This is a genomic window from Paracoccus sp. L-17 (genome assembly GCF_056857655.1).
The window spans coordinates 168,319-219,476 of the sequence record NZ_JBSXNM010000035.1 but is presented as its reverse complement, the minus strand read 5'-3'; the positions used below and the strand labels follow the sequence as shown (position 1 = coordinate 219,476).

Below are 51,158 nucleotides of genomic sequence, written 5' to 3'. Positions count from 1 at the left end.
TCAACAACAGACGCTTGCTGGAACCCATCGGTAACATCCCGCCAGCAGAGGCCGAGGCAAACTTCTATGCCGCTCTGGAAAGATCAGACATGGCCGCGTAACTAAGACAAATCAGCCTCCGGAAAACCCGGCGCGGTTCAGATACCATCAAACAAGACCTATGGCTTGTCCTGCACTCAGACTTGGTCGCATCGGCCCGGGTCAGAGCGGTTGCTGACTTTGTGGAAGAGATCGTGAGCAACAGCATTGGACAACTCTCGAAATTCAGCGAGAAACATTGAAGAGTTTTGCCGAGGTGACCTGAGGCTGCGCATTTATGAGCCGCGACGCGAACCTCTGTGATGGCAGGCATCGAACACTGTGGTTACCTTCATGCATCTTCTGCGAAAGTCTGCTCCAAAAGTGCCAAGTAAGCAGCGCGTAAGCAGGTGTTACCGAAGCTGCCCAATTCTATCTATATGATTTTATTGAAGAAATGGCGCACCCGACAGGATTCGAACCTGTGACCTCTGCCTTCGGAGGGCAGCGCTCTATCCAGCTGAGCTACGGGTGCATACCGTTCGCGAGATGCTTACGCCATGCTTACGCAAGATTTTCGGCTCGTTAAAGAGCGAACCCGATATCCGCTCAAGCCGTTGTTTAGTCACTTCTTTCTTCCAACACCTTTCGCTTTCGCCAGACTTGACATCCGCCTTCGGAGGGTAGCGCTCTATCCAGCTGAGCTATGGGTGCTTACCGTATCGCAACTGCTTACGCAGTGCTTACGTGAACTTTTCGCGAGTTGAAAGATCGAAATGAAGGCCTTGCGAATCCTTGCTGCAATAGTCTTTCTTCATCTCCTCTTTTTCACGCTTCCTGTTGACATCAGCCTTCTAATGTCAACTTTTTTGTCCACTCGCACGACGGGGGCAAAACTGAACCGGATCTCGCGCCCCAGACTGAATCGACAGCTCGGATTTTCGCCGCCCGAACGGTGGCATCCATTCTTGATGGGAACCTGGTGTATTCTCAAGGTCTCGTGCTCTTGTCCGCTCCCCGGGTCACTGTTTCATTTGAGGCTCATCTTCCGGATGAAGCTGCAACGAATGCCTTTGTAAGGTGGCCGTCGTTCCAGATCAGCCATGGAAGCCTCGGGCGTCTGGATAACCCCGGACGGCATTCTGTGCAATTCGCAGGGCTGCGAAATTCCGACATCGCCTCGCCCGCCTGACGGCGGTGGTGTCATGAGCTTGACTGGCAGGACTGACCCTGCGCGCCGCTGCCGACGTTTCGACAGGATGGCTTTTGCAGGGATCAGCGATCTGCCAATCGCTCGATGTCTCGGGCGATGTCCTCGGCGAGGCGGGCAACCTTGTCCTGCGCGTCGCTACGTTGCGCATAGGCCCGCAGACCGAAAATCTCGGCCTGCAACCGGCAGGCCAGACGTTCGGGATCAGTGCCGTCGGGCAGTTCGCCGGCAGTCTGGGCTGCGCGGAATGCGGTGGCAAACTCTGCCTCCATTCCCTCCATGATCTCTTCGGTCAGACGGCGCAGGACCGTGTCGTCGTCAGGCGTCTCCAGCAGCGTCTTGACCAGCATGCAGGCGCGCGAGGGCACCGCGTCGGCCTGAATGCAGCCCAACGCCCGCACATAGGCTGCAAGTCCGGCCAATGGCGATGCTTTCGCGACCCTTGCCTGTCGAAGCTGTTCGCGCGATCGCCGTGCGTAGATGTGAAGCGTCTCGGCAAACAGCGCCTCCTTGGACCCGAAGGCCGCATAGATCGAGCCGGGTCGCATGTTCAAGGCCGCTTCGAGGTCCTTCAGCGACGTCGTGTGATAGCCCTTGCGCCAGAACAGCGCCTGTGCCCTGGCAAGCACCTCGTCCCTGTCATAGCCGGCTCGCCTGGCCATCCGCGCACCCATCCGTTCGATTCATGAGCAAGTGTTCAAAAATAACTTGAACAAGTGCTCAAGTAAAGCTACTTGCCAAGTCGAACACTTGATCGATCACTCAAGAAAGGACGATCCGATGGCCGATTTCACTCTTCACACGCTGGAAAGCGCCCCCGAGGAAAGCCAGGCGCTTCTTGAAGACAGCCGCAAGGGCTTTGGCCGCGTTCCCGGTCTGCATGCGGTGATGGCAGAGGCTCCGGCCCTTCTGGACGGCTACAAGCATCTGCATCAACTCTTTGCGCAAAAAACCAGCTTCAACAAGGACGAGATGACGGTCGTCTGGCAGACCATCAATGTCGAGCATGGATGCCATTATTGCGTGCCCGCACATACCGGGATCGCCAAGATGATGAAGGTGGACGACGCGATCACCGAGTCGCTGCGAAACGAAACGCCGCTGCCCGATGCGCGTCTCGAAGCCTTGCGGACCTTCACGCTGCAGGTGGTGCGCCAGCGCGGCGATCTCGGCGAGGACCAGGTGCAGGCATTTCTTGAAGCGGGCTACACCAAGCGCCAAATCCTCGAAGTGGTCCTGGGCGTGGCGCAGAAGGTGATGTCGAACTACACCAATCATCTGGCACAAACACCGGTGGACGAGCCAATGAAGGCTTTCGCCTGGACCAAGGCTTCCGCAGCCGCCTGAGGCTCGATGCAGCCGTGCGATAATGTCGCATCGGACGGGTCCGAACTCGGGCCCGTCTTCCTGCGTTCGACAACGATCCGCCCGCCGCTCTTGCGCGCCGTCCCGACCGGACGCCGAGAAAAGGACCCGACCCATGCCCCGATCCGATACCCTGAACCGCAGATTCGTCCTGGCCGAACGCCCAAGAGGCGAGCCGGATGACAGCACGCTGCGGCTGGAAACCGGCGATGTGCCGGCGCCCGGCAAGAACCAGATGCTGCTGCGCAACGAATATCTGTCGCTCGATCCCTACATGCGCGGTCGGATGAGTGACGCGCCCTCCTACGCCGCGCCTGTCGGAATCGGAGAGGTCATGGTCGGCGGCACCGTCGCGCAGGTCGTCAGTTCGGATATCGACGGCTTTGACGAAGGCGACTGGGTTCAGGCCTTCGGTGGCTGGCAGGATTATGCGCTGTCCGACGGTACCGGTGTCCTGAACATGGGCAAGAACCCCGAAAATCCGTCCTGGGCGCTCGGGGTTCTGGGCATGCCGGGGCTGACCGCCTGGGCCGGCCTGACCCGGATCGGTCAACCGAAGGCCGGCGAGACGCTGGTCGTTGCCGGGGCCAGCGGCCCTGTGGGTGCGACGGTCGGCCAGATCGGCAGGATCCTCGGGCTTCGTGTCGTGGGCATCGCTGGCGGTCCCGAGAAATGCGCCCATGTGGTCGATGCCCTCGGGTTCGACGACTGCATCGACTACAAGTCCGAGGGCTTTGCGCAGGCTCTGGAAAAGGCGGTTCCGGGTGGAATCGATATCTATTTCGAGAATGTCGGCGGCGCGGTGTTCGATGCCGTCATGCCGCTTTTGAACCCGTCCGCGCGGATCCCGGTCTGCGGGTTGATTTCGCAATACAACGCCACCTCGCTGCCGGATGGCCCGGACCGGCTGAATCTGCTTTTGGGAACCATCCTGCGCAAGCGGATGACCATGCGCGGCTTCATCGTCTTCGATGATTTCGGCCATCTCTATCCCGAATTCGCCGAACAGATGCGCGCATGGGTGAAGGAGGGGAAAATCAAGTATCGCGAGGAGGTCATCGAAGGTCTGGAACAGGCCCCGCGCGCATTCGTTGGCTTGTTGCGGGGCGAGGCCTTCGGCAAGCGCGTCATCAAGCTGAATCGCTGAAAAGATCAGGAAAAGGAAAGATTCCGATGAAGATACTCATGGTTCTCACATCCCACGACCGGTTGGGCGATACCGGCAAGAAGACCGGCTTCTGGCTGGAAGAATTTGCGGCCCCCTATTACGTCTTCAAGGATGCCGGTGCCGAGATCACGCTGGCCTCGCCCAAGGGTGGCCAGCCGCCGCTGGATCCGTCAAGCGATTCCGAGGACGCGCAGACCGAGGCCACGAAGCGGTTCAAGGCCGATGACGCGGCCCAACGCGCGCTGGCCAACACCGCCGTGCTGTCCACCGTTTCGGCCGACGGATTCGACGCCATTTTCTATCCCGGCGGCCACGGTCCGCTCTGGGATCTGGCCGAGGATGGCGACAGCAGGTCGCTGATAGAAGCCTTCGCCGCGAACGACCGTCCCATCGGCGCGGTTTGCCATGCCCCGGCGGTGTTCCGGCATGTCGAGGGTTCGGACGGCAAGCCGCTTGTTTCCGGCAAGAAGGTCACAGGCTTTGCCAACACCGAGGAAGACGGTGTCGGCCTGACCGATATCGTGCCGTTCCTGGTCGAGGACATGCTGAAGAAGAACGGCGGCGACTACCAGAAGGGCGATGATTGGACCTCGTTCGTGGTGACGGATGGAAAGCTGGTGACCGGCCAGAATCCGGCCTCGTCAGAGGCTGCCGCACACAAGCTGCTGAGCCTTCTGTAAAATGCAAAGGCGGGGCGGTGTTGCCGGCCTTCCCGCCATGCCGGGCCCGTGCCCGGGGGCGCGCACGCATTCCGACCAACGGAGAAAACGATGAACATCCTTGTTGCCGGCGCCACTGGCCAGACCGGTCTGCGCCTGATCCAGGCGTTGAAGACGAAGGGCCATTCCCCGATCGCGTTGGTGCGGGATTCGTCCGACACCGGCCAGCTTCCCTCCGAGGTGCAGATCCGCCGGGGCGATCTGACGGACCTGCGGGACGGGATCTGCGAGGGCTGCGAGGCGGTGATTTTCGCGGCGGGCTCGGGCAGTTCCACCGGACCCGAGATGACTGACAAGGTCGATCGCGACGGCGCCAGGCGTCTGGTGGACCTGGCTGTCCGGGCGGGCGTGCGGCGCTTCGTCATGCTCAGTTCCGTCGGCGCCGACAATCCCGACGGGGACAGCAAGCTTGGACACTACCTACAGGCCAAGCATGATGCCGACGAGCATCTGATCTCTTCGGGGCTTGAATTCGCCATTCTCCGCCCTGTCGCGCTGACCGACGACGAGGGCACGCGAAACATGCGCTTTGGCGATGAAGTCGACGTGACCGGCAAGGCCGCACGAGGCGATGTCGCCGCCGTCCTGGCCGACGCGGTTGACAACCCGGAATGGACCGGAAAGGTTCTGACCATGCAGTCGATCTAGGCGCAGCGATCCGGCGCCGACCGGCCCATGTCTTGGCTATGTCTCAACGGCGCTCAGGTAGGCTTTCAGCGCCACCGCGTTGTTGTGTTCGTCATCTTTCGCGCCATAAACCAGCGTGACCCGGCCCGATTCCAGTCGCTGGCGCAACGCTGCGACAAGATCGTGGTTTGCATCCAGTTCGCCCGCATAGCGGCGCTTGAATTCCTGCCACTTGTCCGGGTCGTGATCGAACCAGTCGCGCAGGCCGTCACTTGGCGCGATGTCCTTCATCCAGTCATCCAGTTCCAGCGCCTCTTTCGAGACGCCGCGCGGCCAGATGCGATCCACGAGGATCCGCTGTCCGTCGGATGGGCCGGGCTTTTCATAGGCACGTCTCAACCAGATTTGGGTCATCTTTCCTCCTTCGGCATATCGCCCGCTCCGGTCAGCACCATGTCCATCGGAATGTCGTGGGGCTGCGGATAGATCGTGGCGATGGCGGCAACGGGATGACCCACACCGATGAATATCGGCCTGGACGGCAATGCCGCCAGTGTCCGGTCGAAAAACCCGCCGCCATGGCCCAGCCGGAAAAGCCTGCGGTCGTAGCCGACCACGGGCGCGATGAGGATGTCCGGCACGACCTCGTCCGTTCCGACCGGGTTCGGAATGTTCCAGACGCCGCGTTCCCAGCGGCAATCGGGTCGCCATTCGCGGAACGCCAGGGGCTGGCCCTCGGCGACGACGACCGGCAATGCGGCGCGCGATCCCTGCGTGCAGGCCCGCTCCATCCAGCCGCGCAGATCGAGTTCGCCGCGAAAGGGCCAGTAGAGGCTGATGACGGTATCGGGACCGTGATCGACGATTCGGTCAAGCTCTGCACCGACCGCGACGGCAACCCTGGCCCTTTCTGCCGCCGAAACCCCGAGGCGCAGGTCGATGAGGCGCGCGCGCTCGGCCTTGCGCCAGCGGGCGACGTCGCGTTTCTGAACCGGATCGACGGCCGCAATGCCGTCTTGCATGGTCTCCAGTTCGTGGGCGAAGCAGGGTGGCGAGGCGTATCCATCCGCCGGGGTTCGGTTCATCGGCTCGCTCCTTGCTGCCGGTCGAAAATCAACCCGTCCGAAAGGGTCATCCCGGCGTGACAGGCATCGTCTCGGCAAGCATCAATGACTGACGTTGACGCGAGACAGGAACCGGGCGCCGCCGGCGGAACCGGAATTCCGATCATGCCGGCCTCAGGCTCGGTGGCGTCGATCGGCCGTATCCGCCGCGCCAGTCCACAATATTACCGTGAATCGATGCGGCGATGCGGCTGGCACGCTCGATCACATGCGCCGCACCTTCCGGCGGACAGGTTTCGCGGGCGGTCTGTGAAAACAGATCGAGCCAGCGATCGAAATGTGCTTGCTCCACCGGCAGCCCAAGATGCGCCTGCATCGGAGAGCCGTGGTAGCGACCTGTCATCAGGGCCACGGAAGACCAGAAATCGACCATCCGGTCGAGATGCGGCGGCCAGTCGGTGATCCGTTCGGCGAAGATCGGACCCAGAAGCGCGTCTCGCCTGATCCGGTCGTAGAATCCGTGAACCAGACGGGTCAGAACAGCGTCATTCAGCCCTGTCCGGTCCATCAGGGCCGATGTGATCTCTGGCCTGAGGGTGACGGTTGCTTTGGGCGTCGCTAGGGGAGGGGGCATGTCATTCACACTTGAATAGGCATTTTCAATGCTGTTTTATAGAGCCGACACGCCCACGTAAACCCCGACGAGATTTTCTGATGCGTCTGACCGCCTTCACCGATTTCGGCCTCCGGGCGCTGATGCGGATCGCCAGCGAACCGGAACGCGCCTTTTCGACCGCCGAGATCGCCGATGAGTTCGGCATATCCCGCCATCACCTGACCAAGACCATGGCGGCTTTGGCCAATGCGGGTTTTCTGACAACGAGACGTGGTGCCGGAGGCGGGGCGATGCTGGCCCGACCGGCGGCGCAGATCGGACTGGGCGAGGTGGTGCGGGTTCTGGAACGCGATCAACCGCTTGTCGAATGCTTTCGGGTCGATGGCGGGGCCTGCGTGATCACGCCGCAATGCCGTCTGAAAACCTTTCTTTTCGCAGCCGAAGCCGCGTTTCTGGACCGGCTCGACCATTTCACCCTGGCCGATTGCGCGCTGGATCCGCGCGGTCGGCCTGTAAAGGAGGCATTGTCGTGAAGCTGAGGCTGACCGAAACGGGCGTCGAAGTCGCCGCGGAAGACCTTGCCCCGCTTCTGGAACTGGATCCGTCCGATCTGCGCCGTCAGATGCGCGACGGAGCGGTGACAACCCGGTACGAGGTCGGCCAGGACGCGGATGCGGGCCGGTTCCGTGTCACCTTTCAATCCGCCGATTGGCGGGTCAGGTTCACATGCGCCAGCGATGGAACCGTGCTGAAACGACTGCGCAACAGGCGCGGCGGATGATGTCGTCCGGGACAGCGGCTGCATCCGAAGTCATGACAGGCTGGATCGAATTCGCCGCCGCGATCGCGGTGTTCTTTCTCAGCCATTCGCTGCCGTTGCGTCCGGCCGTCCGCGCGCGTGGCGTCGAATATCTGGGCCGCGGCGGCTTTGGCCTGCTGTATTCGGCGCTGTCGATTGCGGCGCTGGCCTGGATGATCGGCGCCGCGGGTCGCGCGCCCTTCGTGCAGCTTTGGCCGCGGCAGACCTGGCAAACCCTGGTGCCGTTGATCGCGATGGCACTGGCATGCCTGATTGCCGCCTTCTCCATCGCCCGGCCCAATCCCTTTTCCTTCGGCGGCGGGTCTTCGGGTTTCGATCCCGCCAGGCCGGGGATCGTGCGCTGGCTGCGGCACCCCATGCTGGCGGCGCTGGCATTGTGGGCTGCAAGCCACATGGTGCCCAACGGCGATCTGGCGCATGTCCTGCTTTTCGGCATATTCGCGGCCTTCGCCGTTCTGGGAATGCGCCTCGTGGACCGGCGCAAGCAGCGCCAGATGGGTGTCGCGCAGTGGGCCGCGCTGCGACGCGCGGCAGGGACCGGACCCTTCGTGCCGCGTCCTGTCTCGTCCGCCCATGCCGCGATCCGCTTTGGGATCGCGGCGGCTCTGTATGTGACGCTGATCGTGTTGCATCCGGTGGTGATAGGCGTGTCGCCTCTGCCCTGACAGGGATCGGTCTGGCCGTTTGCGCGAAAAGATGCGTTTCCGAAAGACCTGTCTGCCGCGCAGGATTGCAGAATTGCGCCCGTGGATGTCGGGTGACGCTGGTGCCGTGCGGCGGGAAGGTTGCATAGAGAATGGCAGGCGAATAAATTGACATCCATGATACCGATTTACGGCGGCCCGTGACGCCGTAGAATGACAGGGACGGTCGAGGACGGACGGAGCGACATATGCGCATGGACATTCACAACGCCGACGTCCCCGTGCTGTGTCGCGCCTGCGAAGCACGGCATCGCGGAATCTGTGGCGCGCTTGATGCGCCGGAACTGTTGCGGCTGGGTCGGACCAGCAGCAGACACGAATACGGTGCCGGAACGACCCTTGTCGCCGCCGGGGAACGCCCCGAACATTGTTCGAACATCCTCAGCGGAGTCGTGAAGCTTTCCAAGCTTCTGCCCGACGGGCGCCAGCAGGTCGTCGAGTTGCAGTTCGCGCCGGATTTTCTGGGCCGGCCGTTCGGCGGCGAAAGCGATGTCCTGGTCGAGGCGGCGACCGATGTGCGGCTGTGCTCGTTCCCGCTCGACATGCTTCAGACGATGATGGCCGGGTCGGCGGCCTTCGAGACGCGGATGCATCGCCAGGCGCTGCGTCAGCTGGACGATGCCCGCGACTGGATGATGACGCTGGGTCGCAAGAACGCGGCCGAGAAGGTGGCCTCGTTCCTGCTGATGCTTTCGCGCCATGTCCGTCCTCAGCAAGAGGGGTATTCAACCTCCTTCGCGCTGCCGATGGGGCGATCGGACATCGCCGATTTTCTCGGCCTGACGACCGAGACGGTCAGCCGCCAATTGACCAGGTTGCGAAAGGACGGCGCCATCGCGATTGAAAGAACGCGGCATGTCGAGGTTCTGGACCTGGACGAATTGAAAGAGGTCGCGGCGGGCGGAACCTAGTCGCGCCGCGACAGCGCCTGCCGGTAGAGAGGCAGGATCACGTCCCGATCGAAAGCCGAGTGCCGCATCAGCGGCCGGAACAGGCCGCGCAGGAGATAGCCGAGCTGATCGGCCTCCGCATGTCTCCGCGACCGGACGAAGCGCATGATGGCTTCGGCGACGATGGCGGCGTGATCCTCGTCCTCGACATGTTCCGCCCGCAGCCGGTCCAGCGTCGGGCCGATCGACGCTTGCCACGTCAGGATCGCCGGAAACACGTGGGTTTCTTCAAGATCCTGGCAGGCCCGCAAGGTCGGATGAAGCGCGTCGGCCAGCATCTTGGCCGCCAGCGTATCGATCCGGTCGGGAAGGTCGTCGGCCAGCGATTCCAGATCGCGGCACATCCGTTCCTGCCGCGAAATGAGAGCCTCGAAATGCTGCGAAAGGCGGTTGCGTTCCAGGGTGATGTCGATGGGCACTTGCACCCGATCGCCTCCTGCGACGACATGACGTGCGATGGCATCAGGCTATGCAATCAATCCTGCGCCAACTTGATCCAGATCAAGAAATGGTGACGACGCGGCACTAGGAGTTGATGGCCAAATCCTTGGGTCTTTCCGATGCCTGCCTCTGCCGCCCTCCATTCGACAGGTTCTCGAACCGTAACCCTGTCCGCACCGACGATCCGCTGCGGCGGCTGCGTTGCCGCGATCGAACGCGCCCTTGTCTCGCGCCCCGATGTCGATCGCGCGCGCGCCAATCTGACCCTGCGCCGGATCAGCGTCACACCCTCGCCCGCAGCGGCCGATCTGTCCGGGATTCTGGCCGCGCTGGACCGGATCGGCCATCCGGCGACCCCGATCGACGCGGCTGATCTGTTCGTCGAGGCCGGCGACCGGACCGGTCAGGCGCTGCTGCGCGCGGTCGCCGTGGCGGGGTTCGGCGCGATGAACGTGATGCTGCTGTCGGTGGCGGTCTGGTCCGGCGCGACCGGGGCGACGCGGGACAGCTTTCATCTGATCTCGGGGCTGATCGCGGTGCCGATCGTGGCCTATGCGGGGCGGTTCTTTCTCGTTTCAGCCTGGCGCGCACTGCGCCGGGGCGGCGTGAACATGGATGTGCCCATCGCGCTGGCCATCGCGCTGGCCACGACGCTGAGCCTGTACGAAACCGCGCGCGGCGGGGACCAGGTATTCTTTGACGCGGCCGTGACACTGACCTTCTTCCTGCTGATCGGTCGCTGGCTGGACCACCGGATGCGGGACCGGGCGCGCAGCGCGATGACGGGTCTGGCACGTCTTGCCGTGCGCGAGGCGGTCGAGGTTGCGCCCTCGGGCGCGACGCGCGCGGTCACGGTCGATGCCATCGTTGCGGGCATGGTCCTGCGGATCGCGCCGGGCGAGCGGATCCCGGTCGATGTCCGCATCCTTGCCGGTGCCTCCGATCTGGACCGGTCGCTCGTCACCGGAGAATCGCGTCCCGTCAGCGTGGGTGCCGGCTGCGAGGTCGAGGCCGGGGCGCTGAACCTGACCGGCCCCGTGGACGCGGTGGCCCTGCGCCCCGTCAGCGACAGTTTCCTGGCGCAGATGATGGCGATGCTGGCCACGGCCGAGGAAGGGCGCGGCCGCTATGTGCGCATCGCCGACCGCGCGGCGCGGCTTTATGCGCCGCTGATCCATCTGCTGGCGCTGGCGACGTTCATCGGCTGGATGGCCGTGACCGGCGATTGGCAGGTGGCGGCGTTCGTGGCGATCAGCGTGCTGATCGTGACCTGCCCCTGCGCGCTGGCCCTGGCCGTTCCGGTCGCCCATGTCGTCGCCGCCGGCCGGTTGATGGCCGATGGCATCCTGATGAAGGACGGATCGGCGTTGGAACGGCTGGCGCATATCGACCGCGTGGCCTGGGACAAGACCGGCACGCTGACAACCGGCGAACCGACGATCCGTGCATGGCCCGACATGGATGCCGCGTCGCGAAGGGCGGTTACGTCGCTGGCCGCACGGTCGGCGCATCCGGCGGCGCGCGCGATCGCAAGGCGCCTTGTCGCGCCCGCCATGATGTCGGCGGATGTGCCGATGGATGTGGTGGAACGCCCCGGATTCGGCGTCGAGGGTGTGATCGCCGGCCAGCGGGCGCGGCTGGGGCGGGCCGTCTGGGTCGGCGAGATCGCGGCCGATATGGCAACCGGGGACGGTCCCGCCTTTGCCTTCGACGGAGGCGCGATGCTGCGGTTTGCGCTGGACGAAGACCTGCGCGACGGCGCGGCGGATGCCGTGGCGACCCTGGCCGGGATGAACCTGGCCGGCGAGATCCTGTCCGGCGACGCGGCCCCGGCCGTGGAACGGGTCCGGCGCCTCCTGGGGCTGGGCGGGGCGCAATCGGGCATGAAGCCCGCGGACAAGATCGCCCGGCTCGACGACCTGCGCGCGCAGGGCATCCGGGTGCTGATGGTGGGCGACGGGCTGAACGACACCGCGGCGCTGGCCGCCGCACATGTGTCGATGGCGCCGGCAACGGCATCGGATGCGGGCCGGGCCGCCGCCGATCTGGTGTTCCTTCGCGACGATCTGCGCGCGGTGCCGCAGGCCGTCGGCCTTGCCCGCCGCACCGGCCGCATCGTCCGGCAGAATTTCGGCCTGGCGATCCTCTATAACAGCATCGCGGTCCCGCTGGCGGTCGCGGGCCTTGTCACGCCGCTGATCGCCGCCATCGCCATGTCGGCCTCCTCGGTCGCGGTGGTGGCCAATTCGCTGCGCCTGAACCGGCGCAGGGCGCCGATTGCGGCACCCGGTGCGGTGCTTTGCGAGGTGCCGGCATGACGATCCTCTATCTGCTGATCCCGATCACGCTGGTCATGGGTGCCATCGGCCTTGGCGCCTTCTTCTGGAGCCTTCGCAGCAGCCAATACGACGATCTGGCGGGCGATGCCGAACGCATCCTGCATGACGACGGCGACACCCCGCTTGTCCCGAACAAGGAGACCCCACGATGATAAAGCGTCTGACCATAGCCGAACGGCAGACCGCGATGCTGCTTTCGGTCCTGATCGCCCTGGCAGGCTTTGCCATGGCCGTCATCGGGCGGGGCGATCCGATGGGGGTGCATGGCTGGATCGTGCTGATCCTTGCCGGGGCGCTGTTCTTCGCTCTGGCCAGCGCGCTCTACGAACCCGAGCCGACCGAGGATCGCGCGGTCTCCTATTATGATGATCCCACCAAGGTCGGAATCCTGCTGACGCTGGTCTGGGCGGTCGCGGGCATGGGCATGGGGGTCTGGGTCGCGGCGCAACTGGCCTGGCCCGACCTGCGCTTTGACGCGGCCTGGTCCAGCTTCGGGCGCATCCGGCCGGTCCATACGTCCGGCGTGATCTTCGGCTTCGGCGGCAATGCCCTGATCGCCACCTCGTTCCACATCATGCAACGCACTAGCCGCGCGCGCATGGCAGGCCACATCTCGCCCTGGTTCGTGCTGCTGGGCTTCAATCTGTTCTGCATCATCGCGGCCACCGGCTATCTGATGGGCGTCACCCAGTCCAAGGAATACGCAGAGCCGGAATGGTATGCCGACATCTGGCTGGTGATCGTCTGGATCGTGTATTTCGTGCTCTATATCCGCACGCTGGCCCGCCGGAACGAGCCCCATATCTATGTTGCCAACTGGTATTACCTGGCCTTCATCCTGGTCGTGGCGGTGCTGCACATCGTCAACAACCTGGCCGTCCCGGCATCCTTCGGCGCAGCCAAAAGCTATTCGGCCTTTTCAGGCGTGCAGGATGCCATGACGCAATGGTGGTATGGCCATAACGCGGTGGCCTTCTTCCTGACGGCAGGCTTCCTTGGAATGCTCTACTATTTCCTGCCCAAGCGGGCCGAGCGGCCGATCTATTCCTATCGCCTGTCGATCCTGTCCTTCTGGGGGATCACCTTCTTCTATATCTGGGCGGGATCGCACCACCTGCACTATACCGCCGTTCCGGAATGGGTGCAGACGCTGGGCATGACCTTTTCGGTCATGCTGCTGGTGCCGTCCTGGGCCAGTGCCGGCAACGCGCTGATGACGCTGAACGGGGCCTGGCACAAGGTCCGGGACGACGCCACGCTGCGGTTCATGATGGTGGCGGCGGTATTCTATGGCCTGTCCACCTTCGAGGGATCGTTCATGGCGATCCGCCCGGTCAATTCGCTGTCGCATTATACCGACTGGACCGTGGGACATGTGCATGCGGGGGCGATGGGCTGGGTCGCGCTGATCACCTTCGGGTCGATCTATGCGCTTGTTCCGGTGCTGTGGCGCAAGCAGACGATGTATTCCTGGAAGCTGGTGGAATGGCACTTCTGGCTCGCCCTGGGCGGGACCGTCGTCTACGTCTTCGCGATGTGGAACAGCGGCATCACCCAGGGGCTGATGTGGCGCACCTATACCGAAAGCGGCACGCTGGCCTATTCCTTCACCGACACGCTGGTGAAGATGCACCCCTATTACATCGCGCGCGCCATAGGCGGGGCGATGTTCTTTGTGGGTGCCGTGATCGGGGCGTTCAACGTCGTGATGACGATCCGCAGCGTCGGCCATCAGGCACAGCAACTTGACTATCCCACCGGGTCGGAGGCCAACGAGCCTGCCGTTCCGGCGGCGGAGTAGACCCATGTTCAGAACACTTCTCGGACCGTTTGCCCGGTTCTTCGAATTTCACGCCAAGACCCATTACCGGGCCGAGCGGCATTCCATGGCCCTTGCCGGGGGCATCCTGCTGGCCGCAAGCATCGGCGGCTTCATCGAGATCGCGCCGCTGTTCACCATCGACGACACGGTCGAGGCCGCGCCCGACATGCGGCTTTATACGCCGCTCGAACAGGCCGGGCGCGACATCTATATCCGCGAAGGCTGCTATGCCTGCCACAGCCAGATGATCCGCACGCTTCAGGATGACGTGGACCGCTACGGCCCCTATTCGCTGGCGGCGGAAAGCAAGTACGACCACCCGATGCTGTGGGGATCGAAACGCACCGGGCCGGATCTGGCACGCGTGGGCGAGAAATATTCCGACGACTGGCAGGTGCGCCATCTGGCCGATCCCCGCGCCCTGGTGCCGGAATCGGTCATGCCGCAATACGCCTTTCTGCTCGACACCCCGCTGGAAACCGAAAGCCTTCCGGGCCGTCTGGCCGCCCTGCGGGCCGTGGGCGTGCCTTATTCCGACGCCCAGATCGCAAACGCGGCCAGCGACGCCTTCGGTCAGGCCATGCCCGACAGCGACCGCGCGGGGGGCGTTCTGGACCGCTATGGCGAGGAAACCAACCTGCGCATCTTCGATGGCCGCCGCGACCGCCTGACCGAGATGGACGCACTGGTCGCCTATCTTCAGATCCTGGGCGGCCTGACCGATCTGGCGGCCCGGGCGCAACCGGCCAGAGGAGAGAACTGATGGAACTGAGCTATGAATGGACATCGGCCTTCGCCCAGTCCTTCGGTCTGATCTACCTGATGGTCCTGTCGGTGGCGATCGCCGTCTATGCGTTCTGGCCCAGCCTGGGCAAGCGCTTCGACAAGGCCGCCAAGAGCATCCTGAACGATGAGGACGGCCCATGTCGGTAAAGGAACGCGATCCGCTGACCGGTCACCAGACGACCGGCCATGAATGGAACGGCATCACCGAACTGAACACGCGCGTGCCCCGTGCGGTCTGGTTCTTCATCGCCGTCACGCATATCTGGGCGCTGGTCTATTGGGTGCTGATGCCGGCATGGCCGTTGGTCACGACCTATACCAAGGGCCTGCTGGGCTATGACGACCGGACACGGGTCGAACGGCAACTGATGGCGGCCAATGCGCAACGCGCCGACTGGACCCAGGCGCTGGCCACGCTGCCGGCCGAGGACATCCGCCAGGATCCCGCATTGATGGCGCGGGTCGCACAGACCGCACCGGCGCTTTTCGGCGACAATTGCGCCGCCTGCCACGGGACGAATGCCGCCGGCGGGCCGGGTTTCCCCAGCCTTGTCGACGATGCCTGGCTGTGGGGCGGTGATACTGCCACGATCATGGAAACCCTGCGCGTGGGGATCAATGCGCCCCATCCCGACAGCCGCAGTTCCCAGATGCTTGCCTTCGGCGAGACCGGGATCCTGACGCGGCCGCAGATCCGCACCGTCGTGAACTACGTCCAGTCCCTGTCCGGCCGAGAAACGCAGGCCGATGCGCAGCAACTGGCCGAGGGCGCAACGATCTTTGCCGAGAACTGCGCCAGTTGTCATGGCGAGAACGCCATGGGCAACCAGGACATCGGTGCGCCGAACCTGACCGACGATTTCTGGATCTATGGCGGCGACGATGCCGCGATGTTCACGACGATCGACCTGGGCCGGCAGGGCTGGATGCCCGCCTGGGAGGGCCGGCTGACAACGGCCGAGCGCATGGCGCTGACGATCTACATCCAGGATCTTGGCGCGGAGCAAGGCAAATGACCCGCCCGCGTCTTGTCGCCTTCGGCTCTGCCGGGTTGCTGGTTGCGGGGTTTGTCGCGGCCAATGCCCATCTCGTTCTGACCGCGATCGGCTCGCAGCCCGATTGCGTCCTCGAAGCCCCACCGAAAGAAGGCGCCGCGCCCCGAGCGGCGGAACCGTCATGCTGAGCGACCGCACCGATCCGCCCCCGCCCGACAACCCCCATGCGGGGGGCGTCATCCCCAAGGTGGTTCCACCTCTCCCGCGCGAGAACCCGCACGCCCGCAACCTGCCATGGCGGACAGCCCTGCGCTGGCTTCGGGCGGGCTGGTCCGATCTGTGGACCAATCCCGTGCCCAGCCTGCTTTACGGCGCGGGTGTCTTTGCGGTTTCGCTGCTGGTGGTCCTGGCGCTGTTCCAGTTCCGCTATGAATATGCGCTGTTCCCGGCGCTGGCGGGATTCATGGTCCTGGGTCCGCTGATCGCGAACGGCCTCTACGAAAAAAGCCGCCGACGGGAGACGGGCGAAAAGATCGGGCTGGGCGGAATGATCTTCGTGCGCCCGCGTTCTGGCTATCAGGCGCTTTTCATGGGCGTCATGTTGCTGGGGCTGTTCCTCTTGTGGCTCAGGGCGGCGGTGCTGATCTATGCGCTGTTCTTCGGCATGGTGCCGTTTCCGGGCACCGATGAACTGGTCCCGATGCTGTTTCTGACCCCGACGGGCTGGGCGCTGCTTCTGACGGGCAGTGCTGTCGGCGCGCTTTTCGCGGCCTTCGCCTTCGCGATCAGCGTCTTCGCCGTGCCGATGCTGCTGACCGAACGCACGGACGCGCTGTCGGCCATGGGCATTTCCATGGCGATGGTCTGGGCCAACCTGCCCGTCATGTTGGCCTGGGGCGCGATCGTGCTGGGGCTTTTCCTGGTCTCGATCGCAACGGCGTTCGTGGGACTGATCGTGGTCTTTCCGATGCTTGGTCACGCGACATGGCACGCCTACCGCGCCATCCGTCCCGTTGATCGCCAGCAGGGCGATGCCGAACGCATGTTCATCCGTCCGGCCTAGCGGGATCATGGTCTGCCGATCTGCACGGACGGGCCTTGCGTTTCAGTGCGGCGAAAACGATGGCTATCGCTGCCTGCGCCGGTGTCCGGCCCCGACAGCATCAGGCCGGCTTCACGCGATCTCGTCGCGTGCCCGCCCGCCGGCCCGGCCGCAGATTGCGCTCGGCAGCCCTGCCGATCGCTGGCCGGTCGGGGCCGGTTCGCCTAGCGCAGCGTGACAAGGACCGAGGCCGTCTTGTCTCGCAGCCTTGCGTCAAGCCGGATGGTGCCGGTCTCGCCAGTCGGGCGCAGCCAGGAGCCGGTGCTGCCGCCTTGCAGCACCGGGCAGGCCGGACCGATCAACCGGGCCGGACCGGCGAGGTCCAGAAAGACCGGCTCGTTCAGGAAATGCAGCCGGTTGCCAGCCTGATCCAGCGCGCGGACGATCACCCGGATCTCGTCGCTGGGATCGGCGGCGGCTTCGGTCACGTCCGCGGCCAGAACCAGCCGGTCGAACACCGCTCCTGCGGGAAAGTGACGTTCGGCCACCAGCTCGCCGTCGCGATAGCCGCGCAAAAGGCCCGAATGCCAGCTTTCGCCCCAATCGCCCAGTTCCTCGGCCGAGAAATGGCGGTGGTCGATGATCACCGGCGGGTGGGGCAGATGCGGGAACCGCTCGCGGTCGGGGCTGACACGCCTGGTCACGCGGGCATGGGACAATTCCACCTCGTCGCAATTCGTCAGCACGATCAGCGGCAGAACGCCGCCGATATTGCGCTCGCCGCGCGCCCAGACGGTGACGGGCTCCATCACGATGCCGTCCCCGGGGTCGCGCTGGCTGGCATAGGCATGGGCGGCGAATTTCGGCTCGCGGAAGATCGTCATCACGCCGTGATGGCAGATCCGGTCGCCGGCACCGAAATCCTTGTGGGTATTGTAATCGAACATGCACCAGCCGATGCAGCCGGCCAGTCCCGCGGCCGGGTCGTGAGCCGCATCCAGCACCTCGAGATGGCGCAGGACGTGTTCGTGCTGGCGATGTTCGGGATCGCCCGCCTTGGTCGGAAACATGTGCCCGTTATATTCGGTCACCAGATAGGGCACTCGGGCGGGCAGGCCGGTGACCTCCTGCTGATCGCGCAGCGCGGTGCGCGGCCGGTTCGAAAAGGGCGTCTCGAAATCGCCGAGGATGAAATCATTCATCGTATAGACGTCTTCCAGAAGCTGGCTGTCGGGGATGCAGCGAACGCCGCCGGTCGGCCGGGTCGGGTCCAGATCGCGCGCCAGCGCGTTGGTGCGGCGATAGAAATCCTCTGCATCAGGGCTTTCGTTGATGCGTACGCCCCAGATCACGATCGAGGGATGGTTCCAGTCGCGCCTGATCATCCTTTCCACGTTCAGCACCGATTCATCCTGCCAGCCGGGCCCGCCGATATGCTGCCAGCCGGGAATTTCCTCGAAGACCATCAGCCCGATTTCGTCGCAGCGGTCCAGGAACCACGGGCTTTGCGGGTAGTGCGAGGTGCGCGCGATGTTGCAGGCCAGATCGAAGCGCAGGATTTCGGCGTCGCGCTGCTGGCTGCGCCTGCCCTGCGCGTAGCCGGAATAGGGAAAGCTCTGATGCCGGTTCAGTCCGCGCAGGATGACGCGCGCGCCGTTCAGAAAGAACCCCTCGGGCGTGAAGCGCGCGTCGCGAAAGCCGAAGCGTTGGCTGAGGCGGTCGCCGCTGTCGGGCAGGGACAGCGTCAGCGTGTAAAGCGCGGGCGTATCGGGCGACCACAGCGTGATGCCTTCCAGCCCCGCAAGGCGGATCTCGCCCTGGCCGGTGGCATGCGCGATCTGGCGGCCGGACGCGTCCGACAGCACCGCCTCCACCGGGCCCGGCTGCGTGACCTCGATCCGGGCAAGGACCGTCTTGCCGTCGGCCAGCACCTCGGGCGTCTCGATCTTGACGGCGGCGATGTGGCGTTCGGGCAGCACCTCCAGCCAGACATCGCGATAGATCCCGGCATAGGTGAGATAGTCGATGCGCCCGCCGAAAGGCGGGATTTCCGGATTTTCCGATCCGTCGATTCGCACCGTCACCAAGGCTGAGCCGCCATCGAAACAGCCGGTCAGATCGACGGTGAAGGGCGTATAGCCGTCGCGGTGCCGCGCGACCCGCACCCCGTTCACCCAGGCCGTGGCATCGGCCATCGCCGCGTCGAAGCGCAGCCTGACGATCCGGCCCTGCCAGGCCGGTTCCCAGGCGATCTGGCGCTGATAGGTGAAGGGGCGCTGAAAATCGCCCTCGTCGAAATAGTTCAGCGGAAGATCGGCGGCGTTGTGGGGCAGGGTGACCGGTGTGCCCGCCATCGACGCCGCGATATGGGCCTTGTCGAACCCGGGCGCAAAGCGCCAGCCGGCGTTCAGGGTGCGGATCTCTCTCATGCCTACCACTCCGCGAAACTGCCATCGGCGTGGCGCCAGATCGGATTGCGCCAGCGATGCCCCCCGGCCGCTTCCTGCCGGACCCGGTCTTCGTTGACCTCGATGCCCAGGCCGGGGCCGTCGGGGATGGCGACGAAGCCGTCGCGATAGTCGAAGACGCCGGGATTCGTCAAATAATCCAGCAAATCCGATCCCTTGTTGTAGTGGATGCCCAGCGATTGTTCCTGGATGAAGGCGTTGTAGCAGACCGCATCCAGTTGCAGATTTGCGGCCAGCGCGATCGGCCCCAGCGGACAATGCAGCGCCAGCGCCACGTCATGCGCTTCGGCCATGGCGGCAATCCGGTAGGTTTCGGTGATGCCGCCCGAATGGCTGGGATCGGGCTGGATGATGTCCACATAGCCGCCATGCAGGATCTGCTTGAAGTCCCAGCGGCTGTAAAGCCGTTCGCCAAGCGCGATCGGGGTTGCGCAATGATTGGCGATCTCGCGCAGCGCTTCGGCATGTTCGCTGAGCACGGGTTCCTCGATGAACATCAGATTGAAGGGCGCCAGCTCGCGTGCAAGCTGCTTGGCCATGGGGCGATGGACGCGACCGTGAAAATCCACGCCGATGCCGAAATCGGGGCCCATCTCGTCGCGGATCGCCTGCACGCGGGCCAGAACGGCGTCGATCCTGGCATGGCTGTCGATGAACTGCATCTCTTCGGTGCCGTTCATCTTGACCGCGGTAAAGCCGCGATCGCCGCATTCGCGCGCCATGCGCGCGGTGTCGCCCGGCCGGTCTCCGCCGATCCAGCTATAGACCCGGATCCGGTCGCGCTGCCGCCCGCCCAGCAGCGCGTGGACCGGCACCCCAAGTGCCTTGCCCTTGATGTCCCACAGCGCCTGGTCGATCCCGGCGATGGCCGACATGTGGATGCCGCCGCCGCGATAGAAGCCGCCGCGATACATCACCGTCCAGTGGTCCTGGATATGGCCCGGATCGCGGCCGATCAGATAGTCGGACAATTCCTCGACGCAGGCGGCGACGGTGGCGGCGCGGCCTTCCAGCACCGGTTCACCCCAGCCCGAAATCCCTTCATCGGTGCAGATCTTCACAAAGCACCAGCGCGGCGGCACGATGAATGTCTCGATGGTGGTGATTTTCATGAAAGCCTCGCGGTGAAATCCAGCCGGATGGTGTTGGTATAGATCTGTCCCGGCCGCAGGATGGCGTCGGGAAAGTCGTTGCGGTTGGGCGCGTCGGGCCAGGCCTGCGGCTCCAGGCACAGGGCCTCGGCGGCGGGCAATCGGGCCAGAAAGACCTGCAAGCCCGGCTGGTCGGTCGAAAGCCGCATCGCCCGCCCCGAGGCGCGATCCTCCAGCCACGCCACCGGGCGCAGGCCCGGCCCGTGATCGAGGCAGAGGCAATGGTCCAGGCCCGGCTCGTCCGGTCCGGGCAGCGGGCGAAAATCGCGAAAGTCGAAGCGGGTGCCCGCGACGGGCCGGGCCGCGCCTTTGGGGATCAGCGCCGCATCCACGGGCAGATAGCGTTTGGCGGCGACGCGCAGCCGGTGGTCCCGGACCGGCCCGCCGCCCGCGAGGTTGAAGAACCCGTGCGAGGTCAGCGAAACCGGGCATGGGACGGTGACCGTCGCGCGATAGGTCACCGTCAGGCTGCCGGGATCGTCCAGCGCAAAGTCCGCCCGTGCCTGCAACGCGCCCGGAAAGCCCTGATCGCCGTCCGGGCTGTCGAGACCCAGAACGACCGAGCGCGGGCCGCGATCCAGGACCTGCCAGTCGCGCCGGTCGAAACCCTCGGCGCCGCCATGCAGCGTATTCGCGCCCTCGTTCGCGTCCAGCCTAACCTGCCGGCCGTCCAGCATGAAGCCGGCGCCGCCGATGCGATTGGCATAGCGGCCGATGCTGCTGCCCCGGAACAGGCGTTCCCCGCGGTGATCGGCCGGCCGGGGTGGGCCGATCAGCACCTCGCCGGGATGGCCGTCCGGGCCCGGAACGCGCAGGCTGGCCAGCGTCGCGCCATGGGGCAGGATCGTCGCGGAAAGGCCCGAGGGCAACGCAATGGTGCAGGCCGGTTCAGCCATGCCCGGTCTCGTCGAAGGGTGCGACGAGGCGGCGTCTGCCACAGAGGAACGCATCCGCGACCAGCCGCAGCGGAGCCAGATCGACCGCGCTTCTGCCAGCGGCGACAAGGTCGCGAAAGCCCTCGTAGAGCCGGCGATATTCCACGTCCTCGCCGCCGATGGCCGGCTTTCCGTCGGCCTCGAAGACCGCGCCGCCGTCACGCAGGCAGGCGGTGCCGTTCGTGGTCTCGAAGCCGATCTGCCAGGTTTCCCCGCCTTGTTCGCGCCAGTCGAACTCGGCATCGATCGCAACCGCTCCGGCGGACAGCGCAAGCTGCGCCGCGATCGGGGTCTGGCGGCCCTCGGGAATGTCCAGGCCGGCCGCGCGCAGGATCACCGGGTCTGCCATCAACGTCGTCAGCAGCGACAGCGCGTTGATGCCGGGATCGAAGACGCCCAGCCCCCCCGGCTGCCAGATCCAGTCCTGACCGGGATGCCATTTGCGCACATCCTCTCGCCAGTCGATGCGGACCTGCCGCACCTTGCGGACCGACAGCCAGCGGCGCGCGGCGTCCACCGCACGACCCTCGCGGCTGTGCCAGGTGGCGAAGATCGTCAGCCCGCGCCGTCCGGCCTCGTCGCGCAGGATCTCGGCCTCGGTCAGGGTCGCGGCAGGGGGTTTTTCCAGCATCAGATGCCGCCCCGCGCGCAGGACCTGCATCGCCTGATCGAACCGTCCCTGTGGCGGCGTGCACAACGACACCGCCGCAAGGCCGGGTTCGGCCGCCAGCATCGCGGCCAGATCGGGGTAGGAGGGGCAATCCGGCAGGCTGGCGTTGCGGCTGGCGATGGCGGCCAGATGCACGCCGCCGGTCGCGGCGATGGCGGGCAGGTGCTGGGCACGGGCAATGGCGCCCAGTCCGACAAGACCGATGGCCAGCGACATCAGCGCAGCCGCTGACCGGTCTGGGCATCGAAGATCAGCGCGCAGGCGGGATCGAAGCCCGCGCCGATCGCGTCGCCGATCCGGACGGCGACCTTGTCGCGATCCTCGATGACCAGTTTTTCGCCGTTCTCGGCCGAGGCATGGACGTAGGAGACGCCGCCAAGCGCCTCGACCATGTCGACGCTCAGGCTGTCGCCGCCGTCGATCTTCAGGAATTCCGGGCGCAGGCCGACCGTTACCGCGGTCCCCTCGGCCGGCAGAGCGACAGGGCTGGGGATGCTGCGGCGCATGGTCGGGATCGCGATCTCGCCGTCCTTGACCCGCCCTTCCATGAAATTCATCGAGGGCGAGCCGATGAAACCCGCCACGAAGCGGTTGTCGGGATCATCATACAGGTCCATCGGCCGGCCGACCTGTTCGATATTGCCCGCGCGCAGGACGACGATCTTGTCGGCCATCGTCATCGCCTCGACCTGGTCATGGGTGACATAGATCATCGTCGCGCCGATCTCGCGGTGCAGGCGGGCGATCTCGGCCCGCATCTCGACGCGCAATTCGGCATCCAGGTTCGACAGCGGCTCGTCGAACAGGAACACCTCGGGGCCGCGGGTGATGGCCCGGCCGATGGCGACGCGCTGACGCTGGCCGCCCGACAAGGCCGCAGGCTTGCGATCCAGCAGCGGTTCCAGCTTCAAGATCTGCGCCGCCTCCTGCACCTTGGCGGCGATCTCGGTCCGCGGATGGCCGTTCATCTTCAGCCCGAAACCCATGTTTTCGGCCACTGTCATGTGCGGATAGAGGGCATAGGTCTGAAACACCATTGCGATGCCGCGATCGGCCGGCTCGGCGCCGGTCACGTCGCGTCCGCCGATGCGGATCGCACCACCCGTCGTCTCTTCCAGCCCGGCGATCATCCGCAGCAGCGTGGACTTGCCACAGCCCGAAGGGCCGACGAAGACGCAGAACTCGCCCGGCTCGACCTGCAGATCGACGCCGTGGATGACCTCGGCATCGCCGAATTTCTTGACGATCTTTTCCAGTCCGACTCCGCTCACGGGGTCCGTCCTCCCTTGTTCCGCGAACCCGCCTTCAGCCGGGCCGCTTCTGTTCCGGAAAGCGCCAGTCGCTGGCGGCTTTCGCAATCTTGTCCGCCGTGTCCAGGATCAGCGGGACGTGGCGTTCCAGCCGGTCATGTTCGGCGCGCTGGCCCGAGGTGATCGACAGCGCGCCCAGCACCCGGCCCTGCGGCGACAGGATCGGCGCGGCGATACAGCGGATGCCGGGTTCGTGTTCCTCGTTGTCCCAGGCGATGCCGCATGCGCGGATGTCGCGCAGCTCGGCGCAGAGGCTTTCGGCATTCCTGTGCGTCTTGTCGGTGAAGCGGTGAAAGCTTTGCCGGGCCAGCGCGTCCCGCAGGGCGGGTTCGGGCAGAAAGGCCAGCATCGCCTTGCCGACGCCGGTGCAATAGGCCGGCCCGACCTTGCCCGATTGCGAGAACATCTCGACCGGGCGGGCGGCGTTGCGTTTGTCCACATACAGCACCATGCCCTGATCCAGCTGCGCCAGATGCAGCGTCTCGCCGGTAAGATGCGAAAGCTGGTCCAGATGGCACGCCGCGATCGGCGCCAGCGCGCTTTGCGACCAGGCCGCATGAGCCAGCCGCACCAGGCGCAGGCCCGGCGCATAGGTCTGGCGATCGGCATCGAAGGCCAGCATCCCCTGCTTCGTCAGGGTCCGGAGAAAGCGGTACAGCGTGGCCTTGGGCAGGCCGGATACGGGCAGCAATTCGGCAAAGCGCACCGGCCGGCCGAATTCGGCCACGCGATCCAGCACCGCCAGCGTGCGCCCGACCGTGCCGTCCGTGCTGTCGGGCGCCGCAATCGCCTTGTTCATGACTCCTCCTCAGGGCTGTTGACAGGATGAGAGATTCGCGGCAGCATTTCAATATGTAAAATCAAGTTCCAGCATGTGAGACAAGATGCTGGCTGTTTTACCGGCGAAAATGGGGAGGAGACCCGAATGACGATGCCAAGAACCACCGCGCTGACGGCGCTGATGGCCGCGCTTGCCTTGCCCGCCATGGCCCAGCAACGCGATCTGACCCTGTTCACCGATGCCTCCGATCCGGCACCCAAGGCCGCCTTCGAGCAACTGGTAAAGGGGTTCGAGGAGGAAAACCCCGATGTGAAGGTCACGGTCAACACCTTCGATCACGAAGGCTACAAGACCGCGATCCGCAACTTCCTGACCGCCGACAGCCCGGATCTGGCCAACTGGTATGCAGGCAACCGCATGGCGCCCTTCGTCAATGCCGGACAGTTCACCGATGTCTCGGATGTCTGGGAGGAGAACGGGCTGAAGGAATCGCTGGCGCCGGCGCTGTCGTCGATGACCATCGACGACAAGCAATGGGGCGTGCCCTACACCTATTACCAGTGGGGCATCTACTACAACAAGGATGTCTACAAGCAGGCCGGCGTCGAGGTGCCCAAGACCTGGGACGACTTCATCGCGAATTGCGAGAAGTTCAAGGAAGTCGGCGTCGATTGCCTGACCACCGGGACCAAGGCGCTGTGGCCCGCCGCCGGAATCTTCGACTATCTCAACCTGCGCACGAACGGCTACGATTTCCACATGCAGCTGACCAACGGCGAGATTCCCTGGACCGACGACCGCGTGCGCAAGGTCTTTGCCGAATGGGCCAGGGTTTTGCCCTATACCACGCCCAACGTCGCCGCGATCGATTGGCAGGACGCGGTGTCCAACATCGTGCAGGGCAAGGCCGCGAACTACGTCATGGGCAATTTCGCCGTCGCCACCTTCCGCGATGGCGGGATGACGGACGAGACGCTGGGCTTCATGGACTTTCCCGAGATCACGCCGGGCATCCCGCGTGCCGAAGAGGCGCCGACGGACACGATCCACATCCCGGCAGGCGCCAAGAACGTCGAGGATGCCAAGAAATTCCTGGCCTATGTGGCGCGCGCCGATGTGCAGACCGCGATGAACGAAACGCTGGGCCAGTTGCCGATCAACGTCAATTCGACCGTGGGGGACGATCCGTTCCTGAAACAGGGCTTCGAGGTGCTGTCCACCGCCGAGGGCGGCATCGCCCAGTTCTTCGACCGCGACGCGCCAGCGCAGATGGCCAAGGCCGGGATGGAGGGATTCCAGGAATTCATGGCCTATCCCGACCGTCTGGACGCGATCCTGGAACGGCTCGAATCGGTCCGCCAGCGCGTCTACAAGAACTGATCCTGCGCGTGGCGGGCGGTTCCCGGAACCGGGTGCCGCCCGCCTTTCCCCCCTTCCTGATCCGAGGAGTGCGACGATGACCGTCTCGCCCGCCGCCGCGCTGCCGCCAAATGGCCCGCCCGCGCCGCGCCGCCGCAGGCTGGGGCGCAAGCTGGCGCCCTGGCTGTTCCTGGCCCCCGGCGCGATCATGTTCCTGGTCTATGTCATCATCCCGATCGGCCAGTCGATCCGGATCTCGTTCTTCGACTGGGACGGGCTCAGCCCGAAGGTCTGGACGGGACTTTCCAACTATGCCGAGCTGTGGGGCGATCCGGCCTTCTACACCAGCCTCAAGAACAACGTGATCTGGCTGGTCCTGTACATGCTGGCGATCCCGGCCGGCCTGGCCATTGCGCTGTTTCTGAACCAGACCGTGCGCGGCATCCGCATCTACAAATCGCTGTTCTTCTTTCCCTTCGTGATTTCGCAGGTCGTGGTCGGCCTGATCTTCTCGTGGTTCTACGCGCCCGGTTTCGGGCTGTTCTTCGAGATGACGAAATGGTTCGGCGGCGAGGGCGTGGCGGTGCTTGCCAACCCCGATACCGTGACCTACGGCATCATCGCCGCAGGTCTTTGGCCGCAGATCGCCTATTGCATGATCCTGTATCTGACCGGCCTGAACGCGGTCGCCCCCGACCAGATCGAGGCCGCCCGGCTGGACGGCGCCAAGGGGCTGAAGATGCTGTGGTACGTGGTGCTGCCGCAGCTTCGGCCAGCGACCTTCATCGCCGTCGTGGTGACCGTCATCGGCGCCCTGCGCAGCTTCGATCTGGTGTCGATCATGACTGATGGCGGACCGTTCGGATCGTCGCGGGTGCTGTCCTTCTACATGTATGAACAGGCGCTGTCGGAATACGGCTATCGCATGGGATACGGCGCGGCCATCGCGGTGGTCCTGTTCGCGATCATGATGATCTTCATCTCGGGCTTCATCTGGAAGATGTGGCGCGACGAAAAGGGGCTTTGAGATGTTTCCCAGACCCGTCCAGTCCATGAGCCCGGCCGCGCGGACCACCTACCAGATCGCATTGCCGGTGATGCTGATCCTGTGGCTTCTGCCGCTGCTGGGCGTGGCCCTGACCTCGGTCCGTCCCTCAAGCGATCTGGCGCAGGGCAATTATTTCGGGGTGCCGTCCTACCTGGCGTTTTCGAACTATCTCGACGTGTTCCGCAATTCGCCCTTCGCCAGCTACATGCTGAATTCTTTCCGGGTGACGATCCCGACGGTGATCGGGGCGGTGGCGCTGTCCTGCCTGACCGGCTATGCGCTGGCGGTCTACAGGTTCAGGGGCAACCTGATCGTCTTCTTCCTCTTCGTGGCGGGCAATTTCGTGCCCTTCCAGATCCTGATGGTTCCGGTGCGCGACCTGACGGTGACGATGGGATTATACAATACCATTACCGGGCTGGCGCTGTTCCACATTGCCTTCCAGACCGGGTTCTGCACGCTGTTCATGCGCAATTTCATCAAGGCGCTGCCGCGCGAACTGATCGAGGCCGCCCGCGTCGAGGGCGTCAGCGAATGGCAGATCTTCTGGCATGTCGTGCTGCCGCTGGTGCGGCCCGCCATCGCGGCCCTGTCGGTGCTGGTCTTCACCTTCATCTGGAACGATTATTTCTGGGCAACGGTGCTGACGACCGGGGCCGGCACGCAGCCGATCACCGCCGGACTGCAATCGCTGAACGGGCAATGGGTGGCGGCCTGGCAACTGGTTTCGGCCGGATCGATCCTGGCCGCATTGCCGCCGGTGGCGATGTTCTTTCTGATGCAGAAACACTTCATCGCGGGGCTGACGCTGGGGGCGGTGAAGTAATGATCCGAACCTGGTCGCTGGACGATGCGCGGCAAAGCCTGGTCCTGGCCAGCCGCGACGCCCGCCTGCCCGAGATCGTCTATTGGGGCGCGCCCCTGCCGCCGGACGAGGATCTGGCGGCGCTGGCCCGCTCGGGGTTGGCCGATGTCACCGGCGGGATGCTGGATCGGCTGCCCGAATTGTCGATCTGCCCGGAAGCCTCGCAAAGCTTCCCGGGCGAGCCGGGGCTGATCGCGCGCGATCTGCAGGGCCGCCCGCTGCGCCCCGCCTTCCGCCTTCAGGGCGACGAGACGGCCGAAGGGCGGCTGGCGCTGTCCTATCGTTGCGCGGCCACCGGCATCGGCTATCGCGCCAGCTTTGCGCTGGACGCGGATACAGGTCTGGTCGCGGCGCAGGCCGAAATCGACAGCGATCGGCCGATCATCCTGCACTGGCTGGCCGCGCCGGTCTTTCCGGGCCCGCAACTGGCCGACGAGATGCTGGAAATTTCCGGCCGCTGGTGCGGCGAATTCCAGATCGCGACGTCAGCCTGGCGCCCCGGCCAGCGCGTGCGCGACAATCATACCGGCCGCACCGGGCACGAACATTTCCCCGGCCTGATCCTGCCCGACCGCGGCGCCGCCAAGACCACGGGCGAGACCCGCGCCTTCCATTACGCCTGGTCGGGCGGGCACCGGATGCTGGCCGAGGAATTGCCAGACGGCCGCCGCCAGATCCAGTTCGGCCACGCTTCGGGCGCCGAGCCGGGGCCGGGACGGCATTTTCGCACCGCGACGCTTTACGCGGCCTTTTCGGATCAGGGCTCGAACGGCTGCGCGGTGGCGTTCCAGCGGTATCTGCGCGCCCGCGCGCCGCAGGCCCGCCCGCGCCCGGTCCACTATAATTGCTGGGAGGCAGTCTATTTCGATCACGATCTGGCCGCGCTGAAAGACATCGCCAGCCGCGCCGCCGCGCTTGGCGCGGAACGATTCGTGCTGGATGACGGCTGGTTCGGCCGGCGCGACGACGACACGACCAGCCTCGGAGACTGGCAGGTCGATCCGCGCAAGTATCCCGACGGGCTGGGTCCGCTGATCGCGCATGTGCGCGGGCTGGGCATGGATTTCGGCCTCTGGTTCGAACCCGAGATGGCCAACCGCGACAGCGAACTGGCGCGCGCCCATCCCGACTGGATCCTCGGGGCCGGGGATCAGATCGAGGGCCGCGGCCAATGCGTGCTGGACCTGTCGCGGCCCGTGGTCCGCGACCATCTTTTCGCAGCCGTCGACGCCGTTCTTTCGGCTCACGCGATCGGCTATGTGAAATGGGATCATAACCGGGTGCTGCCGCATACGGACGCGGCGCAGGCGCGCGGACTTTATGACGTGCTGGACCGGCTGCGTGCGGCCCATCCGGGCGTCGAATTCGAAAGCTGCGCCTCGGGCGGGGGGCGGATCGATTTCGGCATTCTCGAACGCGCCGCACGGGTCTGGCTGTCGGACAGCAATGACGCGCTGGAACGGCTGCGCATCCAGCACGACGCAGCGCTGTTCCTGCCCGCCTGCGTCACCGGCAGCCATGTCGGCCCCCGCATCTGCCACACGTCGGGGCGCGAGATCGACATCCACACCCGCGCCTGGACCGCGGCCCAGCGGCACATGGGATTCGAGATGGACCCGCGCGAACTGACCGATGACGAGGCGCGGGTGCTGCGCGACGTGACCGCGTGGTGGAAGGCGGGTCGCGACTGGCGGATGGAGGCCGATATCCTGCGGCTGGACAGCGCCGATCCGGCCGTTCTGGCCGAAATGCAACTGGCCCGCGACGGCCGCCGCTTCGTGGCCTTCGCCGCGCAGATGGCCAGTTCGGCGCCGATCCTGCCCCGGCCGCTGCGGCTTGCCGGGCTGCAGCCGGATGCCCGCTATCGGCTACGCTTGCTTGATACCGGGCAGGGCACGCGGCTTTCGCGCGGGCTGCCGGCGCTGAAGGCCGGGCCGGTCACGGCCAGCGGTCAGGCGCTGATGCGGCGCGGCGTCACCCTGCCATGGACCTTTCCACAGCGGATCCGGGTGATCGAAGGAGAAAGGGCATGAGCCACGCCAACCCCGACTGGATCGCCGCCGATTGGGGCACGACGCATCTGCGGCTGTGGGCCATGAATGGCGACCGGGTGCTGGATCGCCGTGTCTCGGATCAGGGGATGGGCCGTCTGGCGCCCTCGGAATTCGGCCCGGTGCTGGAATCGGCGCTGCGGGGATGGGGGGTGGCCCCGGTCGTCGCCTGCGGCATGGTCGGCGCGCGCCAGGGCTGGTTCGAGGCGCCCTATACGCCGGTGCCCTGTCCGGCGCGGCCGCGGCTGGTCAGGGTGCCGGGGCACGCCGCGCGGCCGGTCTTCATCGCCTGCGGCCTGCGTCAGGACAGCCCGCCCGACGTGATGCGCGGCGAGGAAACCCAGATTGCCGGCCTGAGCCTGCGCGATCCGGATTTCGACGGCGCGGTCTGCCTGCCGGGGACCCATACCAAATGGGTCACGATTGCGGGCGGGCGCGTTGCCTGTTTCCGCAGCTGCATGACCGGCGAGATCTTCGATCTGCTCGCCCATCGTTCGATCCTGCGGCACATGCTGGGCGCGGGAGGTGACGACATGGCCGCCTTCGACGCGGCCTGTCAGGCGGCGCTGACCGATCCGGCCGCGGCCTATGGCGCGCTGTTCGGTCTGCGGGCCGGGGCATTGCTGAACGATCTCGCCCCCGCGACCGCTGCCTCGCGTCTGTCCGGGCTGCTGATCGGCTGGGAACTGGCCGCGACGCGCGATCTGTGGGCGGGCCGAACGGTGGCGCTGATCGGCAGCCGCGTGCTCAGCCCCCTTTATGCCCGGGCGCTGGCGACCCGCGGGATCGCCGCCACCGTCCATGACGCCGAATATCTGACCCTCGCCGGGCTTTTTGCCGCGCGCCACAGCCTGGAAATTTCCCATGACACCGGAGCCCAGCCATGAGCCGCCCCCTGATCGCCATCCTGCGCGGAATCACCCCGACCGAGGCGCTGCCCGTGGCCGGGGCACTGATCGAGGCGGGCGTGACCCGGATCGAGGTGCCGCTGAACTCGCCCGAACCGCTGGACAGCATCGCCCGCATGGTCACGGCCTACGGGTCGGATGCGCTGATCGGCGCGGGCACGGTGCTGACCCCCGGTCAGGTGCGCGAGGTGGCCGCGACCGGCGCGCGGCTGATCGTCTCGCCCAATTGCGATCCGGCGGTGATCGCGGCCAGCAAGGCCGCCGGGATGGACAGCTTTCCCGGCGTGATGACCCCGACCGAGGCTTTTGCCGCGCTGGCCGCAGGGGCGGACGGTCTGAAGCTGTTTCCCGGCGAACTGATCGGCCCGGCGGGACTGCGCGCAATGCGCGCCGTGCTGCCGCCGGAGGTGCCGCTGTTCGCGGTGGGCGGCGTCTCGGCCGACAACATGGCCGATTGGCACCGCGCCGGTGCCGCCGGATACGGGATCGGATCGGCGCTCTACAAGCCCGGCGACAGCGCCGCGACCGTCGCCGCGAGGGCGCGCGAGCTGATAGCCCGCTTTGACGGGGCGTGCGCGGCATGACGGCGGGGATCCTTGATGGCCGCGCCTGTTTTCTGGGCGAAGGACCTTTGTGGCACCCGCTGCGCGGTCAGCTGTTCTGGTTCGACATCCTCGACGGACGGCTGCTCAGCCGCGACGCGCAGGGCGCGCGGGAATGGCCGATCGGCCAGATGGCCGCCGCCGCCGCCTGGGTCGATGCCGACACGCTGGCGATTTCAACCGAGACCGGGCTGCGGCTTTTCGACATCGCCAGCGGCGCGCACGAGCCGCTGGCCGGAATCGAGGCCGACAACGCTGCGACGCGCTGCAATGACGGACGGGCCGATCCGATGGGCGGGTTCTGGGTCTCGACCATGGGCAAGCGGGCCGAACCGGGGGCGGGGGCGATCTATCGCTATTACCGGGGGGCGGTCGCGCCGCTGTTCACCGCGATCACCATCCCCAATGCGATCTGTTTCGCCCCGGATGGACGCCGCGCCTATTTCGCCGATACCCCGACCGGCCGGATCATGACGGTCGCGCTGGATGCGCAGGGCTGGCCCGATGGCGCGCCCGAAGTCTTCGCCGATCTTGCCGCGGAAGGACTGAACCCCGACGGCGCCCAGACCGATGCCCAGGGCGGGGTCTGGAACGCGCAGTGGGGCGCCGGGCGCGTGGCCCGCTATCGCCCCGATGGCAGCTTCGATCGGGCCATCGCGGTGGGCGGGCGGCACGCATCCTGTCCCGCGTTCGGCGGGCCGGATTTCGCGACCCTGTTCGTCACCACCGCGCGGCAGGGAATCGAGGCACCGGATGCGGGGCAGGGCTGTGTCTATCAGGCGCCCGCCGGAATCGCAGGCCGCGCCGAGCCCGCACTGCTGCTGGGCCGCTGATCGCCGCGCGGGGCGTCGTCCGATCGGGCCGTGGCAATCGCAGCCGGTCCCGGTCCGGCGCGCCGCCTGCAACAGGAACCGGTCCGGCAGGTGCTGCGCAGGATCGGTTGCCACGGCATCCAGGCAGGCACCGGCACGACATCCGGCGACGGCATCGGCTGGTCCGTCCTGTCCGCCCGCGCGATCAGGGCCGGTCGGTCACGGCCCGGCCTCGAACCAGTCCAGCATCGCCGTCGCCCAGCCCTTCGGCACCACATGGCCGCCCGGATGCAGCGCGAGGACCAGCGATGCGCCGGGCGCGCAATCGCTCCACCGCCGGATCTGGAACGACGGATCGCCCGCGAAACCGTCGGGCTGGCTGCGCGGGCAGCGGTTCGCCGCGCGCCAGATCGCCATGGCGGCGAAGACATCGCCCTGCACCGCCGTGCCGCCACCGACCGCGCGACCCTCCAGCGGGACGGTGCCGTCGCGCCAGCCATGGGTGTGGAACAGCCGCACCGGACCGGCGCAGGCGCGCGGCATCGGTCGCCAGAAACTGCCGCCGACCGGGGCATAGGCGGCGAAACTGCCGGGCGTGTCGCAGGCCACGTAACTGACCATCGAGCCGCCGACCGAAAATCCCGCGAGAACCATCCGCGCCCGGTTCAGGCCCTGGCGGCGGGCGGCATCGTTGGCCACGGCGCGCAGGAACGCGCCCTCGTCACGGCCAGCCGCGCGCCCCTGGCGCGGAAACAGCCATTGCCGCCCGTCGCGCCCCTCGCGCGGGCTGCCATCCGGGGCGATCACCGCATAGCCACGCCCGGTCAGCTCGCGAACCACCCCGGACATGGCCAGGATCCCGGATCCGTCACTGCCCCAGCCATGCAGCATCACCACCGCCGGCCAGCCACCGGGCGGCGCCTCGCCCCCGGGCAGGACCAGATGATAGCTGCCTGAAACCGCGCCCGCCTGAACCTGGCAGGCCGCCTTCCGGTCGGCGCATCCGGCCCGCGCCAGACCCGGCAGCGCCAGCGCCAGCATCACCAGCGAAATCAGCAGCCCGATCTGCCGCCGGATCATGGCCGCGCCGCCGCGATAGCGGCGCCGGCGCCATGCCCGCCGGCCTGAACCCTGGCCGGCGCGGTCTTCCCCGCCGGCTGCCGCCAGGGCTGCCGCTTCAGATAGCCGACGAAATAGGCGATGGCGGTGATGATCGCGGCCCCCAGCAGGTTGACCAGCGCCACGCTGGCCAGGTTCCGGCCCAGCAGATCCAGCATCACCCCCAGCAGCCGCGCCAGCACCATCGACGACATGAACACCGCCAGCGATTGCTGCCCGACCTTGCGCACGACGCCGACGATCCCGTTTCGGAACCGCCCGCCAGACAGCCTTGCGCCGCCCGGCCCGGCCGCGATCCAGGCCAGATAGGCCAGCGCCAGGAAATGGACATAGCGCAGCAGCCCGAAATGGGTCTTGTCGATCAGGATTTTCCACTCGTCGCGCCACTCGCGCACGAAATCCGAGACGCCGATGATCCGGAACCAGGCAAAGGGAACCGTCGCCACGATCACAACGATGGCCAGCGCGATCAGCCAGCCCCTGACAGGCGGCGCGGGCAGCCAGCCCGACATGAAGGCAAAGCCGGTAAAGAACACGAGCTGCCAGGCGAAGGGGTCAAAGAACCATTGCCGGTCGCTGGGGGGCTGGAACCACAATTCCGCCGGCAGTCCGACCCCCTTGAGCGAACCCGCCATCCACAGCGCCACCGAGGCCGCCATTGCCAGCGCGACGTGAATCCGCGCCAGCCCGATGATCACGGGGATCAGCGCCAGAATGACCAGATACATCGGCAGGATGTCGAAGTAATTGGGCACATAGGTCAGCGTCAGCAGCCCGACCAGATTCGGCCCCGGATCGTTCAGGAACGGATAAAGGTTCAGCGCGCCGACGTAATCCCTTTCGAACCAGCCGGTCATGTTCAGCGCCACCATGCAGAACAGCGTGACCACGAAAACCCCGGTATGGGCCCAATAGACCTGCCAGACCCGGTGTGCGACACGCAATGCGCCCAGTGCCATCCCGGCCCGGGCGAAAACCGCGCCGAAGGCCATGGCCGAGGCCATGCCCGACGAGAAGACAAAGATCTCGGTCGCGTCCGAAAAACCGAAACGGGCGGGAATCCACAGGGTCCAGGGATTGCCGGGGATATGGGCGATCAGGATGATATACATCCCGAGGCCGCGAAAGAAATCCAGCCGTGGATCGCGCGCCCTGGCCGGCGTGCCGGACAGGGCCAGCGCCTGCGAACGGTCGGCATCGGCGGAACCCGCGGACGGGGTGGCGGGCCGGGCGGCGGGCTGGATGGCAGCGGCAGGCGGCGGGGCGGTCATGGTCGGGATTCTCCGTCGGATGTCGGATGGCCGGGCGGCGGCGGCGCGGTCAGACCGCCCGTTCGCGCGCGGCGTTCAGCAGATCCAGCCTGCGCCGGGTATAGCCATCCTCGAAGCCTCCGCGCAATCGGCGGCGTTCGTGCAGCATCTGTTCGGCCGCATCCGGATAGCCGCCCAGAAGCGCCGATTCGATCGTCAGCCGGGTGAACACGTCGCGCTGCGCATGGCTGCCGCCGATCCGTTGCAATTCCGGCGCGGCGCCGCGCAGGTTCAGCCAGGCGCGTGCGTAGCTGCCGCTGCCGAAGGCCTGGAGGCCGGCCGCGATCCGCTGCCCCGGATCGGCAAGAATCGCCGCCGCCTCGCCCTCGCTCGCACGGGCGCTGGCCATGCGCGCGACCAGCCCGGCCGCGGCCTCGTCGCGCCCGCCGCCGATCAGCGACAGCAGATAATGCAGGTCGGCGAAGGCCAGGCTGCCATCGCTGGAACGTTTTTCGGACAGATCGGCCAGTTCGTCCCAGCGGCGGCCGACATCGACGCCCTCGATCTCCAGCCGCGACAGCAGCGAGGCCGCGTTCGAGATGTCGCGGTAATCGTCGGTCCGCTCGGACCGGACCTCGCGGTCGTACAGATCCAGCGCGGCGTCGAAATCGCCCAGATCCAGATACATCAGCGCCCGGTGCCACCAGACATGGAAGCGGAAATTGTTGCAATGCGCCCAGGACGATTCGCGCCCCGTCAGCCAATCCAGCCCCTCGCGCGCGCGTCCCGTGCTGTCATGGACATGGGCCACCGCGTGCAGCCCCCAGGCATCGTCCGGAGCCAGGTCCACCCCGTGCTTTCCGGCCGCCTCGGCGGCGGCGTATTCGCCGGTCTCTTCCAGCGTGAAGGCATGGCAGCCCAGCAGATAGCCGCGCGCCGGGTGATCTTCCCAGTGTGGCAGCACCGCCTCGACCGAGCGGCGCATCGCCTGCGGGCGGCCCATGATGAAATGGATCGCGTGGACCAGCTTCATCGCCAGCGCGTCGCGCGGATGGTCGTCCAGGATCTGCTGGACCCGCGCGGCGGCGGCCGAGGGCCGGCCCGACAGCCAAAGTTCCAGCGCCGCGACATAGCCCGCCTCGCGCGGGGTCGGCGGGCGGCGTCGGGCGGCGGTCCGCGCCCGCGCCATTGCCTCGTGGGCGGTCTGCGTCATCTCGGCACGGCCCAGCATCAGGCAGGACAGGCCCCGGATCGCCTGGGCCAGCGCAAAGTCGCGGTCGGCCGCGATTACCGCGTTCAGATCGTCTCCGGTGGCGGCTGAATGGGACAGGATGCCGCGGATCACGCGATCCCACAGCGGCACCAGCCGCGCGTCGGTCGTGACGTCCATTCCCGACAGGTCCGTCATCGATGCCATGCTGGCCTCCTGTGATCAAAATCGCGCGTGGCTGGCGCCTGAGGCCCGGCAACCCCTTTGCATGACACCGCATCCGGGGTTCTATACGAACACCGCCGCCGGAATGTTACAGTTTTTGTCATACAGGGGGCGAACCACTTGCGGACGGCGGCAAGAAGCCGCCCCCCGGGGGACAGGCGCCATGCCCAACAAGACCCCACTTCTGCTGTCCATCCTGGCGCTGGCCGCGCTGCTGGCTTCGCAGGCGATGATGGGGCGGGCCGCGGGCATGGGCGCGGCGCTGGCCGGGTTTCTGGGCGGCTTTGCCTTCTATCACGCAGCCTTCGGCTTTGCCGGAGGCTGGCGGCGCTGTCTGACACAGGGCGACGGCAGCGGCGTCCGCGCGCAGGTGCTGCTTCTGGCGCTGATCCTGCCGGTCAGCCTGACGCTGATTGCCCTCGGCGGCGCCTCGGGCTGGGTCGTGCCGGTCGGGGTCGGGTTCCTGGCGGGGGCCGCGATCTTCGGCATCGGCATGGCGCTGGCGGGCAGCTGCGCCTCGGGGACCCTGTTTGTGGCGGGGGGCGGCAATACGCGGATGCTCGTGACTCTGGCCTTCTTCATCGCCGGATCGCTGCTGGGCACCGCCCATGTGCCGTTCTGGCTGTCGCTGCCGCGCCTGCCGGCATTGTCGCTGCCGGCAACCTTCGGCACCCCCGGCGCCATTGCCATCAGCCTGGGCCTTTGCGCCGCGCTGGCCTGGCTCAGCCGCCTGCCCGAGCGCAGCCGCCCCATCCCGGCGTCACGGTCCGTGCCGCCGTTCCGCCTGCTGCGAGGCCCCTGGCCGGCCTGGTTCGGGGCGCTGGTCCTGGCCATCGCGGCCCTGGGCATGTTTCTGAGCCTGCACCGGCCCTGGGGCGTGACCGAGGCTTTCGCGCTGTGGGGGGCCAAGATCTATCAGGCCCTGGGGTTTTCGGTCGCGGACTGGCCCTATTGGTCGGGCGGGCGGCGCGCGCAGCTGACGCAGCCGGTGCTGGCCCATGCCACATCGGTCACCAATCTCGCATTGATCGCGGGGGCGATGGCGGCGGCCTCGCTGGCGGGGCGGTTCCGTCCGGTCTGGACCGTCTCGGGGCGGGAAATCGCCACCGCGGCACTGGGCGGGCTGGCGATGGGCTATGGTGCGCGGTTGTCCTCGGGCTGCAATATCGGCGCGCTGATGGGCGGCGTCACCTCGGGCAGCCTGCATGGCTGGGTTTGGGCGGTGGCGGCCTTTGCGGGCTATGCGCTGATGCTGCGATGGCGGCTGCCGGGCAGGCGGGGCGATGCGCGGGTTCAGAACGCGCCGTCATAGGCGCGCGGCCCGATCCGCAGCGCCAGCAGGCTGAAATGGTCGCGGTCCAGCGCGGCGCGGGTCTGGACCTCCAGCGTGTCTTCGTCCTCGATCCAGGCGCCATGGCCGCCAAAGGCACGGGCCAGCGCCGGAAAATCGGTCCGGCCCGCGAAATCGACGCCCAGATTGCCGCGCTGGCTGGCGCGCTGTTTCATCTCGATCAGCGACAGGCTGCCATCGACCAGCACGCACAGGATCACCGGCAGGCCCAGATCGCGCAGGCTGGCCAGGTCGCCGGCGCCCATCTCCAGCCCGCCATCGCCCAGGATCGCCAGAACCGGCGTATCCGGCCGGCCCAGTTTCGCCCCCGCCGCCAGCGGCAGCGCGCAGGCCATGGTGCAAAGCGCGCTGGATTGCAGCATCAGCCGCGGCGCCGGACAGGTCCAGATCTGGCTGGCGAGAATCCGGTGCGCGCCCGAATCCGTCGTCACCACCGTTTCGGGTGGCAGCAGCTGCCGCAGCCTTTGGAACGCCCGATGCGGCCCCCAGCCCGGCGGCGGATCGAAGGCGCGCTCCAGCGCCCTGCGCGCCTGTCCCGGCGCCCCGTCAGGCCAGCGTGGCGTGGCCACGTCGTGGCGCAGCGCGGCCAGCGTCGGTGCGATGGCACCGATCAGCAATTCGTCGATGCGGTGCATCCCGTGGCCGCGCGCGACCGGGGTGATCTCGATCGCGGTCTGGTCGGGCCGCCAGGGGTCGCGCCAGCCGGCCCGCATCTCGATCGGGTCATAGCCGGCCATCACGATCACATCGGCCTGTGCGATCAGCGGCATCAGCACCCGGTCGGCGCGCGGCGACAGCCCGGCCCCGCCCAGCGACAGCGGATCGGCCTCGTCCATCAGGCCCTTGCCCTTGTAGCTGGTGATCAGCGGCACGCCGTGGGCGCGGCAGAAATCGGCAATGGTCGGGCCCGCGCCTTCGTTCACCGCATCGACCCCGGCGATCATCAGCGGCCGCATCGCCCCCGCCAGCGCAGCCTGCGCCCGCGCCAGCGAGGATGCATCCGGCAGGCCGGGGCGGGCGGGCGGAATCGTTGCGGCTCGGGCCTCGTCGCCGGGGTTCTCGGCCACGCCGATGGGCACATCGACATGAACCGGGCCGGGCTGGCCGCTGGTCGCGATGGCGATGGCCTTGGCGATCACCGCGCCCACCGCACCCTGATGCAGGCGAAAGCTGGCCTTGACCACCGGACGCAGCAGCGCCTGATGATCGAGGACCTGATGGGTATAGCTTTCGGCCTCGGCGGCATCGACGCAGCCGGTCAGAACGATCAGCGGCACCCGGTCCTGCATCGCGTTGGCGATGACATTGACCGCATTGGCGACCCCGGGCCCCAGGGTCGCCACCAGCACCGGCAGATCGCCGGTCATGTGCCAATGCCCCTCGGCGAAGAAGCCGCCGGCATTCTCGTGCCGGACCAGCGTGAAGCCCACGCCCGCGCGGTCCAGCGCCTCGATCAGGGCCAGGACCTCGCCGCCCGGCACGCCGAAGGCGCGGCTGGCGCCCGCCCCGGCCAGGGCCGCGCCGATGATGTCGGCGCCTGTCGCGGGTCCGGTCACGGCGCTGATGCGGGCGAGGGCAGCCCGATCGCCCCGGACGCTTCCAGATCGCGCAGTTCCTCGGCGTCCAGATCCAGATGCCGGCCCAGAACCTCGGCCGTGTGCTGGCCCAACAGCGGCGGTGCGTTGCCATAGCGGACCGGCGTGTCGCTGAATTTCAGCGGATTGCCGATCAGCTCGACCGCGCCGGCGCCCGCCAGCGGATGCGGCAGGCTGATGCGCATCTCGCGCGCGGCAACCTGCGGACCTTCGAAGACCTGCCGCAGGTCGTTCACCGGCCCGCAGGGCACGCCGATCGACGCCATCCTGTCCAGCCAGTCGGCCCGGCTGCGGATCCGGGTCAGCGCCTCGATCCGCGGAATCAGCTGGTCGCGATGGGTCACGCGGGCGGTGTTGGTGGCAAAGCGCGGATCCTCGGCCATGGCGGGATCGCCCGCCTCGGCGGCAAAGCGGCGGAACTGCGCGTCATTGCCCACCGCCAGGATGAAATCCCCGTCAGAAGCCGGAAAGCTGCCATAGGGCACGATGGTCGGATGGTCGTTGCCGCGCCGCGGCGGCACCTTTCCGTCGGTCAGATAGCCGACGCCCTGGTTGATCAGCCAGGCCACCTGCGTGTCGAACAGGCTCAGGTCGATATGCTGGCCGCGCCCGGTGCGGTGGCGGGCCTGCAAGGCCGCCAGAATGCCGCTGAGCGCATACATGCCGCACATCACATCGGCCACGCCGACGCCCACCTTCAGTGGCCGGCCATCGGCCTCGCCGGTCAGGCTCATGATCCCGGCCTCGCCCTGGATCAGGAAATCGTATCCCGCCCGCGCCGCGTTCGGCCCGGTCTGGCCGAAGCCGGTGATGGAACAATAGATCAGCCGTGGATTGCGCCGCGACAGGCTGGCGAAATCCAGCCCGTAGCGCGCCATGTCGCCGGTCTTGAGGTTCTCGACCAGGATGTCGGCGCGTTCGGCCAGCCGCCCGATCAGCGCCTGGCCCTCGGGCGTGGCGATGTCGATGGCGACCGATTGCTTGCCGCGATTGGCGCAAAGGTAATAGGCGCTTTCGCCGGTTGCCGTGCCATCCGCGCCGGTGACGAAGGGCGGACCCCATTTGCGGGTGTCATCACCCATGCCGGGCCGTTCGATCTTGATCACCTCGGCGCCCAGATCGGCCAGCGCCTGAGTGGCCGTCGGCCCCGCCAGGATCCGCGACATGTCCAGAACCGTGATCCCGTCCAGCGGAGCTTCAGACGACATCGGCAGATCTCCCCCACCCTGATGGCGGCATCCGCGCGGCCCGTTCAGGCCCGCTGCATCAGCCGCATCACCGCAACCAGCACGATGCCGTAAAGGACGTGGCCGACCAGCGCAACCCAGGTGATCCCGGTGAAGTTCAGGAAGAAGGGCAGCCCGGCAATCGCGGTGATGCCGCCGATGGCAAAGACCCACAGCCCGAATCCGTAGACGGCCGAGGCCAGCAGCGCCCCGCCCCGGCCGCCGGTGACGGCGTTCCAGACCGGGCGGAACACGAACAGCCAGCCGATCGGATAGCCCAGCAGTCCGACGCCGTAGAAATGCACGAAATATCCCGCGAAATCGCCATTGGGCAGGCCCAGACGGCCCAGCAGGCTTTTGGCCAGCCCGTGCGGCGACAACGCCGCCAGACCCAGTCCCGGACTGATCAATTGGCCCCACAGGTCGAAGGCCATGGTGGCCACCACGCCCGCGATCATCATCATCCCCAGGGTGCGGGCGTTCAGCGGCGGCCAACCGGTTCCGGTGTCGCCGGTGACGGTCTGGATGTCGGGCATGGTCATGGTCTTGTCCTTTCCTGTGCTGCGCTGCGAAGGGCGCGGACAGCGGTTACCGACCTGCCTGCGGCTCATCGGGGGTGAAATCGGGTATCGCGCGGTCCGAGGCTTTCGCGGGCTCGATCGCCGGCCAGTTTTCCTCGGCGATGGCGATGTTGCCGGGGATGTCCGCCTGCCAGAGCCCGGCGACGTCCGGGGTGATGTTCAGATACAGCCTGTCATCGACGATGCGCCACAGATCGGGGTTGCCCGGAACCTTGTTGCCCCTGGCGACGCCATAGGCGCAATGTCCGTCATATCGGGGCGCGTAGCGGGCCGGGTCGGTCAGGAACCGGTCGCGGTTGGCGGCTGTGGCAAAGGCGAAGACGGCACCGTTGTATTCGGCGGTGATGTCGCGGCGCCCTGGCACGGCCCGGGGCTGGGGCCGGCCCGCCGGCACCTGTTCCAGATCGCGGTAGGCCACGACATCATAGCCCGAAACGGCAAGTCCCGTCGCGTCCACATATTGCTCGCCGGCAAGGGCCGCCGCCGGCTTCAGCATCAGGGGCGTCAGCATCAGGACCAGCGCGGCCATCAGATGGATCGGTTTCATGCGGCACCTCCGGAATGGCGCGGTCGCTTTCGCCGACCGCCATATCCGCCATTACGCGGGCCGGACCCCGGACGTTACGGCACGCGACGGCGCTTTTTCGAAGGACAGGCGGATTGCGCAGCAAATCCCGCGCTGTCGCGCAGAAGATCTGCATTCTCGGACACGGCTCTGGAAAGCGCCCGCATCAGCGGTAGAGCACGACGGGCACCTTGCACGATCGGATCATCTGGGTGGTGGTCGAGCCGATCATCAGGCTGCGGATGCGGCTGTGGCCATAGGCGCCCATGACCAGCAGATCGAATTCCTCATCGGCGATGATCTGCGGCAATGCGGTTTCGGGCTCGCCCCGGACGAAGCGCGCCTCGGCCTTCCGGCCCGCGTCTTCCAGCACGGCCTGAGCAGCCTCGATCCGGGCCTGGGCGGCGGGGCCGGGTTCGGACACCGTGATCAGGCTGATCGCCAGGTCGCGATACAGCGGACTGTCGGCGACATGGCGGACAGCCTTCATCGCCGAATCGCCGCCGTCGAAGGCGATTATCGTGCGGGCGATGGGTCGGAAGGCGCGCGAGGCAACCAGAACCGGCTTGCGGCTGACCCGCGCGATCCGTTCCAGATTCGAGCCCAGGTGACCCTTGGCGAAATCCGCCGCCACACCGCGCTTGCCGATGACGATGGCGCGGGCCTCGGGCTCCAGCTTGGCGACGGTTTCGATCAGGTCGCCGTGCAGCAGGCGGGTCCGGACCTCGGTCGCGCCACTCTGGCGGGCCAGTTCGGCCGCATCCTCCAGCATGGCCCGGCCCTGCCGCGTCGCCAGTTTCGACCGCTGCGCATCCAGTTCGGCCAGTTCCTCGAGCAGCCGGGTCCGCGCACCCAGCCGGATCGCGCCGGACAGATCCTGCGGAACGGCCCCCTCGCGGCGGCCAAGGACGTGCAGCAGGTCCACCGGCGCGCCGGTCCGGGCCGAAACCCAGGCCGCATGTTCGCAGACCGAGGCCGCATAGCTCGAGCCGTCGATCAGCGCCACGATCGGGTTGGTCATCGGAAGCGTCTCCTCAATGTGCGGCCAGCTTGTCCATCGCGCCGGGCTTGTCGTGGATCGCCAGCTTGTCGACGATGGTCTCGGACGCCCGGTTCAGCCCGACCAGATCGACCTCGGCCCCGTCACGGCGAAATTTCAGGATCGCCATGTCCAGCGCCTGGACCGAACTGATGTCCCAGATATGGGCGCGGCTGACGTCGATCACCACGCGGTCCAGAGCCTCGTGGAAATCGAAGGCCGCCATGAAATCCTCGACCGAGCCGTAGAAAAGCTGACCCTCGATCTTGTAGACCCGCTTGCGTCCGTCGGCCGAGATCGTCGAGGACACGCGGAACAATTGCGCGATCTTGGCGGCAAAGAAGATGCCCGACAGCAACACGCCGACCAGCACGCCGATGGCGAGGTTGTGGGTGTAGACGACCGTGGCCACCGTCGCCAGCATCACGGCCGAGGATGACCTGGGATGGGTGCCCAGGTTGCGGATCGACGACCACGAGAAGGTGCCGATCGACACCATGATCATGATCGCGACCAGCGCCGGCATCGGAATCCGGCTGACCAGATCGCCAAGGCCGGTGACCAGGATCAGCAGGAATACGCCGGCGACGAAACATGACAGCCGCCCGCGCCCGCCCGATTTCACGTTGATCATCGACTGCCCGATCATCGCGCAGCCCGCCATGCCGCCGATGAAGCCGGTCGCGGTGTTGGCAAGCCCCTGACCGATACATTCCTGATTGCGGTTGGACCGGGTGTCGGTCAGCTCGTCCACCAGATTCTGCGTCATCAGGCTTTCCAGCAGCCCGACCACCGCGACGGCGACCGAATAGGGCAGGATGATTCGCAGCGTTTCCACGTTCAGCGGCACGTCCGGCAGCAGGAAGACCGGCAGCGTGTCGGGAAGAGCGCCCATGTCGCCGACGGTCCGCACCTCCCATCCGAAGATCAGGCTCAACCCGGTCAGCACGATGATCGTGACCAGCGGCGAGGGGATCGCGCGCGTGATGAGCGGGAACAGGTAGATGATCGCCAGCCCCGCTGCGACCAGCGGAAAGGTCGGCCAGGGCACCTGGCGCGGGTCCAGTTCAGGCAGTTGCGCCAGAAAGATCAGGATCGCCAGCGCGTTGACAAATCCTGTCATCACCGATTTCGACACATAGCGCATGACGAAACCCAGTTTCAAAGCCCCGCAACCGATCTGTATCAGACCGGCCAGAACCGTCGCGGCAAGAAGATATTGCAACCCGTGGTCGCGGACCAGCGTCACCATCAGCACCGCCGTGGCCGCCGTTGCCGCCGAGATCATGCCGGGCCGCCCGCCCGCGATTGCGGTGATCACCGCGATCGAGAAGCTGGCATAGAGCCCGACCTTGGGATCCACGCCCGCGATGATCGAGAAGGCGATCGCCTCGGGGATCAGGGCCAGCGCGACGACCAGACCCGAAAGCAGGTCGGCGCGGACATTGCCGGTCCACTGGCGTTTGTAGGTATCGAATGAGAACATGAAATATCTGTCCATGACCGGGCCGGTCCCCCGAACCGGCCTCGGCGCGATCCTGTCTGTCGGTTCATGTTGTCCGGCGGATCAGCGGCCGGAAGAGCCACCCGGAATTGCGCCGGGTCCATGCGATGAGCACGTGATAGGCGCAATCCCTCCCGGATCGCAACCCCGTGATCCGAAATTGCACGGGGAATGTGGCCGGTTTCCCGGTCCCGGACCGTCTTCAGGGCCGGCTGCGCAGCAGGCCCATGATCTGCTTGGTCTTCTCGAGGATCGGGGTCGCGACCGTGTCCGCGCGCAGCGCGCCATCCCCAAGGATGCGGTCGATTTCGGCCGGGTCGTCCATGTATTCGGTCATCTTCGCGGTGATCGGGGACAGGGCCGAGACCGCGATGTCGGCCAGCGCCGGCTTGAATGCGCCAAAGCCCTGGCCCTCGAAGCGGGCCAGAACCTGATCGGGGGTCTCATCGGCCAGCGCGGCATAGATGTTGACCAGATTGCGCGCCTCGGGGCGGTCCTTCAGCCCGTCGATGGCGCCCGGCAGCGGGTCGGCATCGGTGCGGGCCTTGCGGATCTTCTGGGCGATGGTGTCGGCATCGTCGGTCAGGTTGATCCGGCTGGCATCCGAGGGGTCGGATTTCGACATCTTTCTGGACCCGTCACGCAGCGACATGACACGGGTCGCCACCCCCTCGATCAGCGGTTCGGTGATCGGAAAATGACCGACGCCGTAATCATGGTTGAACTTGGCGGCGATGTCGCGGGTCAGTTCCAGATGCTGCTTCTGATCCTCGCCGACCGGCACGGCGGTTGCCTGATAGGTCAGGATATCGGCCGCCATCAAAGCCGGATAGGCCAGCAGTCCGAGGCTGGCGTTTTCGCTGTTCTTGCCTGCCTTGTCCTTGAACTGGGTCATCCGATACATCCAGCCGACGCGAGCCACTGTGTTGAAAAGCCATGCCATTTCGGCATGGGCGCTGACCTGGCTCTGATTGAACAGGATCGATTGCGCGGGATCGACGCCCGATGCCATGAAAGCGGCGGCGGCCTCGCGGATGCGGGCGCGCAGCATTTGCGGATCCTGCCAGACGGTGATCGCGTGCAGGTCGACGATGCAATAGACCGTCTCGGCGCCCTGTCCCTGCAGGGCGGCAAAGCGTTTCAGCGCGCCCAGATAGTTTCCCAGCGTCAGCCCGCCCGAGGGCTGGATGCCCGAGAAGATGCGCGGCGTAAAGCCCGGATTGATCGGATCGCTCATGTCTGGCCTGCTTGGATTTTCCGTGGCGCTGGCTTAGCTGTTGGCCGCGACAAGAGCAACCGAGAAGGAAATCCGATGCGCGAGGGACTGACCGAATCGCCGCTGAATCCGCTGCCGATGGCGGTCTGGCTGCTGGCGCTGCCCATCATCGCCAGCGAGGCCGTTTTCGGGCTGGGCCGGATCGGGCTGATCGGCGGGGCGCAGGGCGTGGGATTGCGGCTGGCGGGAATGCAGCTTTCGGCCTATGCGCCCGAGATGGTGCAGCGGATGTGGGATATGGGCGCGATCGACTGGGCCCAGATCTACCGGCTGTTCAGCTATTCCTTCGTCAATGCCTCTTTCACGCAGTCGCTGTTCGTGCTGGCCTTCACGCTGGCGCTTGGCAACCTGGTGGCGCGTCAGTTCAGGCCCACGGCCCTGATCATGCTGTTCTTCGGATCGGCGGCGGGCGGCGCGCTGGTCTATACCGTGGCGATGGCCGCGCTGCCGGGGCGCGCGGTGCCGCTGATCGGGGGCTATCCGGCGGTCTACGGGCTGGTCGGGGCCTTCACCTTCCTGCTGTGGGCGCGGCTGGCCGCGGCCAATGCGAACCGGATGCGTGCCTTCACGCTGATCGGGATGCTGCTGCTGTTCCAGCTGGTCTTCGGGATGGTCTTCGGCGGCACGGGCTATGGCTGGATCGCCGAGATCGCGGGTTTCGCCGTTGGCTTCGGTCTCAGCTTTCTGCTGGTCGATGGCGGCGTTGCGCGAGCCATCCGGCAGATCCGCCAGCGATAGCATCCGGGCGGCCGCCCCGAAAGGCCGCGGCGGGATCGCGACAGATCAGCGGCCGCGTCTGACGGCGGTCCCGAGATCGCCGAGGCGGTAGGCGCGGGTGAGGAAGGCCAGCGAGAAATAGATCGCGGCGCCGCCGAAGACGAGAATGGCGAGGCCGGGAATGCGCGCCATCCCGGACGCGGCCAGCCAGTCGCGGATCAGCCAGAGGGCCATCGCCATCAGCGCAGAGGCCAGCACGATCCGGGGCGCGGTCCGGCGCAGGCGGGCATCGGCGCGGGCGGCCTGTCCCATCGCGCGGGTGCCCCACCAGAGCTGCGCAACCATGACCCAGGCTGCAACGGTGGTGCCAAGCGCCGCCGCGATGAAGCCCAGCGGCTGCATCAGGCCAAAGGCGACGGCGGCGTTCACCACCATCGACCACAGCGCGAAGCGGAAAGGCGTGCGGGTATCCTCGCGCGCGAAATACAGCGGTTGCAGGATTTTCTGCAGCACGAAGGCAGGCAGGCCGAGCGCATAGACGACCAGCGCCTTCGCGGTCTGCGCGGTGTCGAATGCGGTGAACTGGCCACGCTCGAACAGGGCCGCCACCATCGGCTGGGCGATGACGGCGATCGCGAAGGCGGCAGGCAGGGTCAGGAACAGGCCGAATTCGGTGGCCCGGCTGTAGGCGGACTGGCCGCCGGCGTGGTCGCCGGCCCGCAGGCGCCGGGCCAGTTCGGGCAGCAGGACGACGGCGACGGCGGCGCCGACGACGCCCAGGGGCAGTTGATAGAGGCGGTCGGAATAGGACAGCCAGCCGATCGCGCCGTCAAAGCGCGAGCCGACCTGCCGACCGATCAGCAGGTTCAGTTGCACGACGCCCCCTGCGAAGGCGGCCGGCAGCGCCACGGCCAGCAGGCGGCGCATGTCGGGCGAAAGGCGCGGCCGGCGGGGCAGAAAGGTCCAGCCGGTGCGATGCGCGTCCCACCAGACCAGCGCCAGTTGCGAGATGCCGGTGACCGGCGTGGCCCAGGCCAGCGTCAGCCCCAGATCCCAGCCGCGCCAGCGCCCCAGACCCATCGCCGCGATGAAAAGCAGGTTCAGCAGCACGGGGGCTGCCGCCGCGGCGGTGAAGCGGCCATTGGCGTTCAGCACGCCCGAAACCATGGACGCCATGGAAATCAGCAGGATATAGGGGAAAGTTATCCTGCCGTATTCAACGGCCAGCGCAAAACGTTCGTCGCCCTGAAAGCCCGAAGCCATCAGCCAGACCAGCACCGGCATGAAGATCATTGCCACAGCCGAAAGGATCAGCACGGTCACGAACAGGCCTGAAAACGCCTCGGAGGCGAAGCGCAGCGCGTCGCGGCGATTGTCGAGCTTCTTGGAAAAGATCGGCACGAAGGCGGTGTTGAACGCGCCCTCCGCGAAGAAGCGGCGGAACATGTTGGGCAACGACAGCGCGATCAGGAAAGCCTCGGCCACGGGCCCGGTGCCCAGCCACGCCGCCATCAGGATGTCGCGCACGAAGCCCGAGACGCGCGAGACGAAGGTCCAGATTCCCACCGACAGGAATCCGCGCACCAAACCGGATTTCATGATCTATGCCTCTGCCCGTCTTGTCCCGTCGGCGATGGCCTTGCGCAGTTTCTTCTCGAGCGCAAGGCGTTTGCCATCGCCGTGCAGTTTCAGGCCGAACATGTCCTTGACGTAGAAACTGTCCACGACCTGCGCGCCATAGGTCGCGATCACGGCGCTGACGATCTGGATGTGGTTGGAGGCCAGCGTCCGGGTCAGGTCATAGAGCAGGCCGGGACGGTCGCGGGTATCGACCTCGACGATGGTATAGATGTCGCTGCCTTCGTTGTCGAAGGTGATATGGGTCGGGAACCGGAATTCGCGGTTGCGCTTCTTGGGCTTGTCGCGTTCGGCGAAGGCCTCGCGCGCCACGATCTCTCCGCCCAGCGTGCGCAGGATTGTCTGGCGCAGGCGCGGCAGGCGATCCTCGGCAAAGGGATGGCCATCGGCATCCTGCACCCAGAACACCGCGGTCGCATAGCCGTCGCGGGTGGTATAGGTGCGCGCGTCCACGACATTGGCGCCCATCAGCGTCAGCGCCCCGCAGAGCCGCGAGAAGATGCCTGGATGATCGGCCAGAACAAAGGCCGCGCGGGTGGCGTCGCGGTCATGATCGGCGCGCAGGTCGGTCCTGATCTCGTCCGCGTCTATGCCGCTCAGCAATTCCGCAAAGACCGCCTGCGTCTCGGAGGGCAGGCCGGGCCAGTAATTGTCGTAGTGGCGCGCGATCTCGGCCCGGATCGCGCGGGCCTCCCAGCCCTTGGCGATCAGCAGGTGGCGCAGGGATCGCTTGGCCTCGTTCTGGCGCTTGTCACGGTTCAGTTCTTCCAGGCCGTTATCCAGCGCCGTGGCGGTTTCGGTATGCAGCTTGCGCAGCAATACCGCCTTCCAGTTGTTCCAGACGCCCGGCCCGACGCCGCGAATGTCGCAGACGGTCAGCACCAGCAACATGTCCAGCCGCCGGCGTGTCTTCACCGCCTTGGCAAAATCGCGCAACGTGCGGGGGTCGGAAATATCGCGTTTCTGCGCCACGTCCGACATCAGCAGGTGATTGCGCACCAGCCATTCGACATTGTCGATATCGTCCTGGGAAAAGCCGAAGCGGCTGGCCACGCGGCGGGCGAGGCGGGCGCCCAGGATCGAGTGATCCTCGGGGCGGCCCTTGCCGATGTCGTGCAGCAGCGTCGCCAGATACAGGACGCGGCGGTTGATGCCCGAATCCATGATCGCGTGGGACAGCGGCAGGTCTTCGGGATGTTCGCCGCGCTCGATCTCGGCCAGGGCGGCGACGCATTGGATCGAATGTTCGTCAACGGTGTAGTGATGATAGTGGTTGAACTGCATCATCGCCACCACCGGCTCGAATTCCGGAATGAAGGCTGCCAGCACGCCCAGCTCGTTCATGCGGCGCAGCGCGCGTTCGGGATTGCCGTGGCGGATCAGCAATTCCATGAACAGTCGGATCGCCTCGGGATCCTGGCGCATCCTGTCGTCGATCCGGTCCAGGTTGGCGGCGATCAGGCGCATCGCATCGGGGTGGATCAGGATGCCGGTGCGCAACGCCTCTTCGAAGAGACGCAGGATGTTGAGCGGATCGGCGAGAAAGCCCGCCTCGTCCTGGATGGCCAGACGGCCAAGCTGATCGACGAAGCCCGCCTTCAGCTTGCGCCGGCGGCGGAAGATGCGGCCCAGGATCGGCGCGCTGCGCACATGGCGGGATTCAAGTTCGGTCAGGAAGACGCGGGTCAGTTCGCCGACGCGGGTGGCGTGGCGGAAGTAATCCTGCATGAAATATTCGACTCCGCGCCGGGCCTGGGTGTCGTGATATCCCATGCGTCGCGCCACCTCGACCTGCATGTCGAAGGACAGCATGTCAACGGGGCGTCCCGCGATCAGATGCAGATGGCAGCGCGCGGCCCAGAGAAAATCCTCGGCCTGCCAGAAGGACAGGTGCTCTTCGCGGGTGAAGACACCCAGATCGACCAGTTCCACGGCGCGATCGACGCGGTGGATGTATTTCGCGATCCAGTAAAGCGTTTGCAGATCGCGCAGGCCGCCCTTGCCCTCCTTGACATTGGGTTCCAGGACATAGCGCTGCCCACCCTGCCGCTGATGGCGTTGGGCGCGTTCCTCCAGCTTGGCCTCGACGAATTCGGGAACCGATTTCGCGAACAGATCCGACCACAGCCGCTGACGCAATTCCTCGGCCAGCGGCGCGTGGCCGGTGACGAGACGATGTTCGACCAGGGAGGTGCGGATCGTCATGTCGGCGGCGCCGAGGCGCAGGCAATCGTCCACGCTGCGGATCGAATGCCCGATCTTCAGCTTCAGATCCCACAACATGTAAAGCATGGATTCGACCACGCTTTCGGCCCAGGCGGTGATCTTGTAGGGCGTCAGGAACAGCAGATCGACATCCGAGAACGGCGCCATCTCGGCCCGCCCGTAGCCGCCGACGGCCAGAACGGCCAGACGCTCGCCCTCCGATGCGTTGCGGACCGGGTGCAGATAGCCGGTGGCGATGTGGTGCACGATGGTGACGATGCCATCCGTCAGGCTGGCGATGGCGCGCACGGTTTCGCGGGCGGCGCGGGGATGGCTGGCGAATCCGGCCTCGATATCGGCCATGGCGGCGGCGCGGGCACCGGCGAGAAGATCGACCGTGACCGCCCGGATCCGGCGCGGCTCGCCGATCCCGTCCAGCGCCCGGTGCAGGTCGGGCAGAAAGGCGTCGGGGTCGAAAACCGCATGCGCCCCGGGCAGGGCGGGGGCGCTTTGCACGATCGGGCCGGTCGCGGCGGCGGCCAAGATCAGAACCCGTATCCGCCGAAGCCGCGCGGTGCGGGATCGAGGATCACCACCTGATTGCCGCGCAGCGTCGCCACGGCAAGCGCGCGTTGCGAGGTGCCGTTGCCGCGCAGGCGGAAGACGCCGCCGACGCCGGAAAATCCCGAACGCTGTGTCAGTCCGGTCGTGGTCAGCGCATTGCGCCTGCCCGCGCGGACCAGCGAGGCAATGGCGGCCACGCCGTCATAGCCAAGACCGGCCAGTTCGTGCGGCGCCTCGCCATAGGCGGCACGATAACGTGCGTCGAATTGCGTCTTCAGGCCCTGATCGGGGATCGCGAACCAGCCGTTCTGAAGCTGCGGCAGGCCGACGCGCGACGGCGGCTGGTCCCAGCGGGTCAGGCCCATCATTTGCGTGACCGGCGAACGGATGCCCGAGGCGGCCAGTTTTTCCGTCAGATAGGGCAGCACGGCCTGATTGTTGGCGGTCATGAAGACCGCCTCCACCCGCCCCGACTGCGCCGCGGCGGCGATCTGCGGGATCACCGCGTCGATGCCGCTGACCGAGACGGGGTGGTTGGTGCGCCCCGCGAGGCGCGCACCGTTGCGGGCGATGGCGGTCTCGATGGCGCGGCCGCCAAGCTGGCCCGCGACGTCATCTTCGGCCACGACATAGATGTTGCGCTTGCCCTGACGGACGCCATAGCCGACCAGCCGGTCGGCAACATTGGCGAAACTGTTGCCCAGAATGAAGACGTTGCCGCCGGCGATTTCCGCATTGTTCGAGAAGGACAGCACGTTGATGTTGCGATCGCGCATGGCGTTGCCGACGGCGTTGGCGGCCTCGGCGAACAGCGGGCCGACGATGATCTGGGCGCCGGCATCGGCGGCGGCATTGGCCTGCTGGACGGCCCGTTCGGTGCTGCCCCCGGTGTCATAGACGCGCAGGTCGATGGCCGCACCCTGCGCGTCCGATGCGGCCATGCGCGCCGCGTTCTTCAGGCTTCGCGACAGCCATTCCAGATTGTCCGATCCGCTGCCGGCAGGTGTCAGAAGGGCGACGCGCACGGGCTGTCCCGGTTCGATCAGCGGCCCGATGGCGGGGCCGGTCGCGACATCGTTGTCACGGCCTCCGGTCGGCTCGCAGGCGGCAAGGACAAGGGCCGACAGCATCGCGGCTCCGGCTGTGAACAGGCGGCGCAGTCCGGTGGCGGGCCGGGTTGTGGCGGATGCAAACATGTGGAACCTCCCTGCTTTGTGTTTGTCGTCGCGACGAGTTGCGGGCAGCCTAGGTCCAACCGGATCGCTTGGCAATCAGCCCGACCGCGTCAGCAGAGGGGGAAATGTCATGGCCACCGGGTCAGGCGGAGACGGCGTGAAAGGCCGCGAGATCGAGCCCGCGCGCCCACTGGCCGCGCGGATCGAGGCATCGGCGCTGCAGGCGGGTCTGTATCTGGTCGCCACCCCCATCGGGACGGCGCGCGACATCA

General features: G+C 66.5%; 50 protein-coding genes, 1 tRNA gene and 1 other annotated feature (1 of these 52 running past the window's edge). Of the genes, 26 read left to right on the top strand and 25 right to left on the bottom strand.

The features are described from left to right. Nucleotides 1–476: 476 nt before the first annotated feature. Together AC13CR_RS08875 and AC13CR_RS08870 are read right to left on the bottom strand one after the other, a co-directional pair. Nucleotides 477–553: transfer RNA gene (locus AC13CR_RS08875), tRNA-Arg, on the bottom strand. Nucleotides 554–1,293: 740 nt separating this feature from the next. Then, nucleotides 1,294–1,890, bottom strand: a complete 597-nt coding sequence (locus AC13CR_RS08870; protein WP_292950747.1) for a TetR/AcrR family transcriptional regulator — start codon at nt 1,888–1,890, stop codon at nt 1,294–1,296. Between the two features lie 118 nt (nt 1,891–2,008). On the opposite strand from AC13CR_RS08870, the gene AC13CR_RS08865 reads away from it, so the two are divergent. The 4 genes from AC13CR_RS08865 to AC13CR_RS08850 all read left to right on the top strand — a co-directional run bounded on the left by AC13CR_RS08865 (nt 2,009) and on the right by AC13CR_RS08850 (nt 5,128). Next, a complete protein-coding gene (locus AC13CR_RS08865; protein ID WP_292950876.1) occupies nt 2,009–2,575 on the top strand; it encodes a carboxymuconolactone decarboxylase family protein in 567 nt (188 codons plus the stop codon). Nucleotides 2,576–2,708: 133 nt separating this feature from the next. After that, on the top strand, nt 2,709–3,740 hold the full coding sequence (locus tag AC13CR_RS08860; protein ID WP_292950749.1) for an NADP-dependent oxidoreductase: 1,032 nt from the start codon (nt 2,709–2,711) through the stop codon (nt 3,738–3,740). A gap of 26 nt (nt 3,741–3,766) precedes the next feature. Beyond that, nucleotides 3,767–4,441, top strand: coding sequence for a type 1 glutamine amidotransferase domain-containing protein (locus AC13CR_RS08855; RefSeq protein WP_292950751.1), 675 nt, complete (start codon nt 3,767–3,769; stop codon nt 4,439–4,441). Between the two features lie 90 nt (nt 4,442–4,531). Then, complete coding sequence (locus tag AC13CR_RS08850; protein WP_292950753.1) at nt 4,532–5,128, top strand: SDR family oxidoreductase; 597 nt, start codon at nt 4,532–4,534, stop codon at nt 5,126–5,128. A gap of 36 nt (nt 5,129–5,164) precedes the next feature. Here the strand turns inward: AC13CR_RS08850 and AC13CR_RS08845 are convergent, their stop codons facing one another. The 3 genes from AC13CR_RS08845 to AC13CR_RS08835 form a co-directional block, all read right to left on the bottom strand. Then, the gene (locus AC13CR_RS08845) at nt 5,165–5,521 is read right to left on the bottom strand and encodes a DUF488 domain-containing protein (RefSeq protein WP_292950755.1); all 357 of its coding nucleotides are present in this window, start codon (nt 5,519–5,521) and stop codon (nt 5,165–5,167) included. Then, complete coding sequence (locus tag AC13CR_RS08840; RefSeq protein ID WP_292950757.1) at nt 5,518–6,192, bottom strand: 5-formyltetrahydrofolate cyclo-ligase; 675 nt, start codon at nt 6,190–6,192, stop codon at nt 5,518–5,520. The genes AC13CR_RS08845 and AC13CR_RS08840 overlap by 4 nt, the downstream gene beginning before the upstream one ends. A gap of 142 nt (nt 6,193–6,334) precedes the next feature. Then, a complete protein-coding gene (locus AC13CR_RS08835; protein WP_446236380.1) occupies nt 6,335–6,739 on the bottom strand; it encodes a group III truncated hemoglobin in 405 nt (134 codons plus the stop codon). 146 nt (nt 6,740–6,885) lie between these two features. On the opposite strand from AC13CR_RS08835, the gene AC13CR_RS08830 reads away from it, so the two are divergent. The 4 genes from AC13CR_RS08830 (at nt 6,886) to AC13CR_RS08815 (ending at nt 9,222) form a co-directional block, all read left to right on the top strand. Continuing rightward, nucleotides 6,886–7,320 (top strand): RrF2 family transcriptional regulator, encoded by a 435-nt coding sequence (locus AC13CR_RS08830; protein WP_482900907.1) that lies wholly within the window; start codon nt 6,886–6,888, stop codon nt 7,318–7,320. Continuing rightward, the gene (locus AC13CR_RS08825; RefSeq protein ID WP_292950761.1) at nt 7,317–7,568 is read left to right on the top strand and encodes a DUF6522 family protein; all 252 of its coding nucleotides are present in this window, start codon (nt 7,317–7,319) and stop codon (nt 7,566–7,568) included. Before AC13CR_RS08830 ends, AC13CR_RS08825 begins: the two co-directional genes overlap by 4 nt. 32 nt (nt 7,569–7,600) lie before the next feature. Next, on the top strand, nt 7,601–8,272 hold the full coding sequence (locus AC13CR_RS08820) for an NnrU family protein (protein WP_292978000.1): 672 nt from the start codon (nt 7,601–7,603) through the stop codon (nt 8,270–8,272). Between the two features lie 233 nt (nt 8,273–8,505). Then, the gene (locus AC13CR_RS08815; protein ID WP_292950765.1) at nt 8,506–9,222 is read left to right on the top strand and encodes a Crp/Fnr family transcriptional regulator; all 717 of its coding nucleotides are present in this window, start codon (nt 8,506–8,508) and stop codon (nt 9,220–9,222) included. On the opposite strand, the gene AC13CR_RS08810 is transcribed toward AC13CR_RS08815, so the two are convergent. Then, complete coding sequence (locus tag AC13CR_RS08810) at nt 9,219–9,686, bottom strand: hemerythrin domain-containing protein (RefSeq protein ID WP_292950767.1); 468 nt, start codon at nt 9,684–9,686, stop codon at nt 9,219–9,221. The genes AC13CR_RS08815 and AC13CR_RS08810 overlap by 4 nt on opposite strands. Nucleotides 9,687–9,821: 135 nt before the next feature. Between AC13CR_RS08810 and AC13CR_RS08805 the strand changes: the two genes are divergently transcribed. Genes AC13CR_RS08805 through AC13CR_RS08770 form a run of 8 tightly spaced genes read left to right on the top strand, consistent with a single transcriptional unit; the run spans nt 9,822 to nt 16,707 of the window. Further along, nucleotides 9,822–12,020: a heavy metal translocating P-type ATPase gene (locus tag AC13CR_RS08805; RefSeq protein WP_335661790.1), complete on the top strand. Its 2,199-nt coding sequence runs from the start codon at nt 9,822–9,824 to the stop codon at nt 12,018–12,020. Then, entirely contained in the window at nt 12,017–12,193 is a 177-nt protein-coding gene (gene ccoS, locus AC13CR_RS08800; RefSeq protein ID WP_292950771.1) for a cbb3-type cytochrome oxidase assembly protein CcoS, read from the top strand. Before AC13CR_RS08805 ends, ccoS begins: the two co-directional genes overlap by 4 nt. Further along, nucleotides 12,190–13,842, top strand: a complete 1,653-nt coding sequence (gene ccoN, locus AC13CR_RS08795; protein WP_292950773.1) for a cytochrome-c oxidase, cbb3-type subunit I — start codon at nt 12,190–12,192, stop codon at nt 13,840–13,842. Before ccoS ends, ccoN begins: the two co-directional genes overlap by 4 nt. A gap of 4 nt (nt 13,843–13,846) precedes the next feature. Next, nucleotides 13,847–14,626, top strand: a complete 780-nt coding sequence (ccoO, locus tag AC13CR_RS08790) for a cytochrome-c oxidase, cbb3-type subunit II (RefSeq protein WP_293013391.1) — start codon at nt 13,847–13,849, stop codon at nt 14,624–14,626. Continuing rightward, nucleotides 14,626–14,796, top strand: a complete 171-nt coding sequence (locus AC13CR_RS08785) for a cbb3-type cytochrome c oxidase subunit 3 (protein WP_292950777.1) — start codon at nt 14,626–14,628, stop codon at nt 14,794–14,796. The genes ccoO and AC13CR_RS08785 overlap by 1 nt, the downstream gene beginning before the upstream one ends. Beyond that, nucleotides 14,787–15,665 (top strand): cytochrome-c oxidase, cbb3-type subunit III, encoded by an 879-nt coding sequence (gene ccoP / locus AC13CR_RS08780; protein WP_292950779.1) that lies wholly within the window; start codon nt 14,787–14,789, stop codon nt 15,663–15,665. Before AC13CR_RS08785 ends, ccoP begins: the two co-directional genes overlap by 10 nt. After that, nucleotides 15,662–15,832 (top strand): hypothetical protein, encoded by a 171-nt coding sequence (locus AC13CR_RS08775; protein ID WP_293767347.1) that lies wholly within the window; start codon nt 15,662–15,664, stop codon nt 15,830–15,832. Before ccoP ends, AC13CR_RS08775 begins: the two co-directional genes overlap by 4 nt. Then, a complete protein-coding gene (locus tag AC13CR_RS08770; RefSeq protein WP_292950782.1) occupies nt 15,826–16,707 on the top strand; it encodes a DUF2189 domain-containing protein in 882 nt (293 codons plus the stop codon). Before AC13CR_RS08775 ends, AC13CR_RS08770 begins: the two co-directional genes overlap by 7 nt. A gap of 203 nt (nt 16,708–16,910) precedes the next feature. On the opposite strand, the gene AC13CR_RS08765 is transcribed toward AC13CR_RS08770, so the two are convergent. Genes AC13CR_RS08765 through AC13CR_RS08740 form a run of 6 tightly spaced genes read right to left on the bottom strand, consistent with a single transcriptional unit; the run spans nt 16,911 to nt 24,019 of the window. Continuing rightward, entirely contained in the window at nt 16,911–19,115 is a 2,205-nt protein-coding gene (locus AC13CR_RS08765; protein WP_482900906.1) for a glycoside hydrolase family 2 protein, read from the bottom strand. Between the two features lie 2 nt (nt 19,116–19,117). Continuing rightward, nucleotides 19,118–20,266: a galactonate dehydratase gene (gene dgoD, locus AC13CR_RS08760; protein ID WP_292950786.1), complete on the bottom strand. Its 1,149-nt coding sequence runs from the start codon at nt 20,264–20,266 to the stop codon at nt 19,118–19,120. Further along, on the bottom strand, nt 20,263–21,201 hold the full coding sequence (locus AC13CR_RS08755) for an aldose epimerase family protein (RefSeq protein WP_482900905.1): 939 nt from the start codon (nt 21,199–21,201) through the stop codon (nt 20,263–20,265). Before AC13CR_RS08755 ends, dgoD begins: the two co-directional genes overlap by 4 nt. Further along, the gene (locus tag AC13CR_RS08750; RefSeq protein ID WP_292950790.1) at nt 21,194–22,126 is read right to left on the bottom strand and encodes a Gfo/Idh/MocA family protein; all 933 of its coding nucleotides are present in this window, start codon (nt 22,124–22,126) and stop codon (nt 21,194–21,196) included. Before AC13CR_RS08750 ends, AC13CR_RS08755 begins: the two co-directional genes overlap by 8 nt. After that, nucleotides 22,126–23,181: an ABC transporter ATP-binding protein gene (locus AC13CR_RS08745; protein ID WP_292950792.1), complete on the bottom strand. Its 1,056-nt coding sequence runs from the start codon at nt 23,179–23,181 to the stop codon at nt 22,126–22,128. The genes AC13CR_RS08750 and AC13CR_RS08745 overlap by 1 nt, the downstream gene beginning before the upstream one ends. A 34-nt stretch (nt 23,182–23,215) precedes the next feature. Then, nucleotides 23,216–24,019 carry an IclR family transcriptional regulator gene (locus AC13CR_RS08740; RefSeq protein WP_292950794.1) on the bottom strand — a complete coding sequence of 268 codons (804 nt, stop codon included), beginning with the start codon at nt 24,017–24,019 and terminating at the stop codon, nt 23,216–23,218. Between the two features lie 126 nt (nt 24,020–24,145). On the opposite strand from AC13CR_RS08740, the gene AC13CR_RS08735 reads away from it, so the two are divergent. The 7 genes from AC13CR_RS08735 (at nt 24,146) to AC13CR_RS08705 (ending at nt 31,667) form a co-directional block, all read left to right on the top strand. Next, nucleotides 24,146–25,381 carry an ABC transporter substrate-binding protein gene (locus tag AC13CR_RS08735; protein ID WP_446233125.1) on the top strand — a complete coding sequence of 412 codons (1,236 nt, stop codon included), beginning with the start codon at nt 24,146–24,148 and terminating at the stop codon, nt 25,379–25,381. A 76-nt stretch (nt 25,382–25,457) separates the two neighbouring features. After that, the gene (locus AC13CR_RS08730; RefSeq protein WP_292950798.1) at nt 25,458–26,387 is read left to right on the top strand and encodes a carbohydrate ABC transporter permease; all 930 of its coding nucleotides are present in this window, start codon (nt 25,458–25,460) and stop codon (nt 26,385–26,387) included. 1 nt (nt 26,388) lies between these two features. Further along, nucleotides 26,389–27,234, top strand: coding sequence for a carbohydrate ABC transporter permease (locus AC13CR_RS08725; RefSeq protein WP_292950800.1), 846 nt, complete (start codon nt 26,389–26,391; stop codon nt 27,232–27,234). Continuing rightward, complete coding sequence (locus AC13CR_RS08720) at nt 27,234–29,306, top strand: alpha-galactosidase (protein ID WP_292950802.1); 2,073 nt, start codon at nt 27,234–27,236, stop codon at nt 29,304–29,306. Before AC13CR_RS08725 ends, AC13CR_RS08720 begins: the two co-directional genes overlap by 1 nt. Continuing rightward, nucleotides 29,303–30,211, top strand: coding sequence for a 2-dehydro-3-deoxygalactonokinase (locus AC13CR_RS08715; protein WP_292950804.1), 909 nt, complete (start codon nt 29,303–29,305; stop codon nt 30,209–30,211). The genes AC13CR_RS08720 and AC13CR_RS08715 overlap by 4 nt, the downstream gene beginning before the upstream one ends. After that, nucleotides 30,208–30,816, top strand: a complete 609-nt coding sequence (locus AC13CR_RS08710) for a 2-dehydro-3-deoxy-6-phosphogalactonate aldolase (RefSeq protein ID WP_292950806.1) — start codon at nt 30,208–30,210, stop codon at nt 30,814–30,816. The genes AC13CR_RS08715 and AC13CR_RS08710 overlap by 4 nt, the downstream gene beginning before the upstream one ends. Continuing rightward, nucleotides 30,813–31,667: an SMP-30/gluconolactonase/LRE family protein gene (locus AC13CR_RS08705; RefSeq protein ID WP_292950808.1), complete on the top strand. Its 855-nt coding sequence runs from the start codon at nt 30,813–30,815 to the stop codon at nt 31,665–31,667. Before AC13CR_RS08710 ends, AC13CR_RS08705 begins: the two co-directional genes overlap by 4 nt. A 198-nt stretch (nt 31,668–31,865) precedes the next feature. Here AC13CR_RS08705 and AC13CR_RS08700 read toward each other — a convergent pair whose 3' ends face one another. From AC13CR_RS08700 to AC13CR_RS08690, 3 genes are read right to left on the bottom strand one after another with little or no spacing between them, the layout of a single operon-like run. Continuing rightward, complete coding sequence (locus AC13CR_RS08700; protein ID WP_292950810.1) at nt 31,866–32,726, bottom strand: CE1 family esterase; 861 nt, start codon at nt 32,724–32,726, stop codon at nt 31,866–31,868. Then, a complete protein-coding gene (locus tag AC13CR_RS08695; RefSeq protein ID WP_446236298.1) occupies nt 32,723–34,036 on the bottom strand; it encodes an OpgC family protein in 1,314 nt (437 codons plus the stop codon). Before AC13CR_RS08695 ends, AC13CR_RS08700 begins: the two co-directional genes overlap by 4 nt. Before the next feature lie 49 nt (nt 34,037–34,085). Continuing rightward, nucleotides 34,086–35,423, bottom strand: coding sequence for a tetratricopeptide repeat protein (locus AC13CR_RS08690; RefSeq protein WP_446232479.1), 1,338 nt, complete (start codon nt 35,421–35,423; stop codon nt 34,086–34,088). Between the two features lie 190 nt (nt 35,424–35,613). Between AC13CR_RS08690 and AC13CR_RS08685 the strand changes: the two genes are divergently transcribed. Then, nucleotides 35,614–36,762, top strand: a complete 1,149-nt coding sequence (locus AC13CR_RS08685) for a YeeE/YedE family protein (RefSeq protein ID WP_446232475.1) — start codon at nt 35,614–35,616, stop codon at nt 36,760–36,762. Here AC13CR_RS08685 and AC13CR_RS08680 read toward each other — a convergent pair. The 7 genes from AC13CR_RS08680 to trpS all read right to left on the bottom strand — a co-directional run bounded on the left by AC13CR_RS08680 (nt 36,744) and on the right by trpS (nt 44,548). Further along, a complete protein-coding gene (locus AC13CR_RS08680) occupies nt 36,744–38,357 on the bottom strand; it encodes a thiamine pyrophosphate-binding protein (RefSeq protein ID WP_446233519.1) in 1,614 nt (537 codons plus the stop codon). The genes AC13CR_RS08685 and AC13CR_RS08680 overlap by 19 nt on opposite strands. Beyond that, nucleotides 38,354–39,604, bottom strand: a complete 1,251-nt coding sequence (locus tag AC13CR_RS08675) for a CaiB/BaiF CoA transferase family protein (RefSeq protein ID WP_292978673.1) — start codon at nt 39,602–39,604, stop codon at nt 38,354–38,356. The genes AC13CR_RS08680 and AC13CR_RS08675 overlap by 4 nt, the downstream gene beginning before the upstream one ends. A 44-nt stretch (nt 39,605–39,648) precedes the next feature. Next, nucleotides 39,649–40,164, bottom strand: a complete 516-nt coding sequence (locus AC13CR_RS08670) for a hypothetical protein (RefSeq protein WP_292950820.1) — start codon at nt 40,162–40,164, stop codon at nt 39,649–39,651. Nucleotides 40,165–40,210: 46 nt separating this feature from the next. Continuing rightward, nucleotides 40,211–40,732 carry a YHS domain-containing (seleno)protein gene (locus AC13CR_RS08665; protein ID WP_292950879.1) on the bottom strand — a complete coding sequence of 174 codons (522 nt, stop codon included), beginning with the start codon at nt 40,730–40,732 and terminating at the stop codon, nt 40,211–40,213. A 202-nt stretch (nt 40,733–40,934) separates the two neighbouring features. Continuing rightward, complete coding sequence (locus tag AC13CR_RS08660) at nt 40,935–41,789, bottom strand: universal stress protein (RefSeq protein ID WP_292950822.1); 855 nt, start codon at nt 41,787–41,789, stop codon at nt 40,935–40,937. A gap of 13 nt (nt 41,790–41,802) precedes the next feature. Then, nucleotides 41,803–43,293 carry a SulP family inorganic anion transporter gene (locus AC13CR_RS08655; RefSeq protein ID WP_292950881.1) on the bottom strand — a complete coding sequence of 497 codons (1,491 nt, stop codon included), beginning with the start codon at nt 43,291–43,293 and terminating at the stop codon, nt 41,803–41,805. A gap of 67 nt (nt 43,294–43,360) precedes the next feature. Then, nucleotides 43,361–43,416, bottom strand: a sequence feature (sul1 is cis-regulatory element that is thought to sense ions involved in sulfur or methionine metabolism; They are found in Alphaproteobacteria). Between the two features lie 97 nt (nt 43,417–43,513). Then, nucleotides 43,514–44,548 carry a tryptophan--tRNA ligase gene (gene trpS / locus AC13CR_RS08650; RefSeq protein ID WP_292950824.1) on the bottom strand — a complete coding sequence of 345 codons (1,035 nt, stop codon included), beginning with the start codon at nt 44,546–44,548 and terminating at the stop codon, nt 43,514–43,516. Between the two features lie 75 nt (nt 44,549–44,623). On the opposite strand from trpS, the gene AC13CR_RS08645 reads away from it, so the two are divergent. After that, nucleotides 44,624–45,325, top strand: coding sequence for a rhomboid family intramembrane serine protease (locus AC13CR_RS08645; RefSeq protein WP_292950826.1), 702 nt, complete (start codon nt 44,624–44,626; stop codon nt 45,323–45,325). Nucleotides 45,326–45,370: 45 nt separating this feature from the next. Here AC13CR_RS08645 and murJ read toward each other — a convergent pair whose 3' ends face one another. From murJ to AC13CR_RS08630, 3 genes are read right to left on the bottom strand one after another with little or no spacing between them, the layout of a single operon-like run. Next, complete coding sequence (gene murJ, locus AC13CR_RS08640; protein WP_292950828.1) at nt 45,371–46,903, bottom strand: murein biosynthesis integral membrane protein MurJ; 1,533 nt, start codon at nt 46,901–46,903, stop codon at nt 45,371–45,373. Nucleotides 46,904–46,906: 3 nt separating this feature from the next. After that, nucleotides 46,907–49,693 carry a [protein-PII] uridylyltransferase gene (locus tag AC13CR_RS08635; protein ID WP_414692120.1) on the bottom strand — a complete coding sequence of 929 codons (2,787 nt, stop codon included), beginning with the start codon at nt 49,691–49,693 and terminating at the stop codon, nt 46,907–46,909. Then, nucleotides 49,693–50,907, bottom strand: a complete 1,215-nt coding sequence (locus tag AC13CR_RS08630; protein ID WP_446233517.1) for a penicillin-binding protein activator — start codon at nt 50,905–50,907, stop codon at nt 49,693–49,695. Before AC13CR_RS08630 ends, AC13CR_RS08635 begins: the two co-directional genes overlap by 1 nt. 109 nt (nt 50,908–51,016) lie before the next feature. On the opposite strand from AC13CR_RS08630, the gene rsmI reads away from it, so the two are divergent. Next, nucleotides 51,017–51,158, top strand: the 5' end (the start) of a protein-coding gene (gene rsmI, locus AC13CR_RS08625; RefSeq protein ID WP_292950842.1) for a 16S rRNA (cytidine(1402)-2'-O)-methyltransferase. The gene runs 785 nt beyond the window's last position; 142 of the gene's 927 nt are visible here — the first part of the coding sequence; its start codon is at nt 51,017–51,019; its stop codon lies off the right edge, out of view.

Coding starts and splice junctions, on each gene's coding strand:
- AC13CR_RS08700 (WP_292950810.1), bottom strand. CDS start 32,726: ATGATCCGGCGGCAGATCGGGCTGCTGATTTCGCTGGTGATGCTGGCG.
- ccoO (WP_293013391.1), top strand. CDS start 13,847: ATGTTCAGAACACTTCTCGGACCGTTTGCCCGGTTCTTCGAATTTCAC.
- AC13CR_RS08735 (WP_446233125.1), top strand. CDS start 24,146: ATGACGATGCCAAGAACCACCGCGCTGACGGCGCTGATGGCCGCGCTT.
- AC13CR_RS08660 (WP_292950822.1), bottom strand. CDS start 41,789: ATGACCAACCCGATCGTGGCGCTGATCGACGGCTCGAGCTATGCGGCC.
- AC13CR_RS08860 (WP_292950749.1), top strand. CDS start 2,709: ATGCCCCGATCCGATACCCTGAACCGCAGATTCGTCCTGGCCGAACGC.
- ccoN (WP_292950773.1), top strand. CDS start 12,190: ATGATAAAGCGTCTGACCATAGCCGAACGGCAGACCGCGATGCTGCTT.
- AC13CR_RS08630 (WP_446233517.1), bottom strand. CDS start 50,907: ATGTTTGCATCCGCCACAACCCGGCCCGCCACCGGACTGCGCCGCCTG.
- trpS (WP_292950824.1), bottom strand. CDS start 44,548: ATGAGCGATCCGATCAATCCGGGCTTTACGCCGCGCATCTTCTCGGGC.
- AC13CR_RS08805 (WP_335661790.1), top strand. CDS start 9,822: ATGCCTGCCTCTGCCGCCCTCCATTCGACAGGTTCTCGAACCGTAACC.
- AC13CR_RS08845 (WP_292950755.1), bottom strand. CDS start 5,521: ATGACCCAAATCTGGTTGAGACGTGCCTATGAAAAGCCCGGCCCATCC.
- AC13CR_RS08720 (WP_292950802.1), top strand. CDS start 27,234: ATGATCCGAACCTGGTCGCTGGACGATGCGCGGCAAAGCCTGGTCCTG.
- dgoD (WP_292950786.1), bottom strand. CDS start 20,266: ATGAAAATCACCACCATCGAGACATTCATCGTGCCGCCGCGCTGGTGC.
- AC13CR_RS08785 (WP_292950777.1), top strand. CDS start 14,626: ATGGAACTGAGCTATGAATGGACATCGGCCTTCGCCCAGTCCTTCGGT.
- AC13CR_RS08690 (WP_446232479.1), bottom strand. CDS start 35,423: ATGACGGACCTGTCGGGAATGGACGTCACGACCGACGCGCGGCTGGTG.
- AC13CR_RS08675 (WP_292978673.1), bottom strand. CDS start 39,604: ATGTCGTCTGAAGCTCCGCTGGACGGGATCACGGTTCTGGACATGTCG.
- AC13CR_RS08820 (WP_292978000.1), top strand. CDS start 7,601: ATGACAGGCTGGATCGAATTCGCCGCCGCGATCGCGGTGTTCTTTCTC.
- AC13CR_RS08725 (WP_292950800.1), top strand. CDS start 26,389: ATGTTTCCCAGACCCGTCCAGTCCATGAGCCCGGCCGCGCGGACCACC.
- AC13CR_RS08710 (WP_292950806.1), top strand. CDS start 30,208: ATGAGCCGCCCCCTGATCGCCATCCTGCGCGGAATCACCCCGACCGAG.
- AC13CR_RS08855 (WP_292950751.1), top strand. CDS start 3,767: ATGAAGATACTCATGGTTCTCACATCCCACGACCGGTTGGGCGATACC.
- AC13CR_RS08770 (WP_292950782.1), top strand. CDS start 15,826: ATGCTGAGCGACCGCACCGATCCGCCCCCGCCCGACAACCCCCATGCG.
- murJ (WP_292950828.1), bottom strand. CDS start 46,903: ATGAAATCCGGTTTGGTGCGCGGATTCCTGTCGGTGGGAATCTGGACC.
- AC13CR_RS08775 (WP_293767347.1), top strand. CDS start 15,662: ATGACCCGCCCGCGTCTTGTCGCCTTCGGCTCTGCCGGGTTGCTGGTT.
- AC13CR_RS08705 (WP_292950808.1), top strand. CDS start 30,813: ATGACGGCGGGGATCCTTGATGGCCGCGCCTGTTTTCTGGGCGAAGGA.
- AC13CR_RS08645 (WP_292950826.1), top strand. CDS start 44,624: ATGCGCGAGGGACTGACCGAATCGCCGCTGAATCCGCTGCCGATGGCG.
- AC13CR_RS08765 (WP_482900906.1), bottom strand. CDS start 19,115: ATGAGAGAGATCCGCACCCTGAACGCCGGCTGGCGCTTTGCGCCCGGG.
- AC13CR_RS08665 (WP_292950879.1), bottom strand. CDS start 40,732: ATGGCCGCGCTGGTCCTGATGCTGACGCCCCTGATGCTGAAGCCGGCG.
- AC13CR_RS08740 (WP_292950794.1), bottom strand. CDS start 24,019: ATGAACAAGGCGATTGCGGCGCCCGACAGCACGGACGGCACGGTCGGG.
- AC13CR_RS08685 (WP_446232475.1), top strand. CDS start 35,614: ATGCCCAACAAGACCCCACTTCTGCTGTCCATCCTGGCGCTGGCCGCG.
- AC13CR_RS08840 (WP_292950757.1), bottom strand. CDS start 6,192: ATGAACCGAACCCCGGCGGATGGATACGCCTCGCCACCCTGCTTCGCC.
- ccoS (WP_292950771.1), top strand. CDS start 12,017: ATGACGATCCTCTATCTGCTGATCCCGATCACGCTGGTCATGGGTGCC.
- AC13CR_RS08830 (WP_482900907.1), top strand. CDS start 6,886: ATGCGTCTGACCGCCTTCACCGATTTCGGCCTCCGGGCGCTGATGCGG.
- AC13CR_RS08755 (WP_482900905.1), bottom strand. CDS start 21,201: ATGGCTGAACCGGCCTGCACCATTGCGTTGCCCTCGGGCCTTTCCGCG.
- AC13CR_RS08815 (WP_292950765.1), top strand. CDS start 8,506: ATGGACATTCACAACGCCGACGTCCCCGTGCTGTGTCGCGCCTGCGAA.
- AC13CR_RS08865 (WP_292950876.1), top strand. CDS start 2,009: ATGGCCGATTTCACTCTTCACACGCTGGAAAGCGCCCCCGAGGAAAGC.
- AC13CR_RS08715 (WP_292950804.1), top strand. CDS start 29,303: ATGAGCCACGCCAACCCCGACTGGATCGCCGCCGATTGGGGCACGACG.
- AC13CR_RS08750 (WP_292950790.1), bottom strand. CDS start 22,126: ATGTCGCTGGCCATCGGTCTTGTCGGACTGGGCGCCATTGCCCGTGCC.
- AC13CR_RS08655 (WP_292950881.1), bottom strand. CDS start 43,293: ATGTTCTCATTCGATACCTACAAACGCCAGTGGACCGGCAATGTCCGC.
- AC13CR_RS08670 (WP_292950820.1), bottom strand. CDS start 40,164: ATGACCATGCCCGACATCCAGACCGTCACCGGCGACACCGGAACCGGT.
- AC13CR_RS08730 (WP_292950798.1), top strand. CDS start 25,458: ATGACCGTCTCGCCCGCCGCCGCGCTGCCGCCAAATGGCCCGCCCGCG.
- AC13CR_RS08695 (WP_446236298.1), bottom strand. CDS start 34,036: ATGACCGCCCCGCCGCCTGCCGCTGCCATCCAGCCCGCCGCCCGGCCC.
- AC13CR_RS08870 (WP_292950747.1), bottom strand. CDS start 1,890: ATGGCCAGGCGAGCCGGCTATGACAGGGACGAGGTGCTTGCCAGGGCA.
- AC13CR_RS08835 (WP_446236380.1), bottom strand. CDS start 6,739: ATGGACCGGACAGGGCTGAATGACGCTGTTCTGACCCGTCTGGTTCAC.
- ccoP (WP_292950779.1), top strand. CDS start 14,787: ATGTCGGTAAAGGAACGCGATCCGCTGACCGGTCACCAGACGACCGGC.
- AC13CR_RS08850 (WP_292950753.1), top strand. CDS start 4,532: ATGAACATCCTTGTTGCCGGCGCCACTGGCCAGACCGGTCTGCGCCTG.